Origin of the sequence: Flavobacterium sp. FlaQc-57 (assembly GCF_044007395.1) — a bacterium.
GTDB lineage: Bacteria > Bacteroidota > Bacteroidia > Flavobacteriales > Flavobacteriaceae > Flavobacterium.
In genome coordinates, this window is record NZ_JBIPDA010000002.1 from 1,038,087 (window position 1) to 1,095,757 (window position 57,671).

General features: G+C 33.9%; 40 protein-coding genes and 1 riboswitch (2 of these 41 cut by a window edge). Of the genes, 30 read left to right on the top strand and 10 right to left on the bottom strand.

Annotation, left to right across the window (positions count from 1 at the left end; all coding sequences use genetic code 11):
• The 5 genes from thrA to ACHRVZ_RS10460 all read left to right on the top strand — a co-directional run.
• On the top strand, positions 1-2,071 hold the 3' portion of the coding sequence (gene thrA / locus ACHRVZ_RS10440) for a bifunctional aspartate kinase/homoserine dehydrogenase I (protein WP_395422335.1). Its footprint begins 344 nt before the window's first position; the window shows 2,071 of its 2,415 coding nt (coding positions 345-2,415); its start codon lies off the left edge, out of view; its stop codon occupies positions 2,069-2,071.
• Between the two features lie 181 nt (positions 2,072-2,252).
• Positions 2,253-2,678 carry an OsmC family protein gene (locus ACHRVZ_RS10445; protein ID WP_395422337.1) on the top strand — a complete coding sequence of 142 codons (426 nt, stop codon included), beginning with the start codon at positions 2,253-2,255 and terminating at the stop codon, positions 2,676-2,678.
• Between the two features lie 153 nt (positions 2,679-2,831).
• Entirely contained in the window at positions 2,832-4,004 is a 1,173-nt protein-coding gene (locus ACHRVZ_RS10450) for a trans-sulfuration enzyme family protein (RefSeq protein WP_395422338.1), read from the top strand.
• 152 nt (positions 4,005-4,156) lie between these two features.
• Positions 4,157-4,660: an RDD family protein gene (locus ACHRVZ_RS10455; protein ID WP_395422339.1), complete on the top strand. Its 504-nt coding sequence runs from the start codon at positions 4,157-4,159 to the stop codon at positions 4,658-4,660.
• A gap of 155 nt (positions 4,661-4,815) precedes the next feature.
• A complete protein-coding gene (locus ACHRVZ_RS10460; protein WP_012023576.1) occupies positions 4,816-5,226 on the top strand; it encodes an Rrf2 family transcriptional regulator in 411 nt (136 codons plus the stop codon).
• A gap of 87 nt (positions 5,227-5,313) precedes the next feature.
• Here the strand turns inward: ACHRVZ_RS10460 and ACHRVZ_RS10465 are convergent, their stop codons facing one another.
• A complete protein-coding gene (locus ACHRVZ_RS10465; RefSeq protein WP_395422340.1) occupies positions 5,314-6,096 on the bottom strand; it encodes a sulfite exporter TauE/SafE family protein in 783 nt (260 codons plus the stop codon).
• A 314-nt stretch (positions 6,097-6,410) separates the two neighbouring features.
• Between ACHRVZ_RS10465 and ACHRVZ_RS10470 the strand changes: the two genes are divergently transcribed.
• The 18 genes from ACHRVZ_RS10470 (at position 6,411) to ACHRVZ_RS10555 (ending at position 31,011) form a co-directional block, all read left to right on the top strand.
• Positions 6,411-7,313, top strand: coding sequence for a sulfite exporter TauE/SafE family protein (locus ACHRVZ_RS10470; RefSeq protein ID WP_395422341.1), 903 nt, complete (start codon positions 6,411-6,413; stop codon positions 7,311-7,313).
• A 27-nt stretch (positions 7,314-7,340) separates the two neighbouring features.
• Positions 7,341-8,051, top strand: a complete 711-nt coding sequence (locus ACHRVZ_RS10475) for a phosphoadenylyl-sulfate reductase (protein ID WP_395422342.1) — start codon at positions 7,341-7,343, stop codon at positions 8,049-8,051.
• A gap of 200 nt (positions 8,052-8,251) precedes the next feature.
• On the top strand, positions 8,252-9,157 hold the full coding sequence (gene cysD / locus ACHRVZ_RS10480; protein ID WP_395422343.1) for a sulfate adenylyltransferase subunit CysD: 906 nt from the start codon (positions 8,252-8,254) through the stop codon (positions 9,155-9,157).
• A 152-nt stretch (positions 9,158-9,309) separates the two neighbouring features.
• Positions 9,310-10,554: a sulfate adenylyltransferase subunit 1 gene (locus ACHRVZ_RS10485; protein WP_395422344.1), complete on the top strand. Its 1,245-nt coding sequence runs from the start codon at positions 9,310-9,312 to the stop codon at positions 10,552-10,554.
• A 163-nt stretch (positions 10,555-10,717) separates the two neighbouring features.
• Positions 10,718-12,808: a nitrite reductase gene (locus ACHRVZ_RS10490; RefSeq protein WP_395422345.1), complete on the top strand. Its 2,091-nt coding sequence runs from the start codon at positions 10,718-10,720 to the stop codon at positions 12,806-12,808.
• Positions 12,801-13,577 (top strand): uroporphyrinogen-III C-methyltransferase, encoded by a 777-nt coding sequence (gene cobA, locus ACHRVZ_RS10495; protein ID WP_395422346.1) that lies wholly within the window; start codon positions 12,801-12,803, stop codon positions 13,575-13,577. Before ACHRVZ_RS10490 ends, cobA begins: the two co-directional genes overlap by 8 nt.
• Positions 13,578-13,733: 156 nt before the next feature.
• Complete coding sequence (locus ACHRVZ_RS10500; RefSeq protein WP_395422347.1) at positions 13,734-14,309, top strand: bifunctional precorrin-2 dehydrogenase/sirohydrochlorin ferrochelatase; 576 nt, start codon at positions 13,734-13,736, stop codon at positions 14,307-14,309.
• A 103-nt stretch (positions 14,310-14,412) separates the two neighbouring features.
• On the top strand, positions 14,413-15,465 hold the full coding sequence (locus tag ACHRVZ_RS10505; RefSeq protein WP_395422348.1) for an NAD(P)/FAD-dependent oxidoreductase: 1,053 nt from the start codon (positions 14,413-14,415) through the stop codon (positions 15,463-15,465).
• Positions 15,466-15,889: 424 nt separating this feature from the next.
• A riboswitch (SAM riboswitch) is annotated at positions 15,890-16,004 on the top strand.
• A gap of 337 nt (positions 16,005-16,341) precedes the next feature.
• Entirely contained in the window at positions 16,342-17,346 is a 1,005-nt protein-coding gene (locus tag ACHRVZ_RS10510) for a homocysteine S-methyltransferase family protein (RefSeq protein WP_395422349.1), read from the top strand.
• A 48-nt stretch (positions 17,347-17,394) separates the two neighbouring features.
• Positions 17,395-18,135 carry a hypothetical protein gene (locus ACHRVZ_RS10515; protein ID WP_395422350.1) on the top strand — a complete coding sequence of 247 codons (741 nt, stop codon included), beginning with the start codon at positions 17,395-17,397 and terminating at the stop codon, positions 18,133-18,135.
• A gap of 210 nt (positions 18,136-18,345) precedes the next feature.
• Positions 18,346-21,021 (top strand): methionine synthase, encoded by a 2,676-nt coding sequence (gene metH, locus ACHRVZ_RS10520; protein WP_395422351.1) that lies wholly within the window; start codon positions 18,346-18,348, stop codon positions 21,019-21,021.
• Positions 21,022-21,174: 153 nt separating this feature from the next.
• Positions 21,175-22,131 (top strand): methylenetetrahydrofolate reductase [NAD(P)H], encoded by a 957-nt coding sequence (gene metF, locus ACHRVZ_RS10525; RefSeq protein WP_395422352.1) that lies wholly within the window; start codon positions 21,175-21,177, stop codon positions 22,129-22,131.
• A gap of 217 nt (positions 22,132-22,348) precedes the next feature.
• Positions 22,349-23,002, top strand: coding sequence for a class I SAM-dependent methyltransferase (locus ACHRVZ_RS10530; RefSeq protein WP_395422353.1), 654 nt, complete (start codon positions 22,349-22,351; stop codon positions 23,000-23,002).
• Between the two features lie 98 nt (positions 23,003-23,100).
• A complete protein-coding gene (locus ACHRVZ_RS10535; RefSeq protein ID WP_395422354.1) occupies positions 23,101-24,324 on the top strand; it encodes a dicarboxylate/amino acid:cation symporter in 1,224 nt (407 codons plus the stop codon).
• A 98-nt stretch (positions 24,325-24,422) separates the two neighbouring features.
• Positions 24,423-25,832, top strand: a complete 1,410-nt coding sequence (locus tag ACHRVZ_RS10540; protein ID WP_395422355.1) for a pyridoxal phosphate-dependent decarboxylase family protein — start codon at positions 24,423-24,425, stop codon at positions 25,830-25,832.
• Positions 25,833-26,123: 291 nt separating this feature from the next.
• A complete protein-coding gene (locus ACHRVZ_RS10545; RefSeq protein WP_395422356.1) occupies positions 26,124-28,469 on the top strand; it encodes a TonB-dependent receptor in 2,346 nt (781 codons plus the stop codon).
• A gap of 36 nt (positions 28,470-28,505) precedes the next feature.
• Entirely contained in the window at positions 28,506-29,750 is a 1,245-nt protein-coding gene (locus tag ACHRVZ_RS10550) for a DUF4374 domain-containing protein (RefSeq protein WP_395422357.1), read from the top strand.
• A gap of 94 nt (positions 29,751-29,844) precedes the next feature.
• Complete coding sequence (locus tag ACHRVZ_RS10555) at positions 29,845-31,011, top strand: PepSY-associated TM helix domain-containing protein (protein ID WP_395422358.1); 1,167 nt, start codon at positions 29,845-29,847, stop codon at positions 31,009-31,011.
• 427 nt (positions 31,012-31,438) lie between these two features.
• Here the strand turns inward: ACHRVZ_RS10555 and ACHRVZ_RS10560 are convergent, their stop codons facing one another.
• Both ACHRVZ_RS10560 and gldA read right to left on the bottom strand, forming a co-directional pair.
• Entirely contained in the window at positions 31,439-33,562 is a 2,124-nt protein-coding gene (locus tag ACHRVZ_RS10560) for a TonB-dependent receptor domain-containing protein (protein ID WP_395422359.1), read from the bottom strand.
• Positions 33,563-34,061: 499 nt separating this feature from the next.
• Positions 34,062-34,958 carry a gliding motility-associated ABC transporter ATP-binding subunit GldA gene (gene gldA / locus ACHRVZ_RS10565; protein ID WP_395422360.1) on the bottom strand — a complete coding sequence of 299 codons (897 nt, stop codon included), beginning with the start codon at positions 34,956-34,958 and terminating at the stop codon, positions 34,062-34,064.
• Between the two features lie 145 nt (positions 34,959-35,103).
• Here gldA and ACHRVZ_RS10570 point away from each other — a divergent pair, with 145 nt between their 5' ends.
• The gene (locus tag ACHRVZ_RS10570; protein ID WP_395422361.1) at positions 35,104-35,697 is read left to right on the top strand and encodes an outer membrane beta-barrel protein; all 594 of its coding nucleotides are present in this window, start codon (positions 35,104-35,106) and stop codon (positions 35,695-35,697) included.
• A 177-nt stretch (positions 35,698-35,874) separates the two neighbouring features.
• Here the strand turns inward: ACHRVZ_RS10570 and metE are convergent, their stop codons facing one another.
• The gene (gene metE / locus ACHRVZ_RS10575; protein WP_395422362.1) at positions 35,875-38,199 is read right to left on the bottom strand and encodes a 5-methyltetrahydropteroyltriglutamate--homocysteine S-methyltransferase; all 2,325 of its coding nucleotides are present in this window, start codon (positions 38,197-38,199) and stop codon (positions 35,875-35,877) included.
• Positions 38,200-38,356: 157 nt separating this feature from the next.
• Here metE and ACHRVZ_RS10580 point away from each other — a divergent pair, with 157 nt between their 5' ends.
• Complete coding sequence (locus tag ACHRVZ_RS10580) at positions 38,357-38,818, top strand: Lrp/AsnC family transcriptional regulator (protein ID WP_395422363.1); 462 nt, start codon at positions 38,357-38,359, stop codon at positions 38,816-38,818.
• Positions 38,819-39,036: 218 nt separating this feature from the next.
• Positions 39,037-40,383 (top strand): deoxyguanosinetriphosphate triphosphohydrolase, encoded by a 1,347-nt coding sequence (locus ACHRVZ_RS10585; RefSeq protein WP_395422364.1) that lies wholly within the window; start codon positions 39,037-39,039, stop codon positions 40,381-40,383.
• Between the two features lie 87 nt (positions 40,384-40,470).
• On the opposite strand, the gene ACHRVZ_RS10590 is transcribed toward ACHRVZ_RS10585, so the two are convergent.
• The 4 genes from ACHRVZ_RS10590 to ACHRVZ_RS10605 are packed head-to-tail and all read right to left on the bottom strand — an operon-like array spanning position 40,471 to position 45,580.
• Positions 40,471-41,472: a DUF3078 domain-containing protein gene (locus ACHRVZ_RS10590; RefSeq protein WP_395422366.1), complete on the bottom strand. Its 1,002-nt coding sequence runs from the start codon at positions 41,470-41,472 to the stop codon at positions 40,471-40,473.
• Positions 41,473-41,512: 40 nt separating this feature from the next.
• Complete coding sequence (locus ACHRVZ_RS10595; RefSeq protein WP_395422367.1) at positions 41,513-43,294, bottom strand: 1-deoxy-D-xylulose-5-phosphate synthase; 1,782 nt, start codon at positions 43,292-43,294, stop codon at positions 41,513-41,515.
• Positions 43,295-43,336: 42 nt separating this feature from the next.
• Complete coding sequence (locus tag ACHRVZ_RS10600; protein WP_395422368.1) at positions 43,337-44,803, bottom strand: energy transducer TonB; 1,467 nt, start codon at positions 44,801-44,803, stop codon at positions 43,337-43,339.
• A 6-nt stretch (positions 44,804-44,809) separates the two neighbouring features.
• On the bottom strand, positions 44,810-45,580 hold the full coding sequence (locus ACHRVZ_RS10605; RefSeq protein ID WP_395422369.1) for a hypothetical protein: 771 nt from the start codon (positions 45,578-45,580) through the stop codon (positions 44,810-44,812).
• A 61-nt stretch (positions 45,581-45,641) separates the two neighbouring features.
• Between ACHRVZ_RS10605 and ACHRVZ_RS10610 the strand changes: the two genes are divergently transcribed.
• The 4 genes from ACHRVZ_RS10610 to pbpC all read left to right on the top strand — a co-directional run bounded on the left by ACHRVZ_RS10610 (position 45,642) and on the right by pbpC (position 55,229).
• Complete coding sequence (locus ACHRVZ_RS10610) at positions 45,642-46,085, top strand: nucleoside deaminase (protein WP_395422371.1); 444 nt, start codon at positions 45,642-45,644, stop codon at positions 46,083-46,085.
• Between the two features lie 183 nt (positions 46,086-46,268).
• Positions 46,269-51,941, top strand: a complete 5,673-nt coding sequence (locus ACHRVZ_RS10615; protein WP_395422372.1) for an alpha-2-macroglobulin family protein — start codon at positions 46,269-46,271, stop codon at positions 51,939-51,941.
• Between the two features lie 175 nt (positions 51,942-52,116).
• Positions 52,117-52,707 carry a transposase gene (locus tag ACHRVZ_RS10620; RefSeq protein WP_395422373.1) on the top strand — a complete coding sequence of 197 codons (591 nt, stop codon included), beginning with the start codon at positions 52,117-52,119 and terminating at the stop codon, positions 52,705-52,707.
• A 146-nt stretch (positions 52,708-52,853) separates the two neighbouring features.
• Positions 52,854-55,229 carry a penicillin-binding protein 1C gene (pbpC, locus tag ACHRVZ_RS10625; RefSeq protein ID WP_395422375.1) on the top strand — a complete coding sequence of 792 codons (2,376 nt, stop codon included), beginning with the start codon at positions 52,854-52,856 and terminating at the stop codon, positions 55,227-55,229.
• Between the two features lie 442 nt (positions 55,230-55,671).
• Here the strand turns inward: pbpC and ACHRVZ_RS10630 are convergent, their stop codons facing one another.
• Together ACHRVZ_RS10630 and ACHRVZ_RS10635 are read right to left on the bottom strand one after the other, a co-directional pair.
• Entirely contained in the window at positions 55,672-57,216 is a 1,545-nt protein-coding gene (locus ACHRVZ_RS10630) for an Rne/Rng family ribonuclease (protein ID WP_395422376.1), read from the bottom strand.
• Positions 57,217-57,607: 391 nt separating this feature from the next.
• Positions 57,608-57,671 carry the 3' portion of an HU family DNA-binding protein gene (locus ACHRVZ_RS10635; RefSeq protein ID WP_007805026.1) on the bottom strand. Its footprint extends 227 nt past the window's final position, so only the last 64 of its 291 coding nucleotides appear in the window; the start codon falls outside the window, past its right edge; it ends in the stop codon at positions 57,608-57,610.

The following is a 57,671-nucleotide window of genomic DNA, read 5'->3' on the forward strand; positions in this document are numbered from 1 at the left end:
GCTTTCGGCCAAATTATTAACGGCTATTTTAAAAGAAAAAGGAGTTCCTGCTAATTTTGTTGATTCAAGAGAATTGCTTAAAACCGACTCGAAATTTGGTGACGCACAGCCTTTAGAGCAGCTTTCTAAGAAAAATGTTGTCAATTACTTCAAAGAACATAGCGGTTCAACGGTTAATATTGTAACAGGTTTTATTGGTTCAAACAATAATAATGATACTACAACTTTAGGAAGAAACGGAAGTAATTATACAGCATCGTTGATCGCGAATTATTTGAATGCCGAAGAATTACAAAACTTTACTCACGTTGACGGAATCTATACTGCAAATCCTGATTTAGTAGCCGATGCCAAAAAAATCGAATATTTATCATTTAACGAAGCAAACGAATTAGCCAATTTTGGAGCAACAATCTTGCATGCCAAAACCATAATTCCTTTGTTGGAAAAAAATATCCCGCTTCGTATTTTAAATACTTTTAATCACGAAAACCGAGGAACATTAATCACTTCAGATTCTGCAAAAGAAGGAATCAAAACACTTTCAGTTTTAGAGAATTTATCTTTAGTAAATCTTGAAGGTCGCGGATTATTAGGAAAATCAGGCGTTGATGCTAGAATTTTTAAAGTAATGGGCGATCACAATATCAGTGTGAGTATTATTTCGCAAGGTTCTTCAGAAAGAGGAATAGGATTGGTTGTGGCGACAGATAAAGCAACAACAGCAATGATCGAATTAGAAAAAGAATTCGAAAATGATTTCTATTCTAAAGATGTAAATCAGATTACAGTAACAGACAATGTATCTGTTATTTCGATTATTGGTCAGGATTTGAGTACTTTTCACAAACCTTATACGGCTTTAATCAAAAATAAAATTGTTCCGATATTATTTAACAACACTGTTACGGGTAAAAACGTGAGTTTAGTGGTTAAAAAATCAGAACTTAATAAAGCATTAAACGTAATTCACGGAGAGATTTTTGGAGTTTCTAAAAAAATCAATATTGCTATTTTCGGACATGGATTAGTTGGTGGAACTTTGATCAATCAAATTTTAGAATCAGCTGCAGCGATCGAAAAACGTAAAGACATTAAACTGAATGTTTTTGCAATTGCAAACTCTAAGAAAGTACTTTTAAATAAAAATGGCGTAACTTCAGACTGGAAAAATCAAATCCAGAAAGAAGGTTTGGAATATACAATTAATGATGTAATTGCGTATGCAAATCAACATCATTTAGAGAACTTAATTGCGATCGACAACACAGCAAGTGCCACTTTCGTAGAAAATTATATTTCACTGATTGAAAGTAGTTTCGACTTGATTTCGTCTAATAAAGTTGCCAATACATTAAGTTATGGTTTTTATAAAGAATTGAGAAAATCTTTGACAGAAAATCAAAAGAATTATTTATACGAAACCAATGTTGGTGCAGGATTACCATTAATTGATACCATAAAATTATTGCATCTTTCAGGTGAAAATATCACTAAAATAAAAGGAGTTTTCTCAGGAACGTTGAGCTACTTGTTTAATAATTTCTCTGCAAAAGATGTTCCGTTTAGTGAAATTTTACAACAAGCAATTGACAACGGATATACAGAACCAGACCCGCGTGAGGATTTATGCGGAAATGATGTTGGAAGAAAATTATTGATTTTGGCGAGAGAGTTAGATTTACAAAATGAGTTTGAAGAAATCTCAATTCAGAATTTAATTCCGGAACATTTACGTGAAGGAAACGTTTCTGATTTCTTGACAAAACTAAAAGAATTCGACCCAATTTATGAGAAAATAAAAGCCGATCAAAAACCAAATCACGTATTAAGATATATTGGTGAATTGTCTGGAGATTTGCAAAATGATAAAGGGATTTTAGAAGTAAAATTAGTTTCAGTACCATCTGACACTGCTTTAGGCGGATTAAAAGGTTCTGATTCTTTCTTCGAAATTTATACAGAATCTTATGGAGATCGACCAATCGTAATTCAAGGAGCCGGTGCAGGTTCTGCGGTAACAGCGAGAGGAGTTTTTGGAGATATTTTGAGATTATCTGATAAAGGGTAATATTTTAGATTTTCTAAATCGGTTCCAGTTTGTCATTTCGACGCAAGGAGAAATCACACACGGAGCTCGACAAAGATTGACGACATTCTTTATGGAATTACTAGTGTGATTTCTCCTTGCATGGAAATGTCAAGATTGTAGAAATTGTACTGATAAAGCAAAAACAAAAAATAACAACACAATGAAAGTAACTTTAAACAGAGTAAACGACGCGTTTCATTTTAAACTTAAAAATGAAAGAGGTCATGTAGTTGATGTAGACAGCAGAGCCGAATTTGGCGGAAGTGATTTAGGTGCAAGCCCGATGGAATTAGTATTGATGGGTGTTGCAGGATGCAGCGCAATTGATATGATTTCGATTTTAAAGAAACAACGTCAGGAAATTACAGCATTTAATGCTGAGGTTGAAGGAGAACGCGTGCAAGTGGGCGAAGCAAAACCTTTTAAAGAAATTAATGTGGTTTTTTATTTAGAAGGCGATATTAATCCTGAAAAAGCACAACGCGCAGCACAACTTTCTTTCGAGAAATATTGTTCAGTTGCCAAAACTGTTGAGCCAACAGCCACAATAAAATATAAAGTTGTATTGAACAACGAGCAGTTATAAAATTAGTCAATTAGAGAATTAGTTAATGTGGCAATTAGTCAATTAGATAATGCTTAGATTGTGTAAATGATTAGACTCGTTTTAGTTTAGACTTTAAATTTTTACTTATTGTAAGACCTGAAAGTTTAAACGTGAAACAAAAAAATAAAAAAAATGAACGAACAAGAATTTGGTTTTGAAACCCAAGCCATACGCACACATTTAGAAAAATCGCAATTTCAGGAACATTCAACTCCTTTGTATTTATCGTCAAGTTTTGTATTTGATGATGCAGAGGATATGCGAGCTTCTTTTACGGAAGAAAAAGTACGTAATATTTATTCACGTTTTAGTAATCCAAACACAACCGAGTTTGTAGATAAGGTTTGTGCTATGGAAGGTGCTGAGGCAGGTTATGCTTTTGCAACCGGAATGGCTGCTATTTATTCTTGTTTTGCAGGATTGTTAGAGTCAGGCGATCATATCGTTTCTGCAGGAAGCGTTTTTGGATCGACTCATGCGTTGTTTATGACTTATTTTCCAAAATGGAATATTGAAACAACTTATTTTGATATCAATAAACCAGAGACAATAGAAAGTTTTATTAAGCCAAATACTAAAATATTATACGCTGAAACACCTACAAATCCTGGTGTAGATGTAGTTGATTTAGAGTTGTTAGGACAAATTGCAAAAAAACACAATCTTATTTTAATAATTGATAACTGTTTTGCAACGCCATATATTCAACAGCCTATAAAATATGGAGCACATTTGGTAGTTCATTCAGCGACGAAATTAATAGACGGTCAAGGTCGTGTTTTAGGTGGAGTTGCAGTTGGAGATGCTGAGTTAATTCGTAAAATATATTTGTTTTCAAGAAATACAGGACCGGCAATGTCACCATTTAACGCATGGGTTTTGTCAAAAAGTTTAGAGACTTTGGCTGTACGTGTTGACAAACATTGTGAAAATGCCTTAAAAGTTGCTGAGTTTTTAGAAGCACATCCAAATGTAAATAGTGTAAAATACCCGTTTTTAAAATCACATCCAAAGTATGAAATTGCCAAAAAACAAATGCTTTTAGGTGGTAACATTATTGCATTTGAAATTAAAGGCGGAATAGAAGCAGGAAGAAAATTTTTGGACAAGATTAAATTATGTTCATTATCTGCAAACATTGGAGACGTAAAAACTATTGTAACACACCCGGCTTCAACAACACATAGTAAGTTGTCTGTAGAAGAAAAATTAGCAGTTGGAATTACAGAAGGTTTAGTACGTGTTTCTGTAGGTTTAGAAACTGTAAAAGATGTAATTGCTGATTTGAAGCAAGCGCTTGCTTAAGAATTTAGATTTTATTTGTATAATGACGATTTTTGACTGTAAATTTATTACTATTAAAAATCGTCATTCTTTTTGGTGATTGTTTGAGTAAAAAATATATTTTTGTTAGTTCTGAAATTGGAAACTATTAGTAATCAAAAAGCAAATCAAACTTGAGTAATAATGTTTATATCGTTGAAAAGAAGTTATTAGCTTCGGATCGTGATCGTTTTATAAATTGCATTTTGGACTTCCTTTCTGTTTTTATTACGATGTTTGTTTCTAGTCTTATTGTTATTATTGTTGGGAATGTCTTTAATTGGGATATATTCTCAATTTGGGAAAAATTTATTATTGATTCTAGATATTTAGCTTGTCTTTCTTTTTTAATGTTTAATTATTTTGTTCTGGAATGGCTTTTTGGAAGAACAATGGGTAAACTAGTAACTGGTACAATTGTAGTTAACAAAAATGGCTTAAAACCTGACTTTGGCGTCATTTTTATAAGAACACTATGTCGTTTAATTCCTTTAGATGCATTATCTTTTTTAGGAAAATCAGAAATGTTTTGGCATGATTCTATTTCTAAAACCTACGTTGTAGAGAAAAAGGAGTTAGAAAGAGATATGGAAATTTTTTATAGTTTGAATTTAATTGGTGTTAAGGAAGCAAACTAATTAAACTATACTAATTTAGTAGAATATAAAATTCAACCTGTTATATTCTCATTTAAAAAGTTTATTTTTGTTGCAGAAAAATATGAATATTGTTTATTTTGGTCTATTCAGATAATCTTGAAACTAAAATCTACAGGTACATCTAAAATATAAAAATGCTTTCAAAGAAAACAAAATACGGAATTAAAGCCCTTACATATTTAGCCAGGAGAGAAAATAATGAACCTGTACAAATTGCTGAAATTGCCAAAAGTGAACATATTTCAATTAAGTTCTTAGAGAGTATTTTATTACTTCTTAGAAATTCAGGTTTTCTTGGAGCTAAAAAAGGAAAAGGTGGAGGTTATTACCTGATTAAAGATCCAAAAGATATTAGTATGGCAAAGGTATATCGTATTCTTGAGGGGCCAATTGCATTGCTTCCTTGTGCCAGTCATAACTTTTATGAAAAATGTGATGATTGCGATGACGAATCTACCTGTGCTGCAAGACGTTTAATGACAGAAGTTAGAGATAATACGCTTAAAATATTAGAGAGTAATTCTTTGGCAGATATTGCATTTTAGTAAAATCTGTTTAAATAACTATATTAAAAAAGACCATTTCATTATTTTGAAATGGTCTTTTTTTATGTCTTTATTAGAAGTTTTATTCTAAAAAATCAATTTATATCCAGCTAGAAAAAGCATTATAGCAATTGCATTTCTAAGAAATAAATCAGGAACTTTGCCGCTAAGCATACTTCCGATAAAAATTCCCGGAAGAGATCCCATTAATAACTGCGCTAATAGAGTTAAATCTAAATTCCCCATAGAAGCATGCCCAATTCCGGCAACAAGAGTTAAAGGAACGGCATGAGCAATCTCAGTTCCTACCAAACGAGGTGTTGGTAAAAGCGGATACAGGAAAAATAAAGTAACGGTACCAAGAGCTCCGGCTCCAATAGAAGTTAGTGTTACCGTTGCGCCAAGTAAAACGCCAATTCCGATAGTTAACATATTTTGAGTGTGACTTTCGCTATGAAATTTATCACCGGCATGTTTTTGTGAAAATCGCAGTAATTTCTTTTTAAACAAAATTGCCACCGATGTAAAAAGCAAAGCCCAGCCTAAACTATATTTTATTACAGCATTTATAGTCGAAATATCAGTTTTAATACTGTTTAAAATCCATAAAGTAAGTAAAGCGGCAGGAACACTTCCTAGAGTAAGCCAGCCTGTAATTTTCCAATTAATGTTTCCTTTTTTATGATGTACAAATACGCCACCCATTTTAGTAAAAGCTGCGTACAATAGATCGGTACCAACTGCTGTTGTTGGAGGAATGCCAAACCATAATAAAATAGGAGTCATCAAGGAACCGCCTCCAACGCCTGTCAATCCAACCACAAAACCTACTACTAAACCAGCAATTACAAGACCAATATGAAAATCCATGAATAAAATTTTGCGGTAAAAATAATAACAATTTTATAATTATCCTATAGATATGGTAGACTTTAAAATGCTATATTTGTAAACGAATATCATTGATGGTTTAATTTGTTGTAATACAGTTGAATAGGGTTTTTAACTTAAGAGGTTCTTTTTGTTAAAGTACAGAGAGTTGTTACTTGCTTAACGTAAAGAGAATTAGAATTGTAAAAAATTAAAATAATGTTTTGATATTTAGAAATAAGTATTAATTTTGCGTAGTAATCTATTAAGCCGATAGGGTAATAGATTTTACTAGCCAAAACCAATTGTGGAGAATGGAAAATGAATTAAAAATAAATAGTTATGATGTTAAATCAGATGCATCGATAAAAGAAAAACTATGGGTTGTTATACCTGTTGCTTTATTAGTGGGTCTATTAACTATTTTGATATACAATCACTACGCCGAATTTTCATGGAATGGGTTTGTTGGAGGTTTTAACCAGGAATTTTTAGTCTTTTTTGCTATAGGTGTTTTTGCACAATTGGTAGATGGAACATTAGGAATGGGTTATGGAGCAACTTCTACATCATTTTTATTAGCATACGGAGTTCCGCCGGTTATTAGCAGTACAGCGGTTCACGTGTCAGAAATGTTTACAACCGGAGCATCGGCGCTTTCGCACCACCGTTTTGGAAATATCAATAAAAAACTGGTAAAACACCTGTTGATTCCGGGAGTTTTAGGTTCGATAACAGGAGCTTATTTATTATCAGATGTAATCAGTGGAGATGTTATTAAGCCATTTATTGCGGTTTACATGATTGTTTTGGCAACGGTAATTATCAAAAAAGCGCTGAAAAAAAACATTGTAAAAAAGAAAACTAAAAAATTAAGTGCTTTAGCAGCTTTTGGAGGTTTTATGGATTCTGTTGGTGGCGGCGGATGGGGACCAATCGTTACTTCAACATTGTTAGGAAGAGGGAGAAATCCAAGATATACCATTGGTTCTGTAAATGCTGCTGAATTTGCGATTTCGTTTGCTAGTGGGATAACTTTCATGCTTTTTGGAGGAATTCATGGTTGGCAAGTTATTATAGGTTTGATTCTGGGAGGAGTAATTGCGGCACCACTAGGAGCCTATTTGGTAAATAAAATAAAAAGAAAACCAATGATGATTGCGGTTGGAATTTTAATTATACTATTGAGTTTAAAAACATTATCTAAATTATTGTAATAGATTTTTTAGAAAGAGAAAGAGAATATGAGTGCGACAATTATACAAACATTATTAGATAAAACGAAAGATTTTTCGCTTGAGGAAACTTTAGTTTTTTTGGCTGAAGAATATCCCGGAAAGGTTATTTTCTCCACTTCTTTCGGGCAAGAAGATCAGGTGATTACAGATTTTATAGCAAAAAGTAATCAGGATATTACCATTTTTACCTTAGATACAGGTAGATTATTTCAGGAGACTTACGATGTTTTTCATAAAACATTAAAAAAATACAAAAAGCAAATTGAGGTTTATTTTCCAGAAGCAACAGCAGTAGAAAATTTACTAAAACAAAAAGGGCCCAATAGCTTTTTTGAATCAGTTGAGAATAGAAAAGAATGCTGTTTTATTCGTAAAGTAGTTCCGTTGAGAAAAGCTTTAGCAGGAAATTCAGTTTGGATTACGGGTTTAAGAGCGGAACAATCAGAGAATAGAAATGATCTTCAAATGTTTGAATATGATGGAGGTTTTGAAATCATAAAATTCAATCCATTATTAAAATGGACTTTAGAAGAAGTTGAAACCTATTTATCAGCAAACAACGTTCCTCAAAATGCATTGCACAAACAAGGTTTCGTAAGTATTGGTTGCGCGCCTTGTACAAGAGCCATTTTTCCTGGAGAAGATATTAGAGCCGGAAGATGGTATTGGGAATCTAGCCATAAAGAATGTGGTTTGCATAGTGCTAAAAAAGAATAAAGAAGTTAGAGGCAAGAGAATAGAATAAAGAATATAGATTTAAAGTTCCGGAGGGACGATTCATATTGTAGCGCCGGATTTTATCTGTTGATTAAAGACAAAAACAAAAACACAGAATAACGATAGTGATATAGATTTTAGATTAAACTCACAAAAAAAATCTGAAACTAGAAACTGTCAAGCATTAAACAAAATATCAAATGAGTTCAAGTTCAGTATTAAAAACAAACGCTTTAGAGAGTGAAGCGATATACATTTTCAGAGAAGTAATTTCACAATTTGACAAACCTGTTTTACTTTTCTCTGGAGGAAAAGATTCTATAACATTAGTTCGTTTGGCTCAAAAAGCATTTTTCCCTGCTAAAATTCCGTTTCCTCTATTGCATGTTGATACAGGACATAATTTTCCTGAGACAATTGCTTTTAGAGATAAACTGGTTGAGGAATTGGGTTTAGAGTTGATCGTTCGTAATGTTCAGGATGCGATTGATGAAGGGAAAGTGGTTGAAGAAACTGGAAAGTATTCTAGTAGAAACAGCTTACAGACGACAACACTTTTAGATGCAATCGAAGAATTTAAGTTCGATGCTTGTATTGGTGGTGCGCGTCGTGATGAAGAAAAAGCAAGAGCAAAGGAACGTATTTTTTCAGTTCGTGATGACTTTGGTCAGTGGGATGAAAAAAATCAGCGTCCGGAGTTATTTGATATTTTGAATGGAAAAATTGAAAATGGACAAAACGTTCGTGTTTTTCCAATTTCAAACTGGACAGAATTAGATGTTTGGAGTTATATCGAGAAAGAACACATCGAGATTCCATCTATCTATTTTTCACATAAAAGAAAAGTTTTTTTGAGAGACGGTTTAATCTGGTCGCATTCTCCTTTTGTGTACCAAGAAGAAGACGAACAAATCGAAGAAAGAATTGTTCGCTTCAGAACCGTTGGAGATATGAGTTGTACAGCTGCTGTTGAATCTTATGCCGCAACAATCCAGGAAGTTGTTGGAGAAATTAGAGAATCAACCATTTCTGAAAGAGGAGCCAGAATCGACGACAAACGTTCTGAGGCCGCAATGGAAAAGAGAAAACAACAAGGATATTTTTAATTATTAATTTGTGAATTATAAATTATTAATTAAAAATACTGAAAAGTAAAATTCAAAAAAACATACAGATTTAAATTTTAGTTAAAGCGTTTCAAAAACTTGAAACATTAAACTTGAAACAAAATTTTTAAACCTGAAACAAAATATTAAGAATGGAAGTTTTAAAAATAGCAACAGCAGGAAGTGTAGATGATGGAAAAAGTACTTTAATTGGAAGATTATTGTACGATACAAAATCATTGACTACAGATAAAATTGAAGCAATCGAAAAAAGCAGTAAACAAAAAGGATACGATTATCTTGATTTTTCATTGGCGACTGATGGTTTAGTAGCCGAAAGAGAACAAGGAATCACAATTGATGTTGCACATATTTATTTTTCGACTGCAAAGAAAAGTTACATCATTGCCGATACTCCGGGACACGTAGAATACACTAGAAATATGGTTACAGGAGCTTCGACTTCGCAGGTTTCTATTATTTTAATTGATGCCAGAAAAGGAGTAATTGAGCAAACTTACCGTCACTTTTTTATCAATAATTTATTGAGAGTAAAAGAGGTAATTGTAGCAATTAATAAAATGGATTTAGTTGATTATTCTGAAGAAGTTTACAATAAAATCAAAGCCGATTTTCAGGCATTAAATGCAAAAAGTACTTTCAAGGAGCAAAACGTAAGTTATATTCCGTTAAGTGCAATCAATGGCGGAAACGTAGTTGATCAATCTAAAGATATGCCTTGGTATACAGGTCAAACCGTTTTAGAACATTTAGAAGGATTACATTCTTCAGATGTTTTTGAAACAGGAAAAGCACGTTTCCCGGTTCAAACTGTAATTCGTCCAAAGACAGAAGAATACCATGATTTTAGAGGTTACGCAGGAAAATTATACGGAAACTCAATAAAAGTTGGAGATGCTGTAACAGTTCTTCCTTCTTTAACAGAATCAAAAGTATCTAAAATTCACTTTTTCGATAAAACATTTGATGAAGCTGTTGCAGGTTCTTCAATTACAATTGAATTAGAAAGTGATATCAATGTAACAAGAGGTGATATGATTGTAAAATCGTCAGAGCTTCCAAAAATTGAAAAAGATATTGTAACAACAATTTGTTGGATGGACAGTAAGAAATTGGTTCCAGGAACAAAATATCTAGTGCAGCACAATACTAATAGAGTTTTGGCTAAAATAGAAAGCATAACAAATACAATTGCAACAGATTATTCAGGAACGACACCAGCTTCGCAATTAGCAATCAACGAAATAGGAGAAGTAAGCATTAAGTTAAGCAAACCTTTATATTTTGATGCTTACAACGAAAACAAATCAAATGGTGCTTTCATCTTAATTGATACAGCAACAAATACAACAGCAGGAGTAGGATTCATTAGGTAGTTTCACTGCTGTAAGCAATAAGCTTTAGGCTGTAAGCTTTAAGCAAAAAACGTATAAAAAGGCATGTAAGAAAGCTTGAAGCTTATTGCTTAGAGCCAAGCCAGAAAAAGACAAAGTTAATAAAGCTTAAAGCGTATAGCCTAAAGCCTAAAGCGTAAAAGAAATGGAAAGTTTTAGAACAGAAATAGAAAATCCGATTGTTCAGAAAGAGATCATCGATTTAGAAAAAAAGATTCACTTATTCCGTGGAGGAAAAATTGATGATGAGCGTTTTCGCAGTCTTCGTTTAGCGCGTGGAATTTACGGACAACGTCAGGAAGGCGTTCAAATGATTCGTATCAAACTGCCATATGGTAAAGTAACGAGCGAGCAATTGGTGCGTATTACTAAAGTTTCTGACGAATATTCTACAGGACGTTTGCATATTACAACACGTCAGGATATTCAGATTCACTATGTAAGTTTAGATAGAACTCCAGAGCTTTGGGCAAATTTGGCTAAAGACGATATTACATTGCGTGAAGCTTGTGGAAACACAGTGAGAAATATTACAGGAAGTGAGTTAGCAGGTGTAGATGTAGATGAACCGTTTGATGTTTCGCCTTATGCACACGGAATGTTTCAATATTTATTAAGAAATCCAATCTGTCAGGAAATGGGACGTAAATTCAAAATTTCGTTCTCTTCTTCAGATGAAGATACCGCTTTGAGTTATTTACACGATTTAGGATTTATTCCGAAAATTGTAAATGGCGAAAAAGGTTTTAAAATTGTTTTTGGTGGAGGTCTAGGATCTCAGCCAGCACATGCCGAACTACTTTCAGAATTTGTTCCCGTAAATCAAATTATTCCAACAGCAGAAGGAATCATCCGTATTTTTGACCGATATGGTGAACGTGCAAAAAGAATGAAAGCGCGTATGAAATTCTTAATTAAAGAAATGGGAAGAGATGTTTTCCTTGATTTGGTTGAAAAAGAGAAAAAAGCGATTGCTTTTGAAACATATGAGATAGATACAACTGCTTTTGATGGACCAATTCCGGAACCATTATTAGAAGTGCCACAAGTTACAATCGAAGATACTAAAGCGTATGAAGCGTGGAAAAAATCGAATGTAATTGCACAAAAACAAGCGGGTTATTATGCTATTGGAATCAAAGTTTTATTAGGAGATTTTTATACTGATAAAGCGAGATTATTAGCTGATTTGATTAAAAATTATGCAGCAAATGAATTGCGTTTTTCATTGCGTCAAAATATTGTAATACGTCACGTAAAAGAAGCAAATTTGCCTTTCTTTTACCAGGAATTAGCCAAATTGAATTTTGTTCATTTAGGATATAATTCTACTGCAGATATTACAGCATGCCCGGGTACAGATACTTGTAATTTGGGGATTGCAAGTAGTACCGGAATTGCAGAAGAATTGGAGAAAGTTTTAAATGCAGAATATCCTCAGTATTTGAATAATCGTGAAATTGAAATTAAAATTTCGGGTTGTATGAATGCTTGTGGACAACACAATATGTCTGCAATTGGTTTTCAGGGAATGTCAATCAACTCAGGGAAATTAGTTGCTCCAGCTTTACAAGTTTTATTAGGTGGAGGAAGATTAGGAAATGGAGTTGGACGTTTTGCTGATAAAGTTATCAAAATTCCAAGCCGTAGAGGACCAGATGCTTTGCGTACAATCTTAAATGATTTTGATGCTAATGCAAACGGAGAAAAATTCCTTAATTATTATGATGCAAAAGGAGAGAAATATTTCTATGAAATCTTAAAACCTTTCGCAGATGTAACCAATTTAACCGAAGCTGATTTCATTGATTGGGGTAATGCAGACAACTATGTAAAAGCAGTTGGAGTTGGAGAATGTGCCGGTGTTGTAATTGATTTAGTTGCTACTTTGGTATTAGAAGCTAAAGATAAATTGACTTTCGCACAAGAATCATTCGACGAAAATAAATGGTCAGATGCAATTTATCACGCTTACGCCGGATTTGTAAATGGTGCAAAAGCATTGTTGCTTTCTGAAAACGAAAAAACAAATAATCATGCAGGAATTGTAGATTTATTTGACAATGTTTTCATCGCAACAGATAAAATTCAATTGCCAACAACATTCAGAGAATTGGTATATCAAATCAATCAAAATGAACCTTCAGAAGCTTTTGCAAAAAAATACATTCAAGAAGGAATTGCATTTTTTGATACAATAGAAAAATATAGAGCTCAAGAATTAGCAAATGCATAATACAATAAAACCCAAAGTAACTTTAGTTGGCGCAGGTCCCGGAGATCCGGATTTGCTTACGCTGAAAGCCGTAAAAGCACTAGCTGAAGCGAATGTGGTTTTGTACGATGCATTGGCCAATGACGAAATATTAGCACACGCTCCCAAAAACGCTATCAAGATTTTTGTTGGAAAAAGAGTTGGAAATCACGCTTATACGCAAGATCAAATCAATCAATTGATTGTAGATAATGCATTAACGTACGGAAATGTAGTGCGTTTAAAAGGCGGAGATCCTTTCATTTTTGGACGCGGAAGTGAAGAAATTGATTTTGCAGAAAGTTTCGGAATCGAAACGTTTGTAATTCCTGGAATTTCTTCAGTAGTGGCAGTTCCTGCAAGTCAGGGAATTTCCATTACAAAAAGAGGAGTTTCAGAAAGTTTTTGGGCGATTACCGGAACAACATCAGACAGAAAATTATCTTCAGATGTAGCATTGGCCGCGCAATCATCTGCAACAGTTGTGATTTTGATGGGAATGCACAAATTGCCTCAAATTATCGACTTGTTTCAAAAAGAAAACAAAGGAGAATTACCGGTTGCGATTATTCAAAACGGAACAACTTCTGAAGAAAAAGTAGGAGTAGGAACTGTAGATTCGATTCTTGAAATTGTAAAAGAACAAAAATTGAGTTCACCTGCAATTATTGTTCTTGGAGAAGTGGTCCGCGAAAGCAATAAGCTAAAAGGATTTTACGAAGAATTTCTATCAAAAGAAATCATCCGATAAAGTTCCGGAGGAACGACCAATATTTTAGCCCAGAGTTTTAACCCTGGGAGAGAATGTAAATAACGTAGGGTCGGGTTTTAACCCCAAGTTGCCAAAGAGAATTATATTTTGGTAATAAAAAATCATCTAATTTTGTTTAGATGAAATTAAATTAAAATGGAACAAAACGAATTATATCCAATATTCTTAAAACTTCATAATCTGAATGTTTTGATTGTGGGAGGTGGAAATGTAGGATTAGAGAAGTTGTCTTTTTTGCTAAAGTCAAGTCCAAACGCAAATGTTGAGGTTGTGGCGCCAAATTTTCATTTAGAAATTAAGGTTTTGGCCGAAAAACATCCTTCGATTACATTAACAAAATCGAAGTTCAAAAAGAAAATGCTTAAAAAGCGTCACATGGTAATCGCTTGTACAGATGATTTAAAAGTCAATAAAAAGGTATATGATTTATCCCGAAAGCGTTATTTGATTTGCAATATTGCCGATACGCCGGATTTATGTGACTATTATTTAGGTGGAATTGTAACAAAAGGAAATGTGAAAATCGCCATTTCGACCAACGGAAAATCACCAACAACGGCCAAAAGATTGCGTGAGTTTTTTGAAGAAGTAATTCCGGATGATATCAATCAAATGGTTGAAAATCTGAATGAATACCGAAAGACATTAAAAGGTAATTTTGAAGATAAGGTTAAAAAAATGAACGAAATTACTGCTTCATTAAAAAAATAAAGAGTAAAAAATTTCTCAAAGAAATGAATGATAAAAATCATTGAAAATAGAATAAATTATTCGTTTCTTTGTATTATTAAGAATGATTATAAACAACAGCATAATGATTAAAACAGATATACTTATAATTGGAGCAGGCCCAACAGGTTTATTTGCCGTTTTTGAGGCAGGATTATTAAAATTAAAATGTCATATTTTAGATGCTTTGCCACAAGCAGGAGGACAACTTTCAGAATTGTATCCAAAAAAACCTATTTATGATATTCCTGGTTTCCCAGAAGTTTTAGCAGGAGATTTAATTGATAACTTACAAGAACAAATTAAACAATTTGAGCCTGGTTATACATTAGGAGAACGTGCTGAAACTATTGACAAACAAGAAGACGGAAGTTTTATCGTAACCTCAAATAAAGGAACTAAATTTCATGCACCGGTTATTGCAATCGCTGGAGGTTTAGGAAGTTTTGAGCCACGTAAACCACTTATTGAAGATATCGAGTTTTATGAAAATAAAGGAGTAAAATACTTCATCAAAAATCCGGAAAAATTCAGAGATAAAAGAGTTGTAATTGCCGGAGGAGGAGATTCAGCTTTAGACTGGAGTATTTTCTTGTCTAACGTAGCTTCAGAAGTAACTTTAATTCACCGTAGAAACGAATTTAGAGGTGCTTTAGATTCTGTAGAAAAAGTACAGGAATTAAAAACTTCAGGAAAAATTAAATTAATTACACCGGCAGAAGTTATCGGAATCAATGGTGCAGAGCATATTGAGTCCTTAGATATCGAAGAAAACGGAGCGCACCGTAAAATCGAGACCGATTATTTTATTCCACTTTTCGGATTAACACCAAAATTAGGTCCAATTGGAGACTGGGGATTAGACATCGAGAAAAATGCAATTAAAGTAAACAACGCATTAGATTACCAGACAAATATTCCGGGAATCTTCGCTATTGGAGACGTAAATACATACCCAGGAAAGTTGAAATTAATCCTTTGTGGTTTCCACGAAGCAACTTTAATGTGTCAGGCAGCATATCAAATCATCAATCCAGGTAAAAAATACGTATTAAAATATACGACAGTTTCTGGTGTAGACGGTTTCGACGGAACTCGTAAAGAAGCTCCAAAAGCGGTTGTTAAGGCGATTGTTTAGTCTAAGACGCTAAGGTTCTAAGTAACTAAGGCTCTAAGATTTTTATATACAAAGCCCAAACTTTTAAAGTTTGGGCTTTTTTTATTCACTATTATTAAGAATCCCAGAGGGATGACATATTTATAGAATTAACGATATTTGTTGGCAGAAGCCCCAGCGGGGTGAAATATTATGTTCAAAACATGATAGCTATGTCGCTCCGCTGGAGCTTTCTATAGAATGATGTTTTTTTGCTATAAACATTACGCTCCGCTGGAGCTTTTAATATAAGTAAAGTATTAAACTTAGAACCTCAGTCTCGATAGCGTCTGAGCATCTTTAAGAAAAACTTAGAACCTTAGTAACTTAGTCTCTCAGAAACTTAAAAAAAACTTGCAATTGTTAAGCTTATGTCTTTACTTTGCACTGTTCTTAAAATTACTGAAAGTTATCACGAAAGGCGGAGGGAAAGACCCAATGAAACCTTAGCAACCCTTTATCATAAAGAAGGTGCTACATTCTACTTTATACTAATTCATAGTATTAAAGATAGATAACACAAATACATAAAGTATTTCTCCAACTTTTCCTGACAACCTTACAACATAATTTTACTGAATTTCAGTATCATGAGCGAATCATTGGCGCATTTTTGCCGTCAATCGTTCCCGCTTTCGCCTATATCTCTCCATTTCATTGCGAGGATACCGGCTCAATCGGGGCTAATTAGCCATGAATAGTGAATTTTCGGAATTAAAGTGAATCAAAATAACGTATCCTAACAGGTTTCAAAAACCTGTTAGGGATCTATTTCAAGATAATAAAAAATAAAAAAAAACTTAGCGACTTAGTCCCGAGGCTTCGGGATAGTGTCTTAGCAGCTAAAAGATAAAAGCTATGTCAACAACAATTCAGGAAGCAATTAAAAAAAATATCCTAATCCTAGATGGAGCAATGGGAACAATGTTGCAACGCTATAATTTCTCCGAAGAAGATTTTAGAGGAGAGCGTTTCAAAGATTTTCCGCATCCGTTAAAAGGAAACAACGATTTACTATCCATAACACAACCACAGGCAATCCGCGATGTCCACGCCGCTTATTACGAAGCCGGCGCAGACATCGTAGAAACCAATACTTTCTCAGGAACAACAATCGGTATGGCCGATTATTTCCTGGAAGAGTACGTTTACGAACTAAATTACGAATCGGCTAAACTTGCCCGTGGAGTAGCTGATGAATTTACAGCCAAAAATCCGGACAAGCCACGTTTCGTAGCCGGGTCAATCGGACCAACAAACAGAACAGCAAGTATGTCGCCAGATGTAAATGATCCGGGTTACAGAGCCGTAACGTTTGACGATTTACGTATTGCTTACAAACAACAAGTTGAAGCTTTAATGGATGGAGGTTGCGATTTACTTTTAGTAGAAACCATCTTTGATACCTTAAATGCCAAAGCAGCACTTTTTGCTATTGAAGAAGTAAAAGAAGATCGTAATATCGATATTCCGATCATGGTTTCAGGAACGATCACAGATGCTTCAGGAAGAACACTTTCAGGACAAACTGTTGAAGCATTCCTGATTTCAGTTTCACATATTCCGTTATTAAGTGTAGGATTCAATTGTGCTCTTGGAGCCGATTTGTTGAAACCGTACTTGAAAACATTAGCACAACATACCAGCTTTAATGTTTCGGCACATCCAAATGCAGGATTGCCAAACGCATTCGGACAATACGATGAAACACCGGAACAAACTCAGGCTTTCATTAAAGAATATTTAGATGATAATTTAATCAACATAATCGGTGGTTGTTGCGGAACAACTCCGGATCATATTCGATTAATAGCGGAAGTTGCGAAGGATTATAAACCACGTGTGGCGTCGGTGTTAGTATAGAGATTCTTAAAAGCTTGTTTTTATAGTAAATTAAATTATAAATAATAGATGAATAATTGGATAATTGGAGGACTTGTATTTACAATAATTGGTTACATTTTTACTGGGATCGGGTATTTTAAGCAAATCAAAGATGCTGAAAGAGACAAAATTGAGCTAAATGACTTTAGAGCGCAATCTTTATCTAATGATGGTAAAATTATTGGTCACGTAGAACTTAATTCAAATAAAATTGATACTGTAACTAAAGAAGTCATTGAAAGTAGGGATGTTTTTGATAAAAAAATTAATGTTTCAAATGATTATGATTTAAAAAAATTAAAGAGTGACTCTCCTTATGTTGAAGTGTTATCTAATGCAATAGCATTTAGTCCAGAGAATGAAGGGATAAAATATAGAATTGTATTTATCAACACAAAATTACGAGATGCAATTAATGTTTCTTTTGAATTTTTCATTTTATTCAGAAATATAAATGACACAGATTGGGGAGATTATTATCAATATAATAATTTAGGAAATAAGATTCCAAGGATTAGTAAAGAACACCCAATTAGTACTTCAGGTACAATTAATTTGTCATACACAAATTTTGTTAAGCTTGCTAAGGGAGGTCTTATCCAAATTCGTGTTAAGTTTTATGATGAAATTTTAGACGAGTATATTTCTTATAAGCTAAACTATAAAATGAAAGGTGATAATGCTATCGAAATTTTTATAGGAGATAAAGAATCGGAAAATAGAATTGAAAGTTTTATGAAGAAAATCAGTTATAAAAACAAATTATAGAATTTCTTATGAAACCGAATTTGCGTGAGGGATAGCAGCGGCTAGCCCACAGCCTGACGAAGGAAGTACGAGGACTAATAGCGGATAGCCCGGCCCGGAGGGACACGCCCAAAAAGATATTAGAAAAGATAAAAGGTTAAAGAACCTTAAACATATAGGATATAAAACTTAGAATCTAAGCATCTTAGAACCTTAGTAACTTAAAAAGAAATGGCAGAAAAAAGAAGAGACCTTGTATTAGCAGGATTAGAACCGTTGATTATTACGCCAACCAGTGTTTTTGTAAACGTTGGTGAGCGTACGAATGTAACAGGCTCAAGAAAATTCCTTCGCTTAATCAAGGAAGAGAAATATGACGAAGCACTTGATATTGCAAGACAACAAGTAGAAGGTGGAGCACAGATCATCGATATTAATATGGATGAGGGAATGCTTGATGGTGTTCAGGCAATGACAAAATTCCTGAATTTAATTGCGTCAGAACCGGATATTTCGAGAGTACCGATTATGATCGACAGCTCGAAATGGGAAATCATTGAAGCGGGTCTAAAAGTAGTACAAGGAAAAAGCGTTGTAAACTCGATTTCGTTGAAAGAAGGTGAAGAAGCCTTTATTCATCACGCCAAATTAATCAAACGATATGGAGCTGCGGCAATTATCATGGCTTTTGACGAAGTTGGTCAGGCCGATAATTTTGACCGAAGAGTTGAAATCTGTCAGCGTTCGTATGATATTTTGGTAAACAAAGTTGGTTTTCCTCCACAGGATATTATTTTCGATTTGAATATTTTCCCAGTTGCAACCGGAATGGAAGAACATCGCTTAAATGCTTTGGACTTTTTTAGAGGTACAAAATGGGTTCGTGATAACTTGCCTCACGCGCACATTAGTGGTGGTGTGAGTAACGTTTCGTTCTCTTTTAGAGGAAATGATACCGTTCGTGAAGCGATGCACTCGGTGTTTTTATACCATGCGATCAAGAACGGAATGACAATGGGAATCGTAAATCCGGAAATGCTTTCGATTTATGATGATATTCCAAAAGATTTGTTAGAGCACGTTGAAGACGTAATCTTAAACAGACGTGATGACGCAACAGAAAGACTTCTGGATTTTGCTGAGAACGTAAAAGGCGAAGTAAAATCAGATGAAAAAGCGATTCAGGAATGGCGTTTAGGAACGGTTCAGGAACGTATCACACATTCATTAGTAAAAGGAGTTGATGCTTTTATTGAAGAAGATGTTGAAGAGGCACGTTTGGCGGCAACAAAACCTATTGAAGTTATCGAAATTAATTTGATGACGGGAATGAATGTCGTAGGAGATTTATTTGGAAGCGGAAAAATGTTTTTGCCTCAGGTTGTAAAATCGGCACGTGTAATGAAAAAAGCAGTGGCGTATTTATTGCCATTTATTGAAGCAAGCAAACAAGCCGGAGATAAACAAGGAAACGGAAAAATCTTGATGGCAACCGTAAAAGGTGACGTTCACGATATTGGTAAAAACATCGTTTCGGTAGTTTTGGCCTGTAACAATTACGAGATTGTAGATCTTGGTGTTATGGTGCCTCCGGAAAAAATTATTGCTGCGGCGATTGAACATAATGTAGACATTATTGGATTAAGCGGACTGATTACACCTTCGCTTGACGAAATGGTGTATTTGGCTAAAGAACTAGACAAACAAGGAATTAAAATTCCGATTATGATTGGTGGAGCAACGACTTCGCGTGCACATACTGCCGTGAAAATTGCACCACAATATAGAGAAACTGTAATTCACGTAAACGATGCTTCACGTGCCGTAACCGTTGCAGGAAATCTATTAGATCATAACCGTAAAATATATGCAAGCGATATTCGTGCAGATTATGATGCGTTTAGAGAAACGTTTTTAAATCGTTCAAGAGATAAAAACTTCCTAACGATCGAGCAAGCGCGTAAAAATAAATTGCAATTGGATTGGAATGAATATACACCAACCAAACCAAAAGTAATTGGTAAACAAATCGTCGAAGTAGATTTAGATATTTTGGTTCCGTATATCGACTGGACACCGTTTTTTAGAACGTGGGAATTGTTCGGGAAATATCCGGCAATTTTAACTGATGAGGTTGTGGGAGAACAAGCAACTTCGGTTTTTGCAGATGCTCAGGAAATGTTGAAAGTGATTTTGGCAGAGAAAAAATTATCTGCAAAAGGAATTTATGGAATCTTCCCTGCGAATCAGGTTGATGATGATGATATAGAATTGCGTGATGAAAACGGAAAAGTGTTGGAGAAATTCTTAACGCTTCGTCAGCAATCACAAAAAACAAAAGGAGCACCAAACATCGCTTTGTCTGATTTTATCTTGCCAAAAGATTCAGGGGTTACAGATTATATTGGAGCTTTTTGTGTAACTACAGGCTTTGGTGTTGATGAATGGGCAGCCGAATTCGAAAAAGATTTAGACGATTATAATTCCATTATGGTTAAAGCATTAGCGGATCGTTTTGCTGAGGCTTTCGCTGAATATTTGCACGAGAAAGTACGTCAGGATTTCTGGGGTTATGATGCTGAAGAATCACTTTCGACAGAAGATTTGATCGAAGAAAATTATAAAGGAATCCGTCCCGCTCCTGGCTATCCAGCTTGTCCGGATCACTTAGAGAAACCAACAATTTGGAAACTCTTAAATGTAGCCGACGAAATTGGAGTAACCTTAACGGAAAGTATGGCGATGTGGCCAGCTTCATCAGTTTCAGGATACTACTTCGGAAATCCGAAAAGTAAATATTTCGGACTAGGAAAAATAAAAGAAGATCAGGTGGTAGATTACGCCAAACGACGCAGTGTGTCAACTGAATACGCAAGCAAATGGTTAAATCCTAATATAGCAGATTAAAAAGTTTTTTGTTTCAAGTTTCAGGTTTAAAGTTCTCTATAGCAACTTGAAACGTTAAACCTGAAACAACAACATATTTGATTAACGTTTTTTGATTTCAGATTTTTTACACAAACTATTCAAAACTCATAATCATCACTCATAATTTAAAAAATGAAAGTAACAGAACATATAGAAAACGCCAAAGGAAAAACATTATTCTCATTCGAACTTATTCCACCTCAAAAAGGGAAAAGTATTAATGAACTATACGATAATATTGATCCGTTAATGGAATTTCAACCGCCGTTTATTGATGTGACAACTTCTCGCGAAGAATATATTTATATTGATAAAGGAAATGGACTTTTAGATAAAAAGTTAACTCGTATGCGTCCGGGAACACTTGGAATTTGTGCTTCTATAAAACATAAATACAATGTAGATACCGTTCCGCATTTGCTTTGTGGAGGATTTACGCAGGAAGAAACAGAATATATGCTGGTAGATTGTCAATATTTGGGAATCAACAATGTAATGGCGCTTCGAGGCGATGCTATGAAAGACGAACAATCTTTTGTGCCTAAACCGGGCGGTAATCATTTTGCGATTGATTTGGTAAAACAAATCAATAATTTAAACTGCGGAAAATACCTGCATGAAGTTATGGATATCGACAACAAAGCAGATTTCTGTATTGGTGTTGCTGGTTATCCGGAGAAACATTTAGAATCACCATCTTTACAATCAGATTTAAAAAGACTGAAAGAAAAAGTAGATGCCGGAGCTGATTATGTGGTAACACAAATGTTTTTTGATAACGCTAAGTATTTTAAATTTGTTGAAAAAGCAAGAGAAATAGGAATCACAATTCCTATTATTCCTGGAATTAAGCCAATTGCTGTTCAAAGACATTTACAGATTTTACCACAAATTTTCCGTATCGATTTACCAGAAGATTTAATCGATGCTGTAGATAAATGCAAGAATAACGCCGATATTAAACAAGTCGGAATCGAATGGGCAATTCAACAATCGTTAGAATTAAAAGCGGCTGGAGTTCCTGTTTTACACTATTATTCAATGGGAAAATCTGAAAATATTCGCCAGATCGCGAGTAAGGTTTTTTAATGATACACTCTGAACTTTGTAAAAGTTTTACACTTTTACAAAGTTATTCAAGTACAGTTTGTCATTCCGAGGAACGAGGAATCACACTCGTATGTCTACAAAGATTGGACGATATACTTTGCGGAGTTTCTAGTGTGATTCCTCGTTCCTCGGAATGACAAAAATAACGTAGCTTTTGGAATTTGGAATTTAAATTTTGGAATTTAATTTTACCATTATGAAACAAGAAGAATTACAAGCCATAGCTTCACAGCTAAAACATCCAACAGGAGAAAAAGGAATAGAAATGGCCAATATGATGCATGAAACCAACATCAACATGACACAACATTCTATTCAGAATCTACATATACAGTCTGGAGATAAAATTTTAGAACTTGGTCATGGAAATGCAGGTCATTTAGAATTTCTAATCGAACAAGCTGAAAACTTAAAATATTACGGGCTGGAAATGTCTGAGTTAATGTTTCAGGAAGCACGTCAGATTAACAGAAATTTTGTTTCGCAAAAGCAGGCTTTCTTTTCTCTTTATGATGGAAATAAAATTCCATTTGAAGATGCTTCATTCAATAAAGTATTCACTGTTAATACTATTTATTTCTGGAAAAATCCTGAAGAACTACTTTCGGAAATTCATAGAGTTTTACAATCAAAAGGTATTCTATGCATCACTTTTGCCGAGGAGAGTTTTATGAAACAACTTCCTTTTACTCAATTTGAATTTGATCTTTACAGCACAGAAAGGGCTGAAAAACTAATAGGAAAAACACTTTTTAAAATCATAAGTAAAGAGACTTTAAGAGAAAAAGTAAAAAGTAAAACCGGTGAATTAGTCGACAGGGATTTTACTACTTTAGTTTTAGAAAAATAGTAAAAAACTATTGCTGCCAATTTTAGCACTCTTTTTTTGAGTAATTTAATTGATTTTTATTTCAAGTTTCTATTTCTAAATTGTAATACGATTAAATTATGGAGGTTAAAAAAATCAATTTTTTTAAAAACTACAGCAGCATTCTGTTGCTTTTAGGTGGTATTATTGCAGGAAGTATTTTAGGGTTAATCTTTGGGAAAAAGATTGAAGTAATAAAACCAATTGGAGACATTTTTCTGAACTTACTTTTTACAGCTATTATCCCGCTGATCTTTTTTACAATTAGTTCCTCTATTGCCAATTTAGAAAAAACAGAAAAGTTAGGACGATTATTTGTCATAATGATTGTCGTTTTTCTGGGAACACTTATTACTTCTGCTATCGTTATGATTATAGCAGTATATCTTTTTCCAATTCATCAAGATATTATTTTGTCTAAAAATCCGCTCGAAGCCATTACGATGGGGAATACCGGCGATCAAATTGCAGGATTGCTTACAACCAATGATTTTTTCGAATTATTGTCTCGAAAAAGTATGTTAGCACTTATCATTTTTTCGTTTTTAATGGGATTTTCGACTTTGCAAGCGGGAGAAAAAGGCAGCAGTTTTAAGAGCTTTTTAGACTCAGGAAATGAAGTGATGAAACAGTTGTTAGCTATTATCATGAAAATGGCACCATTGGGTTTAGGGGCTTATTTTGCCTATCAGGTTAGTTTTTATGGACCGCAATTATTTGGGACTTATGCTAAACCATTAGGTATTTATTATGGAGCATGCCTGTTTTATTTCTTTGTTTTTTTTAGTTTCTATGCTTTTATAGCGGGAGGTAAAAGAGCTTTTGTAGTTTTTTGGAGTAATAATGTAACTCCTGCACTTACTGCCATTGGTACTTGCAGCAGTATTGCAACAATACCGGCTAATCTTGAGGCTGCCGAAAAAATGAAAATTCCGGCTCATGTTCGAAATGTGGTTATTCCGCTTGGTGCGCCATTGCACAAAGATGGTTCGAGTATGTCTTCAATTTTAAAAATTACGGTGTTATTTGCCATGTTTGGAAAAGACTTTACTGAGCCAAGTACCATACTTTTGGCACTTGGAATAACTATAATTGTTTCGATTGTTGAAGGCGGAATTCCAAATGGAGGTTATATTGGAGAAGTTTTAGCAATAACAGTTTATGGTTTGCCAATGGCAGAAGCTTTGCCGGTGGCGATGATTTTAGGAACACTTGTCGACCCGATTGCTACCGTATTAAACGCAAATGGCGATCTGATTTCTTCGATGATGATTTCACGGTTTTCTGAAAAAACAAAATGGTAATAAGTTAAATACCAGCACGAGAAAATAATTATTAATCTGCAAAATCCAGAAGCCATTTTCGGACTAAAGATTATGCAAATAAGCATTAAATATAGATAATGAATTTAGCACTTCAGCACGATTTAGACCATATTGAAGATATTTTAGATAAGGCAAAACAGCAAGGAATTGATTTCCTGAATAACCTGGATAACATTCCGACTTCAAACAAAGAATCAATAGATTCAACACGCGAATTAAACGAATTGGGTCTGGGAGCATTAGGAACTTTGGAAGAATTTAAAGAGCGATTAGCACCATTGATGGTTGCCTCTCCCGGACCAAGATATTTGGGTTTTGTAACCGGAGGTTCGACTCCGGCTTCGATAGTAGGAGATTGGCTTGCTTCAGTATATGATCAAAATGCTCAGTCAATCAAAGCGCAAGGAGGAAATTCGGCTTTGATAGAATTTGAAACAATTAATTTATTGTTGCAATTATTAGAATTGCCAAAATCATTTTTAGGTGGATTTGTAACGGGAGCAACAATGTCAAATTTTGCTTGTTTAGGAGTCGCAAGACAATGGTTTGGAGCTCAATTTGGAAAAGACTTTGCCAAAAATGGAATTTCTGAGACGATCAATATTTTAAGCGCTACACCACATTCTTCTTCGATAAAAACATTATCTATGTTAGGAATTGGAAGTAACAATTACAACACAATTAAAACTATTGAAGGGAATCGTGAAGCAATTGATATAGCCGATTTAGAAAAGAATATTCTGAGTTTAAACGGAAAACCTTTTATTCTGATTTCAAGTGCAGGAACAGTCAATACTGCTGATTTCGATGATTTTACTGCAATTTCAAAACTAAGAAAAAAATACAATTTCTGGTGGCATATCGATGCCGCTTTTGGTGGTTTTGCTGCCGTTTCAGATAAGTTTAAACATCTTGTTGAAGGTTGGGAAGGAGCCGATAGTATCACAATTGATTGTCATAAATGGTTAAATGTACCTTACGAAAGTGCTTTTTATTTAATTAAGAAAGAACATTTGAATCTTCAAATAGAAACTTTTCAAAATTCGAATGCACCTTATTTAGGAAATCCGTTAGAGAATTTTAATTATCTAAATGTATTACCTGAAAATTCTCGTCGTTTAAGAGCGTTGCCAGTTTGGTTTTCTTTATTAGCGTATGGGAAAGATGGTTTTCAGGATATTGTGGAGAATAGTGCCTTGCTTGCTTTGCATTTTGGAAATGCTCTTATTGAAGACAGTAATTTTGAATTGCTGGCTCCAATTCATCTCAATAATGTTTGTTTTACTTTAAAAGGAGAACATAATCAAGAGAAAGTAAGTGAATTTTTGACAACTCTAAACGATAGAGGAAAAGTTTTTATGACGCCTACAGTATATCAAAATCGAAAAGGAATTAGAGCTTCGTTTGTAAATTGGCGTACTACAGAAGGTGATGTTAAAATTGTTATACAAGAACTAAAAGAAACGATTCTGGATTTGGAAATATAACAGAAGCTTAAATTTTTTAAAGCCCGCTTATTTGATAAGCGGGCTTTTTTTTGCTCTCTTTTTAGATTTTTAAGAAAATGATGCTTAAATATTTTAACTTTTTGATTAGTAAATTTTAAGCAAATCTTAAGATTAGGTTAATTATTTACTAAGGATGTTAATGTTTTTTATTGATTTCTCTGTTTTAAAGTTAATTGCTATTCTTATTTAGAATAATTAAAAATAGTTTGGAAAAACTCTTTGAAGAGCCTAATTTTGCTGTCAATTTAATTTTCAAACCAAACTTAAATCATGCAAATTAGTAGATTAATGCTCTTGATTGCGATTCTCTTCACTTCGCTTCAAGGGTTCTCACAAAAAAATAAAGTAACCTTAACGGGAGTTATTTTAACAAATCTTGGTAAACCTGCCGAAGGTGTTTCGGTAGCACTAAAAGGAACAACATATGCTATACTGACAAATAGTAGAGGTGAATATAAAATTAGTGCCGAAGCAGGTGATTATGTTTTATTGATTACTCACGTTGGTTTTAAAACAACAGAAACAGTAATCTTTTTAAAGCAAGGAGGCAAACCAACACAAGACATTACAATGGAAGAAGATATGGCAAACTTGAATGAAGTTGCTGTAACAGGAAAGTCTAAAGTTCAAAGAGCACGAGAACAGGCGTACAATATAACTTCTGTTGATCTTAAAAAAACATACAATACATCTGCCGATTTAAATCAGGTTCTGAATAAAACAACAGGAGTTCGTATTCGTGAATATGGAGGATTAGGTTCTGCTTTTAACTTTTCTCTGAATGGATTTTCAGGTAATCAGGTTAAGTTTTTTCTTGACGGAGTGCCAATGGATAGTTATGGCTCTGCGCTTACGCTAAATAATATTCCTGTAAACATGGCCGAAAGAATTGATGTTTACAAAGGAGTTGTTCCAATTGAGTTGGGAGCTGATGCATTGGGTGGTGCAGTGAATATTGTTACCAATAAAAATGTGAATCGATACATTGACGCTTCTTATAGTTACGGTTCATTCAATACACACAGAGCTGCGGTTAATACCAGGTTTTCAGGCCGAGACGGGTTTATTGCCAATATTAATGCTTTTGCAAACTACTCAGATAATGATTATAAAGTAGATGTAAGTGTGGTTGACAAAAATACTTCGAAATTTTTGCCGGAACAAAAATACAAGCACTTTCACGATGGCTATAAATCTGGAACTATAATGGCAGAAGCTGGATTTAAAAATAAAAGTTTCGCTGATTATTTGCTTGTTGGTTTTGCTGTTGCCGGAAATAAGAAAGAAATTCAGCAAGGAAGAACAATGCAAAAAGTCGTTGGACAAGCATTTACTGATAGTGACAGTTTTATTACTTCTTTAAAATTTAAAAAAAGTGATCTTTTTACCAAAGGATTATCATTGAATATCAACACTACTTATGCCTTAGTAAATAACCGTTCCGTAGATACGTCTTCAAGAGTTTATGACTGGACAGGGAATTATGTTTACAGACAATTTGCCGGTGCAAATGATAAAGGAGAATTGGGCGATAAAACAATTTATGTTTACGATGAAGCAAATTCGCAAGTAACTACAAATTTGAAATATCAAGTAAGTGATCAACATTCAATTGCTGTAAATTATTCTTATTTAGGATACAAACGAAAAGAATCAAATGAGTATCTAAAAGTAGTTGAACTTGGAGAGCCTACTATCGATAAAAACATTTTAGGACTAAGCTATAATTTTAGTGGCTTGGACAATCGATTGGCTATTTCCGGATTTGGTAAAATGTTCGATTTATCTACAAAGATGATTGCTAATAATATAACACAATCATCGTCATCGACAAACTACGGTTATGGAGCTACTTCAGCCTATCATTTAACAGATAAACTTCAAATAAAAGGATCTTATGAACATGCTTATCGTTTGCCATCAGCGACAGAAATGCTTGGTGATGGATTAACTATAAACAGCAACATCGGATTGAAACCTGAAAGCAGTGATAATGCTAATTTAGGTTTGGCTTTTATTACTCAAAAAAGTAAAAATCAATTTAGTGCCGAGACAAGTTTGATCTATAGAGAAGCCAAAGATTTTATTCGTGAAAGACAAGATGGAGATAAAACAATTTTTGAAAATCTGCAAAATGTACAAATAACAGGTATTGATGGTGTCTTTAGATACGGATACAAAGATTTATTGAATTTCGAAGTTAATGGGACTTACCAAAAAAGTCTCAATAAAAACAAATACAAAGCAGGAACAACTAGCCCGGATGCATTATATGATGCGCAGTTACCAAACGTTCCGATCTTTTACGGAAATGCTGATTTGACTTTTAATTTTAAAAATATAAAATATCAAGGCGACAGGCTTACGCTAAATGTAAGCGCAAACTATATCGACGCATTTTATCTGACTTGGCCAGTTTTGGGAAGTTTAGAAACTAAAAAAGCAATTCCGGAACAATTTACTCAAAACGCTATGGTTGCCTATTCTTTTTTAAATGGGAAATACAATCTGGCTTTTGAATGCCGAAATATTACTGATGTAAAAGTGTACGACTACTTTAAAGTTCAAAAACCCGGACGTGCTTTTTCAGTTAAGTTCAGATACTTTCTTCAGTAACTAAAAATTAATAATAACCCTTAAATAATTATAATCATGTTTGTAAACAAATTCGCAAAATGCTTTGCATTGGCTTTTCTGTCATTATCTATTTTTTCATGTAGCAGTGACGATGCTGCAAAAGATGAAACACCAGCTGTAAATGGTACTAAATATGTTGCATCTTATTGGTTGGCTGATTATACTCAGTATATATTAGATTTTACTTCTACAGATCAATTAATGACTGGAGAAATTAGTGCAAAAGGAGTTGGAATTGAAAAGGAGGGAAGTTGTTTCCCCGTAAATAATACATTTTTTGCATTAACTACCGGAGATGAAGGATCGGTTTCATATCATCTTAATAGTGCCGGAAAATTAGTAGCCGGAGATAAACTTTCTTTCGAATCATCTTACGCTGTAGGTTATACAGATGATAAAAAAATGATCAATATTGGTGCAACTTGGGACGGTAGTTCATCTGATTACGAATTGATGATTTACAATCCTACAACAGTTGCTGTTGATGGTAGAAAATTCAACGACTTTACAGTTTCTCCAGATAATAAAAAAGTATTATACTGGCCAACAGGAGCTGCAGTTTCTGGAGACAAACTTTTTGTTCCGGTTTATATTAAAGATGTTTCTGATGGAACAAACAAAGTATTATCATCTGATGCTACTGTGAGAATCTACAAATATCCTTCTTTAGATTATGTAACGACAATTAAAGACACCAGAACAACTGCTATTGGAATGTATTATACGAATACCGGAATTGTACAAACTGAATCTGGAGATATTTATACTTTTTCATCTAATGCTCGCGCAGGTGGTTACCCTGTTAAAACCGTTTCTTCTGGAGTTTTACGTATTAAAAAAGGAGACGCTAAGTTTGATCCGGGTTACTTTTTCGATCTTGAAGCAAGTTCGCTTAAAGGAAAAGTTTTAGCAGCTTATCCGTTAGGAGGAGAAAAAGTTTTTATCTCTTATATTCCTAATGATGTAGATGCTGTTAGCCCGGTTTATAGTTTTCTTAGAACTAATACACTTTTTAAATCGGCAATTCTTGATTTATCAGCTAAAACAGTTTTAGAAGTTACAGGATTACCAAATCATGGTGGTGATGAGTTTTTTGGTTTAGGAAGTTTATTTGTTGAAAACGGAAAAGCATACAAAAGTTTTGTAACAGGAGATCAGGCTCGCGTTTATCAAATAGATATTGCAACTGGTACAGCAAAAGCCGGAGCACTTATCAAAGAAGGTCTTTATTTACCGGCAATTGGTAAATTGACTTACTAAATAAATACAGTATAAAATGGCTTGAGGTATTATACAATAATCCTTAAGCCATTTTTTATATCAATCTAATGTTGTTTTTCAAATAATAAATTCAATGAATATTTTTAAAAGCCGTTCAAGTAAACCACCCAATAAAGGAAAATCACGTTTTAGTAAAATCAATGCCTGGCTGCATTTATGGCTCGGATTGGGATCAGGAATAATCGTTGTTATCATGGCAATTACGGGTTGCGTTTTAGTTTTCGAACACGAAATAAAAGAACTAACATCGCCATATTTAAATGTAGAAGCTCAAAGTCCGGACAAATTATTACCGCCTTCACAAATTTATGCAGCAGTTCAAAAAGTATTACCCAATAAAGAAATTCATGGAGTTTGGTATAATGGTTTAGATAAATCAATTAAAGTCGATATCGAATCGGATTCGCTGATTTATGTAAATCCGTATAACGGTAAAATTACAGGAATGGTAGACCATGAGGACTTTTTTCATATAATGGATGAAGGGCATCGTAATCTTTGGCTCGACCGGGATATCGGTTCGCAAATAACAGCTTGGGCAACCTTTATTTTCTTTCTTTTATTAATAAGCGGACTTATACTTTGGTTTCCGAAAAAGTGGAATAAAACAACCAGAAATAGCAGTTTTAAAATAAAATGGAATGCCAAATTCAAACGTCTGAATTATGATTTGCATAATGTAATGGGATTTTATACCATGATCCTTGCCATGCTTATTGCCTTTACCGGAATGTTAATGAGTTTTCATTGGTTAAGAGAAGGTACATATTGGATAAGCGGTGGTTGGGCCGATGAAAAAGATAAAAAAGAACAGGTTGTTTCAGTTAGAAAAGATACTTTATCCAAACAGCAAATGGATAAGTTGGCTGCAGCTGATTTTCTTTGGAAGAAAGTGCGAACAGAAATAGCAAAGGAAAACAAAGAAGCTGTTATTATTCATTTTCCAGATGATCCAAAAGAAGATTTTTATGTATGTACAGATATGTATAAAGGCGTTTGGAGAGATTTATATTTTGATTCGACAACACTTGAATTACTTCCAAAATCGCATAAATATATTGGTGACGAACGTTTTTCAAAATGGTTAATGCGTTCTAATTATAGCCTTCATATTGGCGCAATAGGAGGATTGCCAACTAAGATTATCTATTTCCTTGCCAGTTTAATTTGTGGCAGTTTGCCCATTACAGGATTTTATATTTGGTGGGGAAAAAAGAAAAAGCAAAAAACGAGAGTGTAACTCCAGTTTGATTTTTATCTGTTATTTTTTGTTAGTTAGTTTTTAAAGTCTTTTGTGAGAAGTAACATTCTCCAAAAGGCTTTTTCTTGTTTAAGAAGTAAAGGATAAAGAAATTAAATATAAAGCTCCAGCGGAGCATCATATTTATAGAAATCTAGTATAACACATTAAGATAAAGCTCCAGCGGAGCGACATAGTCATTTTGTTAGGAAATTTAATATTTCACCCCGATGGGGTTCTGTTGCATAATTTTTGTGATTTCTATAAATATATCGTTCCGCCGGAACTTAAAATTAATCGCACGTTCTCTAAATTTGAGTGGGTATGAAAGCGAAAAAATTAAAAACAGAAAGAGCCTGTTTACGACAAACAGGCTCTTTTCCATCAAAAAAAAAACAAAAACAAGGAAACTAAAGATCCAAAAACATTAGATTCTATAGGTAAAGGCAATCGTTGCAATGCGGTTATCAAGATCATATCTCTTATTGATGCTTGTTTGTGCTATAACCGAGTTGATGTGGAAATTATTAGTATTAAAAATATCAGTAATGTTGAGTTTGATATTGCCCTTTTTAGACAATACTTGTTTCGAAATTCCGATGCTGAAATCAAAGAAAGCATCTCTTTCATAAATACCAAGATTAGATTTTGATTGGTATTGAGCATTCGCCTCTGCTTTCCAGCTTTCAGCGATTGTAAATGAGTTTTGAACGCTTAAATTTAGAGTTACAATTGGGTCGATTTTATCTGTATTAACAACATTTCCCATAAATTTATTTTCAAAAATATTAAAAAGCGTATTTACAGACCACCATTTATAAATTTCGGCAGTATTGGTAATATTCGCGCCATAATTATACGATTTGTTGACATTAATTTGCGATGTAACCGTGGTGTTGGTTGTTGGATCATAAACGTAGACTTCTGTAAAAACATCTTTTGTTTTGCTGAAATACAGCGAAGCCATAAAAGTACTTTTCCAGGCATACCCAATTTCTGTCGAATGCGTGATTTCAGGAACCAAATTTGGATTTCCCTTAGAATAATTGAACGAGTCATCGTAAAAACGAAACGGATTCAAATCGAATTGACTCGGTCTGTTGATTCTTTTACTGTAAGACGCATGTAACGAATGATTAGTGCTTAATTCATATTTTAAAGAAACACTCGGAAACCATTTTAAATAATCATCCTTGTGTTCTTCATTTAAGGTTTTCTGCAAAATGTTTATGGCAGTATATTCAGATCTTAAACCACCCTGAATATTAAAATTTTCAAGTTGATATTTATAATTGGCGTAGGCAGCGTAAATTTGTTCTTTATATTCAAAATGATTCGTCGAATTAAGATCAACGATCCATTGATTGTTATCGTAATACTCGTAAACCGAAGGATTGTCGTTGTTTTTTACACTCGCTTTAAATCCCCATTCAATAGATTGTTTTTCTTTTAGTGGATTTGTAAAATCAACTTTTCCGGTAAAAACTCTTAATTGCGACGGAATAAAGCCTCGTCTGTCATTTACATCAGTTGTACTTGATGGATCGATGTTTTTTGCACTTTGAAATTGATTCGATCTGAATTTTGAAGATTCATATTCAAAGTCAAAAGACATATTTTTTCCTTCCGTATTGAATTTATGAACTCCCGAAAAAGCATAGGTGTAATCGTTCCATTTCTCTTTGCTGTCATTAAACGTCGAAGCATCAAATTGTACTTGATCTAATGCATTAAGTAAAGTATTTCTACCGTTAGCAATATTTTCATAACGACCAAGTTTTGCATCAACATATACTTCTAAATTTGTTTTAGGAGAAACTTCATAAGTTGTTCCAATCTTGAAATTGTTTGAAGTCAGCGGTTCATCAGTCGTTGAGGTTTGATGGTTTTTTGTCGAAATAGTCTGGCGAGTATTATCTGTAAATTGAATTTGGTCGAACTCTTTGCGTTCTTCTTCGCCTCTAAAAGTGTAACTGTAGTTTCCGTAAACACCAAATTTCTCTTTGTTGTAACTAAGATTTACACCAGAATTCGTTCTGTTTTTTCGACCTCTTCCATAATTCGTAAAAACAGTTCCTTTAAGACCTCCGGCATTAGGTTTCTTTAAAATAATATTGATAATTCCGGCTTTTCCGGTCGCATCATATTTAGAAGATGGATTAGTAATTACTTCAATTTGTTTGATGTTCGATGAGGTCGTCGACTTTAAATAATTCGCCAGTTCTTTTTGCGAAAGCTGCGTTAATTTGCCGTTTATCATCACGCCAACACCTTGTTGTCCGCGAATCGATAATTCTCCATCCTGAGACACAACAACGCCCGGTGCGCGCGATAAAACGTCCAAAGCAGTTCCGCCTTCAGAAACAATACTGTTTTCTACATTAAAAACAAGTCGATCTGATTTTTGAGTATATAAAACTTTCTTTTTTGTAATTACAATTTCATCTAAAACGTTTATTGAGGTCTCGACAACGCTATCTTTCTCTTTTTCTGTCTGCGAATATCCGTAGACCGAAAAGGCAAGCATAATAGAGGTTATAAAATTCTTCATGATATTTTGATTTGATTTTATTGGTGGAGTAAGGTTTTAATGCATTTGCAAGAATGAATCTGTGCAAATACTATTTTTAATTGTTTCGGAATAGATTTTTCTATTGCAAAACAATCTGTTCAAGTTTATCAGAAAGCGTTTTTTGAATATTAAAAAGAAGCTTTGATATCTTGAAAGAAATGGTTTTAATAAGGCTTTTTGAAGAGAACATCGGTGTGGTATTTTGAAGTTTCAGAGTTCAAATATATAACTATTTATAATAAGTCTAAATAAAAATAGTTAAAATTTACAACAAAAAACGATAACGGACTGATAGTTAGTTGTTCGTGATTTAGAGAAAAAGTAAAAAAGGGAATCAAAAGTCAGGATTTTGATAGAAAATCCAGTAAGAATAAGGCTTTACGCCTCGATAAAAAGTAGAAGCGAGTGAAAAATATTTCAATAATAAAAAAGCCAATTCTTCAAATAGAAGAATTGGCTTTTTACTGTAAACCGAGACTTATTTAGTAATCTCTCTAAAAACAGCCTCAAGATTTTTATTTTTCTGATTCAGTTGTAATGTTTTTAAACCATTTTCATTGGCGAAATCAAAAATAGCAGGACGCATATCTTTTTCGGCAACAAAGGTCAATTCCCAGGTCATATCGTGAATGTTTCGGTATGATGTAATATTTTCAAGTTTAGCTAAAAGTTGTTCTTCAATCTGATAGTCAAATTCTACTTCGATAACCTGCTCTTTATTTTCAGAAACTAAGTGATCCAGTTTCTTATCGGCAACAATTTGCCCTTTGTCAATAATAATGACACGATCGCAAATTGCTTCAACCTCCTGCATAATATGAGTCGAAAGAAAAACCGTTTTATCTTTCCCAACATTTTTGATTACATTTCGAATTTCCATTAACTGATTCGGATCCAGACCAGTAGTTGGTTCGTCCAAAATTAAAACGTCAGGATTATGTAATAAAGCGTTGGCAAGCCCCACACGTTGGCGATATCCTTTAGACAATTGCCCTATTTTTTTATGACTTTCAGCTGACAGACCTGTCAGTTGAATAACTTCTTCAATTCTTGATTTTGGAACCTGATAAACATCAGCATTAAAAGCCAAATACTCACGAACATACAAATCTAAATACAACGGATTATGCTCCGGTAAATAACCAATCGAACGTTGAACAGCTTTTGCATCCGTCATGACATCATGGCCATTTACAAGGGCTGCGCCATCATCGGCAAGTAAATACGTTGTCAAAATTTTCATCAAAGTAGATTTTCCTGCTCCATTTGGTCCCAAAAATCCAACAATTTCTCCTTTTTGAATAGAGAACGAAATTGAATTCAATGCTTTTTGAGTTCCGTAACTTTTTGATATGTTGTTTACTTCTATCGACATGACTTTTTATTTGCTACAAAAGTAAACAGAAATACTATTGATTACTACATTTTGCCTTTCAAAGAATTGAATTTTAAATATGAAATGTCGCGGTACAATGGCATCTTTATTGTTAAAGGAGTATTAAAAATAATAAATATTACAAATGAAAAAAATGTTAGTTGTTCTTGCATTGGCTATGTTTAGCTTTGCAAATGCTCAAAAAGGATCTATTTTAGTTATGGGAAGTATTGAGTACGATTCTCAAAAAGTATCAAATTCCGGGACTGAATTCAAAAATAGTTATTTTGGTTTCGCTCCTAAAGTAGGATACCAATTTCATCAAAACTGGACAGCAGGTATTGAAGCAGGAGTTGGTACAGAAACGACTGAATTTGTTAATAATACAGAGCGTAAAGACAATAATTTCTCTTTAGGAGGTTTTTTACGTTATTCTAAGCCATTAAACCAAACTTTTTCTGCTTATGCTGATTTAGGTGTTGGTTACCAAAGTACTAAAACAACAACTGAAACTGGTGCTTTTTCTTCTACAACAAACAAAGGAGACGGTTTTTACATTGGTGTTACACCAGCTATTTTTATCAATGTTAATAAAGGATTTGGTTTGAACTTCAACATAGGAGGTTTAGGTTACAATACTTTAAATTTTGATGGAAATAACGGTAACGGAGACAACGTTAAAAACTTCGCTTTCACTTTCGGAAAAGCATTTTCTGTAGGGATTTCAAAGAATTTCTAATTTTTAGAATATATTTCAATTTCAAGAAAGCACTCCAATTGGGGTGCTTTTTTTGTTTTATAAGTATAGATAAAAATCAAATAATGCCAACAAGAGCGAAGTCAAAATTAATTCATAACTACAAGAATTTCGACTCCGCCTGTTGGCATTAAAAAACAAAAATATATCTAATAAAAATTAAAAACTTACAGGATTTTCAACGGCAGCTCTCATTTCCTGCGCGGCAGCAACCATCTCAATTAAAGCTTTTTTAGTTTCATCCCAATGGCGTGTTTTTAAACCACAATCAGGATTTACCCATAATTGATCTACCGGAATTACAGCTGAAGCTTTTTCTAACAAACGAACCATTTCAGTGCTTGAAGGAACGCGCGGAGAGTGAATATCATAAACTCCCGGGCCAATCTCGTTTGGATATTTAAAGTTGGCAAAAGCATCTAAAAGTTCCATTTGTGAACGCGAACATTCAATTGTAATAACGTCAGCATCCATATCAGCAATATTCTGGATAATGTCGTTGAATTCGCTGTAACACATATGCGTATGAATTTGCGTATCGTCATGAACACCACTCGCAGAAATTCGGAAAGCTTTTACAGCCCAGTCCAAATAATTTGCCCATTCTTCTTTTCGCAATGGTAAACCTTCGCGAATTGCAGGTTCATCAATTTGAATAATTTTAATTCCGGCTTTTTCTAAATCTACCACTTCATCACGAATCGCCAAAGCAATTTGCGTGCAAGTTTCAGAGCGAGGCTGATCGTTACGAACAAACGACCATTGCAAAATAGTTACAGGACCGGTAAGCATTCCTTTTACCCATTTTGGAGTGAGCGATTGCGCATATTTCGACCATTTTACCGTCATTGGGTTTGGTCTGGAAACATCACCATAAATAACCGGAGGTTTCACACAACGGCTACCGTAGCTTTGAACCCAGCCATTTTTGGTGAAGGTAAATCCGGACAATTGTTCACCAAAATATTCCACCATATCATTACGTTCAAATTCTCCGTGAACCAAAACATCAATTCCGGTTTCTTCCTGAAAACGAATCGTAGCTTCGGTTTCTTTTTCGATTAAATAGTTGTATTGCTCCGTAGTTAATTCTCCTTTTTTGAATTTTGCTCTCCAGCTTCTCACTTCAGCCGTTTGAGGGAAAGATCCAATTGTAGTTGTTGGAAATAAAGGAAGATTTAAAGCTTCGATCTGGCTTTTTCTTCGTGTCGCAAAAGTACTTTTTCGTTTATCATCAGAAGCTGTGATTCCGGCAACACGAGTTTTAACTTCATTGTTGTGAATTAATTTTGAAGTTTTACGATTGTCGTTTGCAATTGCATTTTGTTCATAATCAACAGAGTTTTTAATATCAACTTCGTTTGAAGCAAATTGTTTTAAAAGAACAACTTCATTGATTTTTTGTTTGGCAAAAGCCAGCCATTGCTTAATTTCAGGAGTAAGCGTTGCGTCATTTGTTTCCAGATCTAAATCGCAAGGACTGTGAATTAAAGAACAAGACGGAGCAACTAAAATTCTGTTTTCTCCCAAAGTGTCAGTTGCTTTTTTGATTAATTCTAAAGATTTTTTGAAATCATTTTTCCAGATGTTTCTTCCGTCAACAACTCCTAACGAAAGATTTACATTTGAAGCCAATTTACCAGATTCTAAAATATCATTTAATTGAGAGGGACAACGAACCAAATCTAGATGAAAAGTATCAACCGGCAAAGCCAAAGCTGTTTCTAGATTTTCTCCAAAACAATCAAAATAATTAGCAAGAATGATTTTGATATTCGGGAAGTTCTTGTTGATTTCGTTGTACACTTTCGTGAAAGTATTTCTTTCTTTATCAGTTAAATTCAAAGCAAGGAACGGTTCGTCTAGCTGAATATATTCAACATTTTCGGCTTGTAGTTTTTCGAATATTTCGAAATAAACAGGAAGTAGTTTATCGATAAGATCAATTCGGTGAAAACCTTCTTCTTTTTCTTTTCCTAAAAGCAAGTAAGAAATTGGTCCAATTAAAACTGGTTTTGTAGTAATTTGTAAAGCATTTGCCTCTTTGAATTCAGTAATTATTTTTTCTGAAAACAATTCAAATTTTTGGTCTTTTGTGAATTCAGGAACAATGTAATGATAGTTTGTATCGAACCATTTCGTCATTTCCATAGCTACAACATCCTGTCCTTCTTTTTGCGCACCTCTTGCCATGGCAAAATACAAATCGATAGTAGAGTTTGTTTTGGCTAATTCATGATAACGTTCTGGAATTGCTCCAACAGTCAAAGTTAAATCCAGCACTTGGTCGTAAAAAGAAAAATCATTAGACGGAATCAAATCTACTCCAGCTTCAGATTGTAAGTGCCAGTTTTTGCGACGGATATCTTTTCCGGTTTCAATCAATTCATCGACAGAAATTTTTCCTGCCCAGTACAATTCGCAGGCTTTTTTTAATTCTCTGTTGCTTCCAATTCTTGGATAACCTAAATTATTTGTTTTCATTTTTATTTCAGTATTTTTTACTGAACAAATTTATAGTATTGGATATTAAAACTTATATTTGATTGTTATTTGAGTAAATTGTCTTTTAAAATGTATTTTTTGAAGATTATTTTACTGATAAAATCTTTTAAAAAGAACTTTAGCCGTAAAAAATACTATGGAAAACTTAGACAAAACCGATTTATTGATCTTAAAACACCTTCAGGAGAACTCAAATATCAATACAAAAGATCTTGCGAGTAAATTATTCTTGACCGTTACGCCAGTTTATGAACGTATAAAAAGGTTAGAACGTGACGGATTTATAACTAAATATGTTGCGCTATTAGATAAGAAAAAAATGAATCGGGGAATGACCGTTTTTTGCAATGTTCGTTTAAAAGAGCATGCAAAAAATGTGGGAAGCAATTTCGTGAAAGATATCGTCGCACTTCCCGAAATTATCGAATGTTATAATATTGCCGGCGATTACGATTTTATGCTAAAAATATTGGTAAAGGATATGGAAAGTTATCAGGACTTTGTAATGAATAAATTGTCTACAATCGAAAATATTGGAAACACGAATAGTATTTTTGTAATGGGCGAAATTAAACACAGTACAGCTTTAGAATTTTAAAATATTTTTTGCTACAGATTATAATGTTTTTAATTATGGTTGTGTTTGAATTTTTAGCTAGGAATTTCACGAATTTATTTATGCTCAATGATTTGTGAAAATTCGTGAAATTCGTGACGAACAAAACATTTAATCTTTTAAATCAAATTAATCTGTGGCATATTTTATCCTAAAAATAAACTGTACTTTTGATTCTCGATCTAAAATCTAAAATTATAATGAACTGGGAACAACTTTTATCACTAAAACGCCAAGGCGACACGAGCAAAAGATTACGTGTAGAACAAGATGATACTCGTTTAGGCTTTGAGGTAGATTATGACCGAATTATATTTTCGGCGGCGTTTCGATCTTTGCAGGATAAAACTCAGGTGATTCCGCTTTCAAAAACTGATTTCGTACATACAAGGTTAACACACAGCTTAGAAGTTTCGGTTGTAGGACGTTCATTAGGACGTTTGGTTGGAAAAAAGATCATTGAAAAGTATCCATATTTAAAAGAAGTTCATGGTTATCATATGAATGATTTTGGCGCTATTGTAGCAGCGGCTTCTTTGGCGCATGATATTGGAAACCCGCCTTTTGGACATTCTGGTGAAAAAGCGATTGGGGAGTATTTTTCAATAGGAAACGGATTAAAACACAAAGAGCATTTAACGCCGAAACAATGGCAGGATTTAATTGATTTTGAAGGAAATGCAAACGGATTTTCGGTTTTAACCGCAAGCCGTCCCGGAATTGAAGGTGGTCTTAGAATTTCGTACGCAACTTTAGGGGCTTTCATGAAATATCCGAAAGAAAGTCTGCCTAAAAAACCAACTCAGAATATTGCCGATAAAAAATATGGTTTTTTTCAAACTGATAAAACATTTTTTGAAGCAGTGGCAAAAGATATGGGAATGATTGCCAACAAATCTGGAGATGATATTGGTTTTGAAAGACATCCTTTAGCTTATTTGGTTGAAGCAGCAGATGATATTTGCTATACAATTATCGATTTTGAAGACGGAATAAACTTAGGTTTAGTCTCTGAGGATTATGCTTTAGAATATTTAATTAAACTTGTAAAAGACAATATTGGAGTTGCAAAATACAAAACGTTAACCACAAAAGAAGATCGTATTAGTTATTTACGTGCTCTTGCAATTGGAACGTTAATTAATGATGCTGTAGATGTTTTTATTGAAAACGAAGAGGCAATTTTAGCCGGAAAATTTCCTTTTGCCTTAACAGATAAAAGCAAGTATAAAGCGCAAATGAATGATATTATCAATTTGAGCGTTGAAAAAATCTATCAGAGTCGGGAAGTTATTGAGAAAGAGATTGTTGGTTATCAAATTATCCAGACTTTATTGGATAAGTTTATAACAGCTTTTAATAATAAATATGAAGGAACAGCTTCAAACTACGACAAATTGCTTTTGAAAATGTTGCCTGAAAAACATCATTTAGAGAAAACTAATTTATATGAACGTTTATTGCATATTTGCCATTATGTTTCACTGCTGACAGACGGAAATGCGTTAGAGTTGTTTGAAACCATTAATGGAAGAAAAAATAATTAATTCAGTTATTCGATTGGATTCAAAAATAAAAATGCCCTATAAAAGATGTTTTATAGGGCATTTTTATTACTTGTTAAGTAAACTTTATTATTGAAATGCATATACCAGACCAACACCTAAAACTTGTCTTAATTGCATTCTAGGTCCGTCATTAACCTGACTTTTTGAACCTGTAGTTGGATCAATCACATCTTTTTTGGTTTTAATATCGTCGTCATAAACTAAATGAACACCAATGTTTGCTTTTACATAAGCATTAACAACAAGGTCTAAACGAGTATCGTAATCAATATCGACATTTCCGAATTTGTTTAAATAGTCCGTATACAAACTCAGTCTGTTTTCGTAGAAAATGTTTTTGTAGATTTCATTTTTCATGTATCCGGTAAATAAAATACCAAACTCAGCTTTTACTTTTTGCCCGTTTTCAATCAAAATTTGATTAGTAGGATCTAGAGGATCAGGTGCATAAATAGCTTTTTTAACACCAAAAGATCCTTGATCAGCTAAGTATTGATCCAGAACTAAAGTAGTCTTTAAAGTTATTGGAGAGAAATAGAATGTTCTGTTTTTCTTTTTATTTGAGTTTTCAGCTCCAGCTCCAAGAAAGATATAAGCAGGAGCAAACGGTTTAGAGATCGCAATATCTCTATTGGGATAATTATAACCGTTAGTGAATTGTGTATTAAAATTAAATTTTGCCGAGTAGTACCAATTTGATACCGTATCTTTTCTAAAACCGTAAGTAGAATTTAGTAAAAAGGCATCATCAGTTTTTCTTAGTTCAGTACCATCTTGTTTATTCAAACCATATTTAACAATAAGTTCATTTGCCCATTTGTGGTTCCCTTTAATGTAAACTCTTGCAAATTCACCTTTAAACAGACCGGAAATAGAACTTGTTCCCCCGGCACTCCAGTTGACAAAAGCAATTTCAGAAATATCAAAACCCACCTGATTTTTTTTCGTCCAATTTGAAGGAAGTGCGGGTAATTGATTGGGGTCTAAAGTCGTTTGTATAATTTGAGCAAAGTTATGTGAAGTACACAAAAGCAATAGAAGCAAAAGAGTAGAACGCAATAATTTCATTATGATTTTAGTTTTTTTTTGGTAGCGCAAAATAATTATTTTAGCTCGTTTGAAAAAGATTTATCAAACTTTTAACGTCAATTTTGCATAATTGTTGTAATTGGTTTACGGTTCCGTGCTCAATAAACATGCCAGGAATACCTAAAATTTCAATTTTATTTTTGAAATTATTTGAAGCCGAGAACTCTAGAATGGAACTTCCAAAACCTCCATTTATAGTGCCGTCTTCTATAGTAATTATACGATCAAAATTCGAAAAAATATCAAGTAACATGCGTGTATCCAGTGGTTTTATAAATGGAAAGTCGTAATGCGCAATTGCATCTTTATTTTCAGATTCATTAATAGCCAGAGTCACATTATTTCCAATTGTTCCGGTCGATAAAACGGCAGTTTTTGTTCCTTTTTTTAAGCAGTTTGCCTGCCCAATTTTTATTTCTTCATAATGTCCGAAATTTTCTACTTCCCAATTTGGAAGAACGCCTCGGCCTCGCGGATAACGAATCGCGATCGGGTGATTTAGTCCTAATTGAGCCGTAAATAAAATGTTTTGCAACGCAACTTCATTGATTGGCGCATAGATTATCATGTTTGGAATAGCTCTTAAATAAGCAATATCAAAAACACCGTGATGCGTTGCACCGTCTTCGCCAACCAAACCTGCACGATCTAAACAAAAAATAACAGGTAAATCTTGTAAAGCCACATCATGAATAACTTGATCGTAAGCACGTTGTAAAAAAGTCGAGTAAATATTACAATAGACAACCATACCTTGCGTTGCCATTCCGGCGGCAAGAGTTACGGCATGTTGTTCTGCAATTCCAACATCAAAAGCACGTTCCGGAATTTCATCCATCATGAATTTTAAAGAGCTTCCAGATGGCATTGCAGGCGTGATTCCGATGATTTTCTCATTCTTTTTGGCTAAATCTAAAATGGTCAAGCCAAAAACATCCTGATATTTCGGAGGTAAATTTTCTTCAGATTTTAAAATGATTTCTCCGGTTGAAGCATCAAACTTTCCGGGTGCATGGTATTTCACCTGATTTTCTTCAGCTTGCTGTAAACCTTTTCCTTTAGTGGTAACAATATGAAGGAATTTTGGGCCTTTTATGTTTTTTAAGCGATTTAACTCTTTGATTAGAGTAGGAAGGTCGTGACCGTCAATTGGTCCTGAATAATCAAAATTCAAAGATTTGATCATGTTATTCTTCTTCGGATTTTTTCCTTCTTTTACAGCAGTCAGATATTTTTTAAGTGCGCCAACGCTCGGATCAATTCCAATAGCATTATCGTTCAAAATAACCAATAAATTAGCATCAGTAACTCCCGCATGGTTCAGACCTTCGAAAGCCATTCCAGATGCAATAGAAGCATCTCCGATAACTGCAATATGCTGTTTTTTGAAATCACCTTTTAAATTAGACGCAATTGCCATTCCAAGTGCTGCCGAAATAGAAGTTGATGAATGACCAACGCCAAAAGTATCGTAAATACTCTCACTTCTTTTAGGAAATCCGGAGATACCATCAAGTTGCCTGTTGGTGTGGAAATTTTCTCTTCTTTCGGTTAATATTTTGTGTCCGTAAGCCTGATGACCAACATCCCAGACCAATAAATCTTCGGGAGTATTAAATACATAATGCAGCGCAATTGTCAATTCAATTACGCCCAAACTGGCGCCCAAATGCCCTTCTTTTACAGAAACAATATCAATTATAAATTGACGTAATTCCTGCGCGACTTCTGGTAGTTGCGCTTCAGAAAGTAAGCGTAAATCAGCGGGATTGTATATGTTTGAAAGTAAGTTGCTTTTCATTGTAAGGTAAAAAGCAAATTTACGGTTTTAAATTTAGATTTATTACTTTGAATTTTCAGAAGAGTCTTTTTCGAATGCTATTGGCATACTATATTTTGATCTCGTTTTCTTGCCATTTTGTGTACCCGGTACCCAATTAGGTAATGTTTTTAAAGCACGCGTTATTTCGGTTTTTATTTTTGGGTCTGTATTTTCTAAAAAATCAAAAGTTGAAAGCGAGCCATCTTTTTCAATCACAAAGGAAACTATAATTCGATTCTGTAAATTTTTAGTTTCTTTTGGGCGTTTAAATTCGTTTATAAATAATTGATAAAAATTATCAATTCCATTAGGGTAACTGGGTTTTGTTTCGACTATTGCTCCCATATAATAAACTTCGTTCTCTATAATAGAATCTTTAACGGCTTTGTTTTCGTCGCTTCTTTTTGATGTGGATTTTTCATTGTCATAAGTAATCTCTGGACAATTTTCAGGTACTGGTTTTACAAGTTTATCAGAAGCAACTTTTGGTGATAAAACATCTTTAGTTGAGTTATCATTTTCTGAAACTGCATTTTCTACTTTAGGTTGTTCATTACTTTCTCCCGTTTTAAAAACTTGCATGGAGGTAATTTTTGAAAATTTCCTTTTTCTTTTTTTCGGATTCAAAGTATCGAGCTCAAGTGTAATCGACAGATCATAAAAAGTTTTAACCTTTTTTCCTTTGGTTTCGCCCGGAGTCCATTTTATAGATTTTTCTAGAATCCGAATGGCTTGATCTCCAGTTTCAAAGCCAAGATCTTCAATGGTTTTTATTTCATCTAGTTTTCCGTCTTTTTCAATAACGAAAGACATTTTGATTACACCAGTAGATTTCTTTAACTTTTTAGGTATTTCATATTCAGATCTAAACTTTTCATAAAATACATCTTTTCCTCCCGGATAATCAGGCGAAACATCAATTCCCATTACTCCATAAACCGTATCATCTGCATAATAATCATTGTAAGGAATTGCTTCTCCACATTTTGTTTTTGTAAAAGAAAATATTTTTTCTTTTTTAAGAGCAGAACGGCTTTTACGTTTTGTTGTTTTTGCATCGCTAATTTTTGATGATTTATTATTGACATCAATTGTATCGTTAGAAGTAGTTTTTACAATAGGAGAATCTTCAACAACCTCAATCTTGTCAATTTTTTGCTTGTTTCCCTCTTTATCCTGACAACTAAACAAAGTAGTTCCCATGGCAATAAACAATGCCAATAAAAACATTTTATGATAATGGGTTTGTGTATAAAGAATACGACTCGGAATTTGAATAGTTATCGAATCCAATTGAGACTTTCTTATTCTTCCGCAGATATTTTTGTCTTGATTCTGAATAAAAAAATGCTGAATTTCTTCAGGCAGCATTTGGGTAAAATCGATAACCGTTTTTGAGCAACTCAAACAAAATCGACCATTGTCTTTGGGAGTCATTTCGTCCCAGTTTTCGTGGCAAGGTTCAGGAATTGTTATTTTGTGTTTCATTCTTTATTACTTAAATGGAATTTGCAAAGTGTAAGTGGAGCGAACAACTCTATTTTTTCGTTTACCCGGAATCCATTTTGGAGTTTTTTCTAAAATTCCGATAATATCTTTTTCACTTGCTGACGTTGTATTTTCAAGTATATTAAAATTGCTAAGACTTCCGTCGCCTTCAATTACAAATAAAACGGAAATTTCTCCTTGTTTTGCTGTGGTAAGATTTTTTAAAAAATTAGAATTGAATTTTTTCATTCCATTTTTTGGAACAGCTGCAACGTCTAAATCATTTGAATTATAAATAATTCCGTAATTTCCAGATTGAGAGTCTTCTTGTCCGGACTGAGAATGCTCTTCGGTATTAAGTTTGTCTACAGGCATCAAAATAATTCCGGTAGTAGCGTGTTGTTCTGGTTTGACATCTTCTACAACTTCAATTTTATCTATTTTTTTCTTATTTCCGTCTTTGTCCTGACAACTAAATAATGTAGTGCCCATAGCTATAAAAAGTGCCAATAAAAACATTTTTCGATAATGGATTTGGCTGTGTAATATTTGAGATGGAATCTGAATATTTATTTCACTTAACTGTTCATTTTTAAGTCTTCCACAGACATTTTTATGTGAAATGAAATACTGCTGAATTTCCTCCGGAAGCATTGACGTAAAATCAACAACCGTTTTAGAACAGCTCATACAAAAACGGCCATTGTCTTTGGGAGTCATTTCGTGCCAGTTTTCATGGCAAGGTTCAGGAATTGTTATTTTGTGGATTTTTTCCATAACTAGATATCAGAAAATAAATATAAGAAAAAATTAATAGTAAAACCTTATTTTTGCCATTATGATAAACCCTTTCACAGACGAATACTTCATGAAAAAAGCTTTGCAGGAAGCTGAAATGGCTTTTGAAAAAGGCGAAATCCCTGTTGGAGCCGTGATTGTTGTTGCAGATAAAGTAATTGCACGAAGCCATAACTTGACAGAATTACTGAATGATGTTACGGCTCATGCTGAAATGCAGGCGATAACGGCAGCAGCCAACTTTCTTGGCGGAAAATATTTAAAAGATTGCACACTTTACGTAACTCTTGAGCCTTGTCAAATGTGCGCTGGTGCTTTGTATTGGAGTCAGATTTCTAAAATTGTTTTTGGCGCACGTGATGAACAAAGAGGTTTCATGACTATGGGTACAAAATTGCATCCAAAAACCACTGTAGTTTCTGGAATTATGGCCAATGAAGCTGCTGATTTAATGAAACGTTTTTTTGTTGAAAGACGTAAATAAGTCTTCTTAAATTTAGTCTGAAAAAATAATTTGACCTAAAGAATTTTCCTCTTAAAATATTTAGAAAAATATTATACATTTACTACAATATAATTGGTATTTCGTTAGTTATGCTTTTAACAACGAAATGTTAAAATGTTCTTGTTAGTTTCTATAATTTGTAACCATTAACTCTAAATAAAAGTGAAAGCAAAAGGATTAGTTCTCGTGTTTTGTGTGTTTTTTATTTTTCAATCTTGCGGCAGAAAATCAGCAGCCGATTTCAATTCCGATTTTTCATTATTTAAAGAGTATATAGTCAGTTTCACGGGGGGAATAGTCTCGTCGGAATCTGATATTCGGGTGGTTTTGGCATTCGATAAAAAAGAGTGGAAAGCCAATCAGGTTTTAGACAGCGATTTGTTTGATATTTCTCCTAGCGTCGACGGAAAAGTGGTAGCACTTTCTCCTAATACAATTGCATTTATTCCCGAGAAAAAATTAGAACCAGGGACAGAATATCAAGTTACTTTAAACTTAGATAAGCTGATTACACTTCCAAAAGAGAAAGAAAAAATACTTTCAGAATTTAACTTTACGGTCAAAACCATAAAGCAGGATTTTACCATTAATACAGCTGATATTCAGTCGTACAGCAAAGAGTATCAATATTTGAACTGCGTTCTAAAAACTGCGGATAATATTGATATCGAAACGGCAAAAAAGCTAGTCGAAGCAAAACAAAAAGGGAATAATCTAAAAATTAAATTCGAAAAAAAATCGGGTTCTAGTAAAGAATTCAATTTTATAATTGACAGTATTCAGCGCTATTCTGAAGCAACAAATCTGGAGATATTATATGACGGAAGCGACTTTGATATTGATCAGAAAGGTCAAATTGATGTTCCAATTACGAATATAAACGAATTTAAAATCGTAAAAGTTGAAGTTCCGGATGGAAGCAATCAATCGGTTTTGATTAATTTTTCTGAACCTCTTGAAAAAGGACAAGATTTTAAGGGATTGGTTTCGATTCAGAATGCTAATAATTTGAAATTTTCAACTCAGGGAAATTTATTGAAAGTTTATTTTAACAATGAAAAAACGCCTATTAAAAAGGAAGTTGCTGTTTCTGTACCGGTAGAAGAAACAGCTGTTTCACTGGTAGATTCTACAACAGTTGTGGTAGACAGCGCAGCGGCAGTTGTTGATGATGCTGTAGAAGTAGTTCAAAACGAAGAACCAGAACCGGAGCAAATTTTAGCCGGTGATTTATTAGTCGAAGTTTTTCAGGGAATTGAAAGTCAGTACGGGAAAAAGATGGACTCAAATTATACTGAGAAAATCACTTTTGACCAAATAAAACCAAGCGTTCGTTTTATAAAAAACGGAACTATTCTGCCAAGTTCTAATAATTTAAAACTAAATTTTGAAGCCGTAAATTTAAGCGCCGTTGATGTAAAGGTGTACAAAATTTACAAGAATAATATCTTGCAGTTTCTTCAATATAATGAATTAAATGGCAGTCAGAATCTTAAGAAAGTAGCGCAGCCAGTTGCAAAAACAACTTTAAAGTTAAACGAAAATAAACTCGTAAATCCGAGTAAATGGAACACCTATGCTTTAGATTTATCTAAAATAATTACGCCAGAACCTGGTGCGATTTATAGAGTAGAATTTGTTTATAAAAAGAAATATTCTTTGTATAAATGCGAAACATCAGAAGGAGATCAAAATGATGAAGAGGATGAAGATGTTGATGAAAATGATGTAAACTACAGTGGCAACTCTTACGATGATTATTATTACGACGATTACGAGTGGAGAGAAAGTCAGGATCCTTGCTCTGGGTCGTATTATTACAATGCCAGAATTGCGACCAATATTTTGGCAACAGATTTAGGTGTAATAGCTAAAAGAGGTGAGAATAAATCGTATTTGTTTGCCGTAAACAATATTGTAACTACAGAACCAATTTCCAATGCAAGAGTAGATTTATATACCTATCAGCAGCAAAAAATTGCAACTGCGGCTACAAGCAGTGAAGGAATTGCTTCATTTCAGCTAGACAAATTCGCCTATTTTGCTATTGTTTCATTAGGAAATCAATCGACTTACGTAAAGTTAGACGACGGACTATCGTTGTCTGTAAGTAATTTTGATGTTGCCGGCGAAACCTTGCAAAAAGGCCTGAAAGGATTTATTTATGGAGAACGTGGCGTATGGCGTCCGGGTGATAATTTGTATTTGTCTTTTATCTTAAATGATGCGTCGAATAAATTGCCAAAATCACATCCAATTAAATTTAGACTGAATGATCCAAACGGAAAAACAGTTTATCAGACGATTCAAAAAACGAATGAATTAAATCATTATGCTTTTACAGTTCCAACAAGTGCAGATGCGCCTACAGGAAATTGGGAAGCGATGGTAAGCGTTGGTGGCGCTAAATTTTATAAAAGCATTAAAATTGAAACGATTAAGCCAAATCGTTTGAAAATTAAAAACACTTTCTCTAGAAAAACACTTTCATCTTCATATCCAAATACAAGTAATCTAGAAGTGACTTGGCTTCACGGCGCAATTGCTAAAAATTTGAATGTAGAAATGCAGGCGAAGTTTTCTCAACAAACCACAACTTTTAAAGGTTATGAGAAATTTAGTTTTGACGATTTAGTACGTCAATTTAGTACAGAAGAAATTAGTGTTTTCTCTGGGAAATTGAATGAATATGGGAAGGCTTCAGTAAACATTCAGCCAAAATTACAAGGTCAGGCGCCGGGAATGCTTCGCGCTTCATTCATTACAAAAGTCTACGAAGAAGGAGGAGATTTTAGTACCGACGTGATCTCGACAACTTATTCACCATACAAAACCTATGTGGGAATAAAATCACCCGAGCCTAATAAATATGGCATGTTGGAAACAAGAACCAATAATCGTTTTGAGATTGTAACTGTTGATGAAAATGGACGACCTAAATCAGTAAGAAACCTTGAAGTAAAAGTTTATAAAGTCGAATGGCGCTGGTGGTGGGATGCTTCAAGTGATAATTTATCGAATTATAATTCGTCTAATGCGACCACATCATACAAAACATTTATCGTGAATACCGACTCAAACGGAAAAGGATATGTTCAGTTTTCGTTAACCGATGAAGAATGGGGACGTTATTTAGTACGAGTTTCAGATAATACAGATGGTCATGCAACAGCATTGACCGTAAATATTGACTGGCCAATTTGGTCAGGAAAAACACGAAACAGAGATGCTTCTACAGCAAATATGCTGGTTTTTTCTACAGATAAGAAAAACTACGCAGTAGGAGAAAAAGCGCAGATATCTTTCCCTTCAAGTGAAGGCGGCCGTGCTTTAATTTCTATTGAAAACGGATCAAAAGTAGTACAGACGATTTGGGCAAAAACTCAAAAAGGAGAAACAAAAGTTGAAGTTCCTATAACTGCTGCAATGGCTCCAAATGTGTATTTTAATATCACATTATTACAGCCACACGCTTCAACTAAAAATGATTCGCCTATTCGTATGTACGGAATCGTTCCGATAGAAGTTGTAGACAAAAACACCATTTTGGCACCAACGCTTTCAATGCCTGATGTTTTGAAACCAGAACAGACATTTAATGTAAAAGTTGGAGAAAAAACAGGGAAGGAAATGACTTATACTATTGCTGTTGTTGATGAAGGTTTATTGGATTTAACCCGTTTTAAAACACCAAATGCATGGGATAGTTTTTATGTTCGTGAAGCTTTGGGGGTTAAAACATGGGATATTTACGATGATGTAATAGGAGCTTACGGCGGAAAAATAAATCAGATTTTTAGTATCGGTGGAGATCAGGATTTAGGCGGCGGAAAAGCGAAAAAAGCAAACCGTTTTAAACCTGTAGTGTTGTATTATGGACCTTTTAAATTAGAGAAAGGGCAAACCAAATCACATCAATTAAAATTACCAAAATATATTGGTTCTGTTCGAACTATGGTGGTTGCCGGCGATGCAAATACAAGCGCTTACGGAAGTGTCGAAAAAGCAACTCCGGTAAAAAGTCCGTTAATGGTTTTGGCTTCATTACCAAGAAAAATTTCGCCTTCAGAAAAAGTAACCATTCCGGTTACGATTTTTGCAACAGAAAATAATATTAAAAATGTTTCCATTCAGATAAAAACAAGCAATGGATTAAAAGTGATGGGAAGCGCAACTCAATCGTTGACATTTGCTCAGCCTGATGAAAAGATGGCATATTTCAATTTAGTTGTAGGCTCTGCGACCGGAATTGCGAAAGTTCAGGTTGTTGCGACTTCTGGAAAAGAGAAATCAGTTTATGATGTCGAAATCGATATGACGAATCCGAATCCGGTTACGAATACTTTTACAGATGTGATTTTGCCTCCAAACAGTACCAAAACGATTTCATGGAAAACCTTTGGAGTTGAAGGAAGCAATAAAGCAAGATTAGAGGTTTCGTCAATGCCAACCATGAATTTGAACGGTAGATTGCAATATCTAATTCAATATCCGCATGGATGTGTGGAGCAAACGACCTCTTCGGTTTTTCCACAGTTGTATTTAAATGATGTGGTAGATTTAGATGCGACTCGTAAAGCTCTTATTCAAAAAAATATTACTGCCGGAATTACCAGATTAGGAAGTTTTCAATTATCAAACGGAGGCGTGGCTTATTGGCAAGGCAACACAATTGCTGATGATTGGGGAACTTCATATGCGGGACATTTCTTGATTGAAGCAGAGAAAAAAGGATATGTTTTACCAATTAACTTCAAATCAAAATGGATATCTTATCAACAGAGAGAAGCGAAACAATGGCGTTTTGAGCCTAAATATGGTAATGATTTGGCGCAGGCGTATAGATTATACACTTTGGCTTTAGCCGGAAATGCCGATTTATCTTCGATGAACAGATTACGTGAAACTAAAGGTATTTCGAACGAAAGTAATCTGCGTTTGGCTGCGGCATATGTTTTGGCTGGACAAAAATCAGCCGGATTGAATTTGTTCCTGCACAGTAAAATTGAAGATGAGTCAAGTAATTATAATTATTACTATTATGGTTCAAGTGCAAGAAACAGAGCTATGGCTTTAGAGACAATGTTGCTTCTAGGACAACAACAAAAAGCATTTGCGATGGCTACAAAACTAGCCAAAGAAATGTCAAATAATGAGTGGATGAGCACGCAAACAACAGCTTACTGTTTGTATGCGATGTCAAAATTTGCAGTTAGCAATGGTCCTAAAGGAATTAATATTCAGTTTAGCAAAAATGGAAAAGGAGAAACCATAAATACACAAAAAACAATTGCTGATAGAAGTTTGGTTGTTCAGGCTGGCGCTAATAGTGTTACTCTGAAAAATCTTAAAAAGAATACGGTTTACGTTCGTGTTTTAAATACGGGAATCTTACCAATCGGACAAGAAAATGCGATTCAGAGTAATGTTTCGGCTGCTATTGTTTTCAAAAATAGAAAAGGAAGCGTTATTAATGTATCTAAAATTAGCCAAGGAACCGAGTTTATTGCTGAGGTTACCATTAGAAATCAAAGAAATGAAAGTGTTCAAAATGTGGCTTTGTCGCAAATTCTTCCTTCAGGATTCGAAATTGTAAATACTCGTTTTACGGATTATGGAGACGCAACAAATAATATTGCCGACTATATTGACATTCGTGACGACAGAACTAATTTCTATTTTGGAATGAAAGCGGGCGAAACAAAAGTGTTCAGAATTCTGCTTAACGCATCGTATTTAGGAAATTATTATTTACCTGGATTGCAATGTGAAGCAATGTATGATAATACTTTCTTGGCCAGAACAAAAGGATTCTGGGTTGAGGTAGTGAAATAAAGTTTTTCATAGTTTACGTATCCTAACAGGTTTCTAAAACCTGTTAGGTATTTATATGAAAGGTTTATGGTAAAAAATAAAATTGAGTAGAGATTAAAAAGATACCTAACAGGTTTTTAAAACCTGTTAGGATAATAAAAAATTAAAAGTAATAATTTAAAAAAGCTTATTGAAGGTGAAGAAGGATTTTTTAGAAGCTGGGCAATATTATCATATTTATAACAGAGGAAACAACAAGGAAAATATTTTTATAGAAGAAAAAAATTATAGATATTTTCTTGAAAAAATGAAGAAATATATTTTGCCAATTGCAGATGTTTACGCTTACTGTTTACTGAAAAATCATTTTCATATTGTTCTTAGAATAAAAGATAAAGTAGACTTACCTGAAAATTTAAAGGCAAAAATTCATTTACCATTTTCTAATTTATTCAATTCTTATTCAAAAAGTATTAATAAAGCCTATAATAGAACTGGAAGCTTATTTCAAGAACATTTACAGAGGAACAGAATAGAAAATGAAGATTATTTAAAACAGTTAATTATTTATGTGCATTTGAATCCTGTTAAACATAAATTTTCAGAGTATTTTGAAACGTATTTACATTCATCATATCGTTCGTTTTTATCTGATAAGTCAACAAGTATTGATAGAGATTATATCATTAATTTGTTTGAAGGATTAAAGAATTTTAAATTTTGTCATGATGAAAGAAGAATTGTTTATGAAGGAATAATGAATGATATTTATCTAATGGATGAATAAAAATATTGAAGTTATTTATCCTAACAGGTTTCCAAAACCTGTTAGGTATGATTGTTAAATAGAAGGGAAGTTTTTATTGGGGATCAAAATAAATACCTAACAGGTTTTGGAAACCTGTTAGGATATGAAAAAACGATACAATTACTTTGAAAAATAAATTGATAGCGTTCCTACAACGCATTATAAATTGGGTAAAAAAGAATAAAATAAAATCAGCAATTGCATTTCTGCTCTTGCTGATTTATTATTTTTCATTACCTCGAACTTTGTTTCAGGAGCCTTATTCTACGGTTATTGAGAGTAAAGAAGGAGAATTGTTTGGGGCGAAAATTGCCAGAGATGGACAATGGCGATTTCCTGCACAAGACAGCGTACCTGATAAATTCAAAAAATGTATTGTCTATTTTGAAGACGAATATTTCTACAAACATCCGGGATTCAATCCTGGAGCAATGGTAAATGCTTTTAAACAAAACAGAAAAGCAGGAAAGGTCGTCAGAGGTGGTAGTACGCTGACACAACAAGTTATTAGATTGTCTCGAAAGGGAAAAGGAAGAACATATTTTGAAAAAATTATAGAAATTGTTCTGGCAACAAGATTAGAGTTGGGTTATTCTAAAAATGAAATTCTGGAAATGTATGCTGCTCACGCGCCTTTTGGTGGAAATGTTGTTGGACTTGAAATGGCTTCGTGGCGTTATTTTGGTGTACAATCGAATCAGTTATCCTGGGCTGAGAATGCTACTTTGGCAGTTTTACCTAATGCACCAAGTTTAATTTATCCGGGGAAAAATCAGATAAAATTATTGAATAAACGAAACCGACTTTTGCTGAAATTACATCAGGAAGGAATAATTGACAAACAGACTTACGATCTTTCGATTGAGGAACCATTGCCTCAAAAACCATATGATTTGCCTCAAATTGCACCTCATTTATTGCAGCGAGTTGCTAAAAGTGAAGAAGGAACACGTGTAAAAACGACTGTTGATTATGCTTTGCAAAATAGAGTCAATCAGATTGCAAAATACTACTACAATCAATACAAACAGAATGAAGTACATAATCTCGCGATTTTGGTAATTGATGTTTCAAACAGAAATGTCTTGAGTTATGTGGGTAATGCTCCAACAGATAAAGATCATCAAAAAGATGTTGATATAATTGATGCGCCAAGAAGTACAGGAAGTATTCTGAAGCCTCTTTTATACGCTGGAATGTTAGATGATGGTGAGATATTGCCAAATACTTTAGTAGCTGATATTCCGACGCAAATTGCGGGTTATACACCACAAAATTTCAATTTAACTTTTGACGGCGCTGTTCCTGCGCATCGGGCTTTGTCACGATCGTTGAATATTCCAGCAGTTTTAATGTTACAGGATTTTGGAGTAAATAAGTTTTACGAAGAGCTGCAAAAATTCAAATTAAGAGATATTAATAAAACGCCGGATCACTACGGATTGTCTCTTATTTTGGGCGGTGCCGAAAGTAATTTGTGGGACCTGTGCAGAACCTATGCAAATTTGTCTTCGACTGTAAATTATTACACTAAAAACCAAGCAAAATATCGAACTAAAGAGTTTACTGAGTTAAATTATAAGAATGATTTTGAGCCTGATTTTGGTTCAGAAACCGATCAGAAGAACATTGTAGGAGCAGGATCAATTTGGTTAACCTATAATGCAATGGAAGAAGTTAACAGGCCGGAAGGTGATGAAGCCTGGAAATTTTATGACAGTTCATTGAAAATTGCATGGAAAACCGGAACAAGTTTTGGAAATAGAGATGCTTGGGCAATTGGAACAAATTCAAAATATGTAGTAGGTATTTGGGTTGGGAATGCAACCGGAGAAGGAAGGCCAACTCTAACCGGAGTTACAAGCGCCGCACCAATTTTGTTTGATGTTTTTAATTTATTGCCAAGGCAAAAGTGGTTTCAAACACCTTATAAAGATTTAGAAGAAGTTGATGTTTGTCGTTTAAGTGGTTATTTAGCAAAAGAAGATTGCCCAAAAATAAAACAATGGGTTTCTAAAAAAGGAAAATCTACGGCGGTTTGTCCGTATCATAAAAGAGTACATTTAGATAAAACAGAACGATTTCAGGTCAATAGTAGTTGTGAAAGTGTAGATAATATTGTGACCAAAAGTTGGTTTGTACTGCCTCCGGTTATGGCTTGGTATTACAAAAGTCAACATATTGAGTATTTGCCTTTGCCTCCGTTTAAAGAGGATTGTCAGGGAACGCAAACCACCACAATGGATTTTATTTACCCGAAAACGAATAGCAAGATTTATTTAACGAAGAATTTTAATAGTGAAGTTCAACCGGTAATTTTGAAAGTTGCCTATTCTGAAAGAGATAAAGAACTGTTTTGGTATGTTGATGATGTTTATAAAGCAACCACAAAAACGTTTCATGAATTGCCAATTACGCCAACTTCAGGCACACATTTTATTACGGTTGTGGATGCTTTTGGGAATGAAATTAGGAGGAAAATTGAAATTGTGAGGGAATAAATGATGAAAGAAATTCCAATTTTTTAATCCCGAAGCTTCAGGACCAAATTCCAAAGATTTGATTGAAGAATTATGTTTTGTCTGGCTGAGCGGAGTTGAAGCCCACTTTATATTATTTAATGATATATCACAACGTTTTGTTATTTCGACCGAAGGGAGAAATCACACAAGGAATTCCGCAAACAGAAATTAATCTTTGTCGATCTCCTAGTGTGATTTTTCCCTTCGGTCGAAATGACAAAAAAACTTCTTATGAAAACGAATGCCTAGTCCAGATAGGAGCGGTATCCTTTTTCTGGCTTCTTTAGTCAGGAAAAGATACAAGCGTATAGCTGGAAATTGCTTCTAAATAAAATTATTGTCGCGAATTTTTAAAAATTAATTCGTGGAAAAAAAAGCCATAAAAAAAACCGCCAATCTTTCGAGAGGCGGTTTTGATTTTTTATTCTGAAATAACATTTCCTTTTTTATCATAGAAATGGTATTCTAAGTACGTGTAAGCGTCACGAGGTATGATTTTCACCCATTTCTTATGTTCAAAAAACCATTTTGAACGTAAGGATGGAAAACCTTGACTGAGGTATGCAGCCACAAACGGATGTACATTAAGTACAACATTCTTGTGGGTTTTTAAAAGTCTGTCTAAATCAGATTTGATTCTGTCAATGATTAAAATTGGCGCTTCAATTTCGCCATGTTCATTGTTTGGATCTTCTTCTCTAGTTTTAATATTAACTTCTGGTCTTACGCGTTGTCTGGTAATTTGAACTAAACCAAATTTACTAGGTGGTAAGATTTTATGCTTTGCTTTATCGTCGCTCATTTCTTCTCGCAAGAAGTCGAACAAGACTTTCCTGTTTTCAGGATTCGACATATCGATAAAATCAACTACGATTATTCCGCCCATATCACGCAAACGAAGTTGTCTGGCAATTTCAGCGGCAGCAATCATATTTACTTCCATGGCAGTGTCTTCTTGATTAGTCGCCTTATTCGAACGATTTCCACTGTTTACGTCTATAACGTGAAGAGCTTCAGTATGTTCAATAATAAGATATGCGCCTTTGCTCATAGAAACCGTTCTTCCAAATGAAGTTTTGATTTGTCTCTCTATATTGTATTTCTCAAAAATTGGAGTGTCATTTGATTGATAAAACTTAACAATCGATTGTTTTGAAGGTGCAATTTCTTGCAGATATTCCTTCGTTTGATGGTACAACTCTTCGTCATCTATCTGAATACCACTAAAGGTATCATTGAATACATCTCTTAATATTGAAGAAGCTCTGTTGAGTTCTCCTAATACTTTTGATGGATGATGAGCAGTTGGTAATTTTTTACACATTGCAGTCCATCTGCCAAGCAGGTTCTGCAAATCTTTTTCTAATTCGGCTACGTTTTTGCCTTCGGCTACTGTGCGAACAATAACACCAAATCCTTTTGGTTTGATAGATAGTACAAGTTTTTTTAGACGATCCTTTTCTTTTTTGTCTTCTATTTTTTGAGAAATAGAAACACGGTCAGAAAACGGAACGAGAACAATAAATCTTCCTGCCAATGAAAGCTCAGCGCTTATTCTTGGACCTTTGGTAGATATAGGTTCTTTTACAACTTGAACTAAAACAGATTGATTGGCACTTAAAATATCAGTAATGATGCCATCTTTGTCAATCTCTTTTTCAAACTGAAAGGTTTTTAGGGAGAAATCTTTTAATTTACCTGCGCTTACAAGTTTTATGAATTTCAGTTGGGAAGCTAAGTTAGGTCCTAAATCGTGATAATGTAAAAAGGCATCTTTTTCGAAGCCTACATTTACAAAAGCAGCATTAAGTCCAGCAACGGGTTTTCGTATTTTGGCAATAAAAATATCACCAACTTGAAAATTGCTTTTCTCTTCTTCTTTGTGTAATTCAATTAGTTTTCCATCTTTTAATAAGGCAAAATCTACGGCTTCAGAACTAGATCTAATGATTAATTCTTTATTCACACTGTAAATTTTTATCCAGACTTTTAGTTTCAGGTTTTAGGTTTCAAGTTTCAAGTTTTACAACTCATAACTCATAACTTTTAACTCATAACTGAATTGTAAGGATGGATTAAACAATATTTTTAACAGGTATTGAACCCGGGGAAAAGAAGATTAGTAGAGAATCGAGCAAAGAAAATAGATTTTGTCTAAATTCTTTTTTCTTTTCTCTCTTTAGTCTTTTTTTCAATTTCAATGAACGTTTAAAAAGAAAAAAGTAGTTTAAAACTACTTTTTCTTTTTGTGACGGTTAGCTCTCGCTCTTTTTTTACGTTTGTGAGTAGCTACCTTATGTCTCTTTCTTTTTTTACCACTTGGCATATCGTGTCGATTTTATGATTAATTAATAGTATTATTTTGCTTCGTTATTCGTTTTTACTCCTTCTACAAAAACTTTTGCAGGTTTAAAAGCAGGA

Coding starts and splice junctions, on each gene's coding strand:
- ACHRVZ_RS10445 (WP_395422337.1), top strand. CDS start 2,253: ATGAAAGTAACTTTAAACAGAGTAAACGACGCGTTTCATTTTAAACTT.
- ACHRVZ_RS10450 (WP_395422338.1), top strand. CDS start 2,832: ATGAACGAACAAGAATTTGGTTTTGAAACCCAAGCCATACGCACACAT.
- ACHRVZ_RS10460 (WP_012023576.1), top strand. CDS start 4,816: ATGCTTTCAAAGAAAACAAAATACGGAATTAAAGCCCTTACATATTTA.
- ACHRVZ_RS10465 (WP_395422340.1), bottom strand. CDS start 6,096: ATGGATTTTCATATTGGTCTTGTAATTGCTGGTTTAGTAGTAGGTTTT.
- ACHRVZ_RS10470 (WP_395422341.1), top strand. CDS start 6,411: ATGGAAAATGAATTAAAAATAAATAGTTATGATGTTAAATCAGATGCA.
- ACHRVZ_RS10475 (WP_395422342.1), top strand. CDS start 7,341: ATGAGTGCGACAATTATACAAACATTATTAGATAAAACGAAAGATTTT.
- cysD (WP_395422343.1), top strand. CDS start 8,252: ATGAGTTCAAGTTCAGTATTAAAAACAAACGCTTTAGAGAGTGAAGCG.
- ACHRVZ_RS10485 (WP_395422344.1), top strand. CDS start 9,310: ATGGAAGTTTTAAAAATAGCAACAGCAGGAAGTGTAGATGATGGAAAA.
- ACHRVZ_RS10490 (WP_395422345.1), top strand. CDS start 10,718: ATGGAAAGTTTTAGAACAGAAATAGAAAATCCGATTGTTCAGAAAGAG.
- cobA (WP_395422346.1), top strand. CDS start 12,801: ATGCATAATACAATAAAACCCAAAGTAACTTTAGTTGGCGCAGGTCCC.
- ACHRVZ_RS10500 (WP_395422347.1), top strand. CDS start 13,734: ATGGAACAAAACGAATTATATCCAATATTCTTAAAACTTCATAATCTG.
- ACHRVZ_RS10505 (WP_395422348.1), top strand. CDS start 14,413: ATGATTAAAACAGATATACTTATAATTGGAGCAGGCCCAACAGGTTTA.
- ACHRVZ_RS10510 (WP_395422349.1), top strand. CDS start 16,342: ATGTCAACAACAATTCAGGAAGCAATTAAAAAAAATATCCTAATCCTA.
- ACHRVZ_RS10515 (WP_395422350.1), top strand. CDS start 17,395: ATGAATAATTGGATAATTGGAGGACTTGTATTTACAATAATTGGTTAC.
- metH (WP_395422351.1), top strand. CDS start 18,346: ATGGCAGAAAAAAGAAGAGACCTTGTATTAGCAGGATTAGAACCGTTG.
- metF (WP_395422352.1), top strand. CDS start 21,175: ATGAAAGTAACAGAACATATAGAAAACGCCAAAGGAAAAACATTATTC.
- ACHRVZ_RS10530 (WP_395422353.1), top strand. CDS start 22,349: ATGAAACAAGAAGAATTACAAGCCATAGCTTCACAGCTAAAACATCCA.
- ACHRVZ_RS10535 (WP_395422354.1), top strand. CDS start 23,101: ATGGAGGTTAAAAAAATCAATTTTTTTAAAAACTACAGCAGCATTCTG.
- ACHRVZ_RS10540 (WP_395422355.1), top strand. CDS start 24,423: ATGAATTTAGCACTTCAGCACGATTTAGACCATATTGAAGATATTTTA.
- ACHRVZ_RS10545 (WP_395422356.1), top strand. CDS start 26,124: ATGCAAATTAGTAGATTAATGCTCTTGATTGCGATTCTCTTCACTTCG.
- ACHRVZ_RS10550 (WP_395422357.1), top strand. CDS start 28,506: ATGTTTGTAAACAAATTCGCAAAATGCTTTGCATTGGCTTTTCTGTCA.
- ACHRVZ_RS10555 (WP_395422358.1), top strand. CDS start 29,845: ATGAATATTTTTAAAAGCCGTTCAAGTAAACCACCCAATAAAGGAAAA.
- ACHRVZ_RS10560 (WP_395422359.1), bottom strand. CDS start 33,562: ATGAAGAATTTTATAACCTCTATTATGCTTGCCTTTTCGGTCTACGGA.
- gldA (WP_395422360.1), bottom strand. CDS start 34,958: ATGTCGATAGAAGTAAACAACATATCAAAAAGTTACGGAACTCAAAAA.
- ACHRVZ_RS10570 (WP_395422361.1), top strand. CDS start 35,104: ATGAAAAAAATGTTAGTTGTTCTTGCATTGGCTATGTTTAGCTTTGCA.
- metE (WP_395422362.1), bottom strand. CDS start 38,199: ATGAAAACAAATAATTTAGGTTATCCAAGAATTGGAAGCAACAGAGAA.
- ACHRVZ_RS10580 (WP_395422363.1), top strand. CDS start 38,357: ATGGAAAACTTAGACAAAACCGATTTATTGATCTTAAAACACCTTCAG.
- ACHRVZ_RS10585 (WP_395422364.1), top strand. CDS start 39,037: ATGAACTGGGAACAACTTTTATCACTAAAACGCCAAGGCGACACGAGC.
- ACHRVZ_RS10590 (WP_395422366.1), bottom strand. CDS start 41,472: ATGAAATTATTGCGTTCTACTCTTTTGCTTCTATTGCTTTTGTGTACT.
- ACHRVZ_RS10595 (WP_395422367.1), bottom strand. CDS start 43,294: ATGAAAAGCAACTTACTTTCAAACATATACAATCCCGCTGATTTACGC.
- ACHRVZ_RS10600 (WP_395422368.1), bottom strand. CDS start 44,803: ATGAAACACAAAATAACAATTCCTGAACCTTGCCACGAAAACTGGGAC.
- ACHRVZ_RS10605 (WP_395422369.1), bottom strand. CDS start 45,580: ATGGAAAAAATCCACAAAATAACAATTCCTGAACCTTGCCATGAAAAC.
- ACHRVZ_RS10610 (WP_395422371.1), top strand. CDS start 45,642: ATGATAAACCCTTTCACAGACGAATACTTCATGAAAAAAGCTTTGCAG.